This window comes from Gammaproteobacteria bacterium, assembly GCA_040183005.1.
Lineage (GTDB): Bacteria > Pseudomonadota > Gammaproteobacteria.
The window spans coordinates 115343-173013 of sequence record JAMPIW010000007.1 but is presented as its reverse complement, the minus strand read 5'-3'; the positions used below and the strand labels follow the sequence as shown (position 1 = coordinate 173013).

The 57671-nt window shown below is 54.2% G+C and carries 50 protein-coding genes and 3 tRNA genes (2 of these 53 running past the window's edge); 13 read left to right on the top strand and 40 right to left on the bottom strand.

All coding sequences use genetic code 11. The annotated features are described in order from the left end of the window. From M3A44_06765 to lptD, 4 genes are all read right to left on the bottom strand, one after another. Positions 1–464, bottom strand: partial view of a TIGR00645 family protein gene (locus M3A44_06765; GenBank protein ID MEQ6341352.1) — the 5' portion only. The gene continues 55 nt to the left of window position 1, outside the view; the window shows 464 of its 519 coding nt (coding positions 1–464); its start codon is at positions 462–464; its stop codon lies beyond the left edge, outside the window. 67 nt (positions 465–531) lie between these two features. Continuing rightward, positions 532–1530, bottom strand: a complete 999-nt coding sequence (gene pdxA, locus M3A44_06760; GenBank protein MEQ6341351.1) for a 4-hydroxythreonine-4-phosphate dehydrogenase PdxA — start codon at positions 1528–1530, stop codon at positions 532–534. A 33-nt stretch (positions 1531–1563) separates the two neighbouring features. Then, positions 1564–2928, bottom strand: a complete 1365-nt coding sequence (locus M3A44_06755; GenBank protein MEQ6341350.1) for a peptidylprolyl isomerase — start codon at positions 2926–2928, stop codon at positions 1564–1566. Between the two features lie 39 nt (positions 2929–2967). Continuing rightward, complete coding sequence (lptD, locus tag M3A44_06750; protein ID MEQ6341349.1) at positions 2968–5214, bottom strand: LPS assembly protein LptD; 2247 nt, start codon at positions 5212–5214, stop codon at positions 2968–2970. 124 nt (positions 5215–5338) lie between these two features. On the opposite strand from lptD, the gene M3A44_06745 reads away from it, so the two are divergent. After that, positions 5339–6334: a phosphotransferase gene (locus M3A44_06745; GenBank protein ID MEQ6341348.1), complete on the top strand. Its 996-nt coding sequence runs from the start codon at positions 5339–5341 to the stop codon at positions 6332–6334. A gap of 12 nt (positions 6335–6346) precedes the next feature. On the opposite strand, the gene M3A44_06740 is transcribed toward M3A44_06745, so the two are convergent. Beyond that, complete coding sequence (locus M3A44_06740) at positions 6347–6703, bottom strand: pentapeptide repeat-containing protein (GenBank protein ID MEQ6341347.1); 357 nt, start codon at positions 6701–6703, stop codon at positions 6347–6349. A 104-nt stretch (positions 6704–6807) separates the two neighbouring features. On the opposite strand from M3A44_06740, the gene M3A44_06735 reads away from it, so the two are divergent. Beyond that, positions 6808–7482 carry an alpha/beta hydrolase gene (locus M3A44_06735; GenBank protein ID MEQ6341346.1) on the top strand — a complete coding sequence of 225 codons (675 nt, stop codon included), beginning with the start codon at positions 6808–6810 and terminating at the stop codon, positions 7480–7482. Here M3A44_06735 and M3A44_06730 read toward each other — a convergent pair. Beyond that, positions 7440–10259 carry a class I adenylate cyclase gene (locus M3A44_06730; GenBank protein ID MEQ6341345.1) on the bottom strand — a complete coding sequence of 940 codons (2820 nt, stop codon included), beginning with the start codon at positions 10257–10259 and terminating at the stop codon, positions 7440–7442. The two genes, M3A44_06735 and M3A44_06730, sit on opposite strands and share 43 nt — an antisense overlap. On the opposite strand from M3A44_06730, the gene M3A44_06725 reads away from it, so the two are divergent. The 3 genes from M3A44_06725 to M3A44_06715 all read left to right on the top strand — a co-directional run bounded on the left by M3A44_06725 (position 10179) and on the right by M3A44_06715 (position 12631). Beyond that, positions 10179–10364, top strand: coding sequence for a hypothetical protein (locus M3A44_06725; protein ID MEQ6341344.1), 186 nt, complete (start codon positions 10179–10181; stop codon positions 10362–10364). The two genes, M3A44_06730 and M3A44_06725, sit on opposite strands and share 81 nt — an antisense overlap. 146 nt (positions 10365–10510) lie before the next feature. Beyond that, a complete protein-coding gene (locus M3A44_06720; protein MEQ6341343.1) occupies positions 10511–11317 on the top strand; it encodes a diguanylate cyclase in 807 nt (268 codons plus the stop codon). 120 nt (positions 11318–11437) lie between these two features. Next, complete coding sequence (locus M3A44_06715; protein ID MEQ6341342.1) at positions 11438–12631, top strand: acetate/propionate family kinase; 1194 nt, start codon at positions 11438–11440, stop codon at positions 12629–12631. A 3-nt stretch (positions 12632–12634) separates the two neighbouring features. On the opposite strand, the gene M3A44_06710 is transcribed toward M3A44_06715, so the two are convergent. From M3A44_06710 to M3A44_06685, 6 genes are all read right to left on the bottom strand, one after another. Continuing rightward, positions 12635–12844 (bottom strand): copper ion binding protein, encoded by a 210-nt coding sequence (locus M3A44_06710; GenBank protein ID MEQ6341341.1) that lies wholly within the window; start codon positions 12842–12844, stop codon positions 12635–12637. A 16-nt stretch (positions 12845–12860) separates the two neighbouring features. Then, positions 12861–15077 (bottom strand): heavy metal translocating P-type ATPase, encoded by a 2217-nt coding sequence (locus M3A44_06705; GenBank protein ID MEQ6341340.1) that lies wholly within the window; start codon positions 15075–15077, stop codon positions 12861–12863. A 163-nt stretch (positions 15078–15240) separates the two neighbouring features. After that, a complete protein-coding gene (locus M3A44_06700) occupies positions 15241–17271 on the bottom strand; it encodes an ABC transporter ATP-binding protein (GenBank protein MEQ6341339.1) in 2031 nt (676 codons plus the stop codon). Further along, positions 17268–18650, bottom strand: a complete 1383-nt coding sequence (locus M3A44_06695) for an ABC transporter permease subunit (GenBank protein ID MEQ6341338.1) — start codon at positions 18648–18650, stop codon at positions 17268–17270. The genes M3A44_06700 and M3A44_06695 overlap by 4 nt, the downstream gene beginning before the upstream one ends. A 147-nt stretch (positions 18651–18797) precedes the next feature. Further along, positions 18798–19775 (bottom strand): ABC transporter permease, encoded by a 978-nt coding sequence (locus M3A44_06690; protein MEQ6341337.1) that lies wholly within the window; start codon positions 19773–19775, stop codon positions 18798–18800. 24 nt (positions 19776–19799) lie between these two features. Next, positions 19800–21968 carry an ABC transporter substrate-binding protein gene (locus M3A44_06685; GenBank protein MEQ6341336.1) on the bottom strand — a complete coding sequence of 723 codons (2169 nt, stop codon included), beginning with the start codon at positions 21966–21968 and terminating at the stop codon, positions 19800–19802. 251 nt (positions 21969–22219) lie between these two features. Between M3A44_06685 and M3A44_06680 the strand changes: the two genes are divergently transcribed. Then, positions 22220–23005: an enoyl-ACP reductase gene (locus M3A44_06680; protein ID MEQ6341335.1), complete on the top strand. Its 786-nt coding sequence runs from the start codon at positions 22220–22222 to the stop codon at positions 23003–23005. Between the two features lie 203 nt (positions 23006–23208). Here M3A44_06680 and M3A44_06675 read toward each other — a convergent pair whose 3' ends face one another. From M3A44_06675 to M3A44_06635, 9 genes are all read right to left on the bottom strand, one after another. Continuing rightward, entirely contained in the window at positions 23209–25116 is a 1908-nt protein-coding gene (locus tag M3A44_06675) for a SurA N-terminal domain-containing protein (protein MEQ6341334.1), read from the bottom strand. Positions 25117–25270: 154 nt separating this feature from the next. Further along, positions 25271–25347 (bottom strand) — tRNA-Asp (locus M3A44_06670). An 8-nt stretch (positions 25348–25355) separates the two neighbouring features. After that, a tRNA-Val gene (locus tag M3A44_06665) sits at positions 25356–25431 on the bottom strand. 12 nt (positions 25432–25443) lie between these two features. After that, positions 25444–25716, bottom strand: coding sequence for an HU family DNA-binding protein (locus tag M3A44_06660; protein MEQ6341333.1), 273 nt, complete (start codon positions 25714–25716; stop codon positions 25444–25446). A gap of 280 nt (positions 25717–25996) precedes the next feature. Continuing rightward, complete coding sequence (lon, locus tag M3A44_06655) at positions 25997–28432, bottom strand: endopeptidase La (GenBank protein ID MEQ6341332.1); 2436 nt, start codon at positions 28430–28432, stop codon at positions 25997–25999. Positions 28433–28874: 442 nt separating this feature from the next. Beyond that, entirely contained in the window at positions 28875–30161 is a 1287-nt protein-coding gene (clpX, locus tag M3A44_06650; protein MEQ6341331.1) for an ATP-dependent Clp protease ATP-binding subunit ClpX, read from the bottom strand. Positions 30162–30249: 88 nt separating this feature from the next. Further along, entirely contained in the window at positions 30250–30831 is a 582-nt protein-coding gene (gene clpP, locus M3A44_06645; protein ID MEQ6341330.1) for an ATP-dependent Clp endopeptidase proteolytic subunit ClpP, read from the bottom strand. 103 nt (positions 30832–30934) lie between these two features. Further along, positions 30935–32245: a trigger factor gene (gene tig / locus M3A44_06640; protein ID MEQ6341329.1), complete on the bottom strand. Its 1311-nt coding sequence runs from the start codon at positions 32243–32245 to the stop codon at positions 30935–30937. A 92-nt stretch (positions 32246–32337) separates the two neighbouring features. Then, positions 32338–32422 (bottom strand) — tRNA-Leu (locus M3A44_06635). An 80-nt stretch (positions 32423–32502) separates the two neighbouring features. Here M3A44_06635 and M3A44_06630 point away from each other — a divergent pair. After that, positions 32503–32715, top strand: coding sequence for a hypothetical protein (locus M3A44_06630; protein ID MEQ6341328.1), 213 nt, complete (start codon positions 32503–32505; stop codon positions 32713–32715). A gap of 53 nt (positions 32716–32768) precedes the next feature. Here the strand turns inward: M3A44_06630 and M3A44_06625 are convergent, their stop codons facing one another. The 5 genes from M3A44_06625 to gshA all read right to left on the bottom strand — a co-directional run bounded on the left by M3A44_06625 (position 32769) and on the right by gshA (position 36864). Then, positions 32769–32975: a cold-shock protein gene (locus M3A44_06625; GenBank protein MEQ6341327.1), complete on the bottom strand. Its 207-nt coding sequence runs from the start codon at positions 32973–32975 to the stop codon at positions 32769–32771. Between the two features lie 202 nt (positions 32976–33177). After that, positions 33178–33540, bottom strand: coding sequence for a NusG domain II-containing protein (locus M3A44_06620; GenBank protein ID MEQ6341326.1), 363 nt, complete (start codon positions 33538–33540; stop codon positions 33178–33180). Next, the gene (locus tag M3A44_06615) at positions 33537–34577 is read right to left on the bottom strand and encodes an FAD:protein FMN transferase (protein MEQ6341325.1); all 1041 of its coding nucleotides are present in this window, start codon (positions 34575–34577) and stop codon (positions 33537–33539) included. Before M3A44_06615 ends, M3A44_06620 begins: the two co-directional genes overlap by 4 nt. 29 nt (positions 34578–34606) lie before the next feature. Beyond that, positions 34607–35569: a glutathione synthase gene (gene gshB / locus M3A44_06610; GenBank protein MEQ6341324.1), complete on the bottom strand. Its 963-nt coding sequence runs from the start codon at positions 35567–35569 to the stop codon at positions 34607–34609. Beyond that, positions 35566–36864: a glutamate--cysteine ligase gene (gene gshA / locus M3A44_06605; GenBank protein ID MEQ6341323.1), complete on the bottom strand. Its 1299-nt coding sequence runs from the start codon at positions 36862–36864 to the stop codon at positions 35566–35568. The genes gshB and gshA overlap by 4 nt, the downstream gene beginning before the upstream one ends. A 162-nt stretch (positions 36865–37026) precedes the next feature. Here gshA and M3A44_06600 point away from each other — a divergent pair, with 162 nt between their 5' ends. Then, on the top strand, positions 37027–38283 hold the full coding sequence (locus M3A44_06600) for an integrase (protein ID MEQ6341322.1): 1257 nt from the start codon (positions 37027–37029) through the stop codon (positions 38281–38283). Between the two features lie 67 nt (positions 38284–38350). On the opposite strand, the gene radA is transcribed toward M3A44_06600, so the two are convergent. From radA to rluD, 6 genes are all read right to left on the bottom strand, one after another. Then, entirely contained in the window at positions 38351–39724 is a 1374-nt protein-coding gene (radA, locus tag M3A44_06595) for a DNA repair protein RadA (protein MEQ6341321.1), read from the bottom strand. A gap of 18 nt (positions 39725–39742) precedes the next feature. Further along, positions 39743–40249, bottom strand: coding sequence for a peptide deformylase (gene def / locus M3A44_06590; GenBank protein MEQ6341320.1), 507 nt, complete (start codon positions 40247–40249; stop codon positions 39743–39745). A gap of 4 nt (positions 40250–40253) precedes the next feature. After that, positions 40254–40787 (bottom strand): amino acid-binding protein, encoded by a 534-nt coding sequence (locus M3A44_06585; GenBank protein ID MEQ6341319.1) that lies wholly within the window; start codon positions 40785–40787, stop codon positions 40254–40256. A 158-nt stretch (positions 40788–40945) separates the two neighbouring features. Continuing rightward, positions 40946–41734 (bottom strand): ZIP family metal transporter, encoded by a 789-nt coding sequence (locus M3A44_06580; GenBank protein MEQ6341318.1) that lies wholly within the window; start codon positions 41732–41734, stop codon positions 40946–40948. Positions 41735–41951: 217 nt separating this feature from the next. After that, positions 41952–42686, bottom strand: coding sequence for a peptidoglycan editing factor PgeF (gene pgeF, locus M3A44_06575; protein MEQ6341317.1), 735 nt, complete (start codon positions 42684–42686; stop codon positions 41952–41954). After that, positions 42676–43638 (bottom strand): 23S rRNA pseudouridine(1911/1915/1917) synthase RluD, encoded by a 963-nt coding sequence (rluD, locus tag M3A44_06570; GenBank protein ID MEQ6341316.1) that lies wholly within the window; start codon positions 43636–43638, stop codon positions 42676–42678. The genes pgeF and rluD overlap by 11 nt, the downstream gene beginning before the upstream one ends. A gap of 35 nt (positions 43639–43673) precedes the next feature. On the opposite strand from rluD, the gene bamD reads away from it, so the two are divergent. The 5 genes from bamD to M3A44_06545 all read left to right on the top strand — a co-directional run bounded on the left by bamD (position 43674) and on the right by M3A44_06545 (position 49103). Further along, positions 43674–44819: an outer membrane protein assembly factor BamD gene (gene bamD / locus M3A44_06565; protein MEQ6341315.1), complete on the top strand. Its 1146-nt coding sequence runs from the start codon at positions 43674–43676 to the stop codon at positions 44817–44819. Between the two features lie 60 nt (positions 44820–44879). Beyond that, positions 44880–45662, top strand: a complete 783-nt coding sequence (locus M3A44_06560; GenBank protein ID MEQ6341314.1) for an outer membrane protein assembly factor BamD — start codon at positions 44880–44882, stop codon at positions 45660–45662. Positions 45663–45678: 16 nt separating this feature from the next. Continuing rightward, complete coding sequence (locus M3A44_06555; protein ID MEQ6341313.1) at positions 45679–46200, top strand: nitroreductase family protein; 522 nt, start codon at positions 45679–45681, stop codon at positions 46198–46200. Positions 46201–46261: 61 nt separating this feature from the next. Next, positions 46262–47839, top strand: a complete 1578-nt coding sequence (locus M3A44_06550) for an MBOAT family protein (protein MEQ6341312.1) — start codon at positions 46262–46264, stop codon at positions 47837–47839. Positions 47840–47846: 7 nt separating this feature from the next. Further along, complete coding sequence (locus tag M3A44_06545; protein ID MEQ6341311.1) at positions 47847–49103, top strand: hypothetical protein; 1257 nt, start codon at positions 47847–47849, stop codon at positions 49101–49103. Between the two features lie 57 nt (positions 49104–49160). Here the strand turns inward: M3A44_06545 and M3A44_06540 are convergent, their stop codons facing one another. The 8 genes from M3A44_06540 to rfbC all read right to left on the bottom strand — a co-directional run. Then, entirely contained in the window at positions 49161–49499 is a 339-nt protein-coding gene (locus M3A44_06540; GenBank protein MEQ6341310.1) for a P-II family nitrogen regulator, read from the bottom strand. Positions 49500–49681: 182 nt separating this feature from the next. After that, the gene (locus M3A44_06535) at positions 49682–51274 is read right to left on the bottom strand and encodes an NAD+ synthase (protein MEQ6341309.1); all 1593 of its coding nucleotides are present in this window, start codon (positions 51272–51274) and stop codon (positions 49682–49684) included. A 121-nt stretch (positions 51275–51395) separates the two neighbouring features. Continuing rightward, positions 51396–52274, bottom strand: a complete 879-nt coding sequence (sucD, locus tag M3A44_06530; GenBank protein MEQ6341308.1) for a succinate--CoA ligase subunit alpha — start codon at positions 52272–52274, stop codon at positions 51396–51398. 118 nt (positions 52275–52392) lie between these two features. After that, positions 52393–53733 carry an outer membrane beta-barrel protein gene (locus M3A44_06525; GenBank protein MEQ6341307.1) on the bottom strand — a complete coding sequence of 447 codons (1341 nt, stop codon included), beginning with the start codon at positions 53731–53733 and terminating at the stop codon, positions 52393–52395. Beyond that, complete coding sequence (locus M3A44_06520; protein ID MEQ6341306.1) at positions 53699–55114, bottom strand: undecaprenyl-phosphate glucose phosphotransferase; 1416 nt, start codon at positions 55112–55114, stop codon at positions 53699–53701. Before M3A44_06520 ends, M3A44_06525 begins: the two co-directional genes overlap by 35 nt. An 829-nt stretch (positions 55115–55943) precedes the next feature. Next, positions 55944–56294, bottom strand: a complete 351-nt coding sequence (locus tag M3A44_06515; protein MEQ6341305.1) for a VanZ family protein — start codon at positions 56292–56294, stop codon at positions 55944–55946. A gap of 34 nt (positions 56295–56328) precedes the next feature. After that, positions 56329–57198, bottom strand: coding sequence for a dTDP-4-dehydrorhamnose reductase (gene rfbD / locus M3A44_06510; protein ID MEQ6341304.1), 870 nt, complete (start codon positions 57196–57198; stop codon positions 56329–56331). Next, positions 57195–57671 carry the 3' portion of a dTDP-4-dehydrorhamnose 3,5-epimerase gene (gene rfbC / locus M3A44_06505; protein ID MEQ6341303.1) on the bottom strand. 69 nt of this gene lie beyond the right edge of the window, so 477 of the gene's 546 nt are visible here — the last part of the coding sequence; its start codon lies off the right edge, out of view; its stop codon occupies positions 57195–57197. The genes rfbD and rfbC overlap by 4 nt, the downstream gene beginning before the upstream one ends.

The following is a 57671-nucleotide window of genomic DNA, read 5'->3' as shown; positions in this document are numbered from 1 at the left end:
GCGACGAAGGTGAGGTGAATCACGACCTGCCAGAGCATGGTCTTTTCATCCAGGTGCGGGGCGTTGATAAAGGTTTTGAGCAGGTGGATGGAAGAAATGCCGATCAGCGCCATGGACAGCTTGATCTTCATGGTGCTGGCATTAACGTGGCTCAGCCACTCGGGATGATCCGGGTGATCATCTTTATAGAGCCTGGAAACGAAAGTCTCATAACCGCCGATGATCACCATGATCAATAGGTTGGCGATCATCACCACGTCGATCAGACCGAGTACCACCAGCATGATCTCGGCCTCGCCGATGGTCGCGGTCTTGACGACCAGATGCTCAAGTTCAACCATGAAATGAAAGACATAGACACCTTGGGCAACAATCAACCCAAGATACAGAGGCGCCTGCAGCCAGCGGCTCCAAAAAATCAGACTACCTAGCAAATTCAGCGAACGGCTTTTCTGGGCATCCATAAAAATCACGCAACCAATTGATAAAGTTTGCTAATTATAACAGCAACAAGAAAGTCGGGGCGATTAATTAATTCAGGGGTAACCCACTTTTTAAACTAATCATTTCCAACGCAGCATGGATGGCCGCCTCCAGACTGCCGGTATCGGCTCTGCCTGTGCCCGCCAGATCCAGCGCCGTACCGTGATCAACCGAAGTGCGGATGATGGGCAGGCCAAGGGTGATATTGACCGCGCGGCCAAAACCCGCATACTTAAGCACCGGCAGCCCCTGATCGTGGTACATGGCCAGTACCGCGTCAGCGGTTTTCAGGTATTTGGGGATGAACAGGGTGTCGGCAGGCAGGGGGCCGGTCAAGTGCATGCCTTCGGTACGAAGTTGCTCCAGCACGGGCGCAATAACATCGTCATCCTCGCTGCCCAGATGCCCGCCCTCCCCTGCATGGGGATTGAGTCCGCACACCAAAACATGAGGACTGGCGATTCCAAACCGTGCCCGCAAGTCATGATGCAAAACACGCAACACGCTTTCCAGGAGCGGGGAGGTAATGGCATCGCTCACCTCGCGTAGCGGTAGATGCGTGGTCACAAGCGCCACACGCAGCCCCGGCACTGCCAGCATCATCACCACCTGCGGCGCCTGGGTCAGGTCGGCGAGAAACTCGGTATGGCCGGTGAACGGAATCCCCGCTCGATTGATGACGCTTTTCTGCACTGGACCGGTAACCAACGCATTGCAATACCCCGCCTGGCAGGCACGAGTTGCAACACGTAGCGTTTCCAGCACATAGGGAGCATTGGCCGGATCAAGATGACCGCACACGGCAGCACTAACCAGCGGCACAGGGATGATTTTGAGGGCGCCCGTTCGTGCGGATGTGGCTGACTGAGCGGGATCAAACTCCTCCAGCCGCAACGGCAGCCCCAGCAGGCGCGCGCGCGACTCCAGCAGGCCAGGATCAGCCACGACCACAAGCTCGGCATCAAGGGCTTGCTGGGCGATCTGCACGCACAGGTCCGGGCCGATGCCGGCGGGCTCACCGGGAGTCAATACGAGGCGTGGCAACATAATCAGTGTAGTGAGTCACACAAGCGAAAAGGGTTACAAGGCATCGTCCAGCCGGTATTCCACATACGCTTCATCACGCAGGCGGCGCAGCCAGATTTGGGATTCTTCTTCGACCTTACGCTGGCGAATGGCATCAAAGGCTTGGCTCCGGTTGAACTGTTCGGTGTTGTCCTGTTCGCGCCGTTCCTGTACCTGGACGATATGCCAACCGAACTCGCTTTTGAAGGGCTTACTGATCTGCCCTGGCTGGAGTTCGTTCATGGCCTGCTCAAAGGTCAACACCATCTCGCCGGGGCTGACCCAGCCCAGGCTACCGCCGTTGGCAGCACTACCCTTATCCCCGGAATTGGCCCGCGCCAGCTCGGCGAAATCAGCGCCATTCTTGATGCGCTGACTGAGCTGCTCCAGCTTGATGCTGGCATCATCGTCGCTAACCAGCTCATTTGCGCGGATAAGGATATGGCGGGCCAGGGTTTGAGTCACTTTATGTACCCCACCACTACGGTAGTCGAGCAGCTTGATGATGTGGAAGCCGCTCGGACTACGGATGATGTCGCTCAGGTCTCCGGGCTTCATGCGTCCAACCAATGGGGCAAACAGTGACGGCAACTGGCCCGCTCTGCGCCATCCCAGATCGCCTCCTTCCAACGCCTGCTGGCCATTGGAGACGGCGATGGCGGTTTCCTTGAAATCGGCACCGCCACGCAGCTCATCCAACACCCGCTGGACCTTCTGTTTAGCGCTCTGAATCTGCTCCGGCGAGGCCGCCTCAGGCACAGCAATCAGGATATGTGACACTCGGTATTCATCGTCTGATTTACCTTTGTCCGTCTGGGCGGCAAGAAACCGGGCGACCTCCTGATCGGTCACGTTGATGCGGCTGTCAACCTGCCGTTGACGCAATCGGGTCATGATGATTTCGTTACGGATATCCTCGCGGAAGCTGGCGAAGTTGATGCCATCTTTTTCCAGCACGTCGCGAAATTCAGTGATGGACAGCTTGTTTTGCTCCGCGATCCGGCCTATCGCCTTGCTCAGCACATCATCATCAACGCGAATACCCGTGCTGGCGGCAAGCTGCAATTGCAACTGATTGGAAATCAAGCGCTCCAGCACCTGCTTTTGCAGCACGGCATCCGGCGGAAGCTGCGTTTTCTGCTGGCGCAACTGCTGCTTGATGGTGTGGATCTGTTCATCCAACTCACTGCGAGTGATCACGGCGTCATTGACAATGGCGACGATACGGTCGATTTCGACCGTATTTGCACTGGAAACTGCTCCTGCCTTTTCAGTACTTCCGCCATCCCTGGCGGTCGCGGGGGGAATTGACGGTGCGGCATCGGCAAAAGCGGCACTTGCGGCAAACAGCAGGATTAGGGTTGCAAATAATTTTGTCATAAGCGGATTCATCTTACATCGAGAAAGGGACAAGCTGGCCTATCGCGCACCCTGATAGCCTAGGATACCACGCTCCAGCATTGTGCTGATGGATTGTCCGACACTCATCAGGCCCTTGAGTTCCAACTGAAACATCACGGAGCGGTTGGATGTGTTGATGCCGGCCGTGTTGACGCCGGTCGTGTAATCGCGGGTGAGTATGGTAAATGCCCAGCAACAACTGTTGTATTCCAGGCCCGCCAGCGACTCCAGAATGCGTTTGTCCGGGATCGAATAATACCAGCGCCCGATGATGCTCCAGTTGCTATGCAACGGCCAGAACAGCGACAGATCCATCTGGTCCGTTTGGCCTCGCCGGTAACGGTAGGCCAAATTGAGGATATGGTTCCTGAGCGGCTGGTACTGAATGCGCGCAGAGCCGCGCTCGATGCGCTCAACGTTCGGGTTCCAGAACAGATCGCCGCTGGCAGTCCAACTTTGCGCCACGCTGGCCGCCACCTCGCCGACAATATCCGAGGTATGCCGCGCGCCCACCACCCCGCCGGGAACCGTCACTCTGCGGTCATCAAGATAGTATATCTGGCCAATACCGGCACGGATACGCTCCGCGCCGTTGTCGAGAAGGCGAGTGGTCAGCGCCATGCTGACCTGATTGGCATCGCCGACGCGATCCGCATTGCTGAATCGGTTATCGCGGAAGAGTTGTGCAAAATTAAAATCCATCGCGGCGCTGTCGAACACCGGCAGGTTGGACTGGTCACGGTAAGGCGTGTAAAGATAAAAAAGACGCGGCTCCAGTGTTTGCAGCAAGGGCCGCGCACCCCACGCGAAATCACGCTCCAGAAAAAGACCACTGTCGATATTGAAGATGGGCAACGTCCGGCTTGGCGACTCCGGCGTCCCCGGCAAGGCGTTCTCCAGCAGATAGCGTGTATGCCGCAGCATCAGCTTGGGCGTTACAAATCCTGCCTCGCGCTGCCACGGAAAACTGATCTCGGGCTGCAAATCGAGGCGCGCCCCGTTAAGCCGGTCCTCCTGCTCAAAGCGCACCACCTCCCCCTGAAAACGGTAACTCGGCGCCCCCTCCTGTCCAGGCCAACCGGCGGTCAACTGCAAGCGCGGCAATACCCGGTAGGGGCGCACGGCGGATGGCAGCGTCCTATCCAAAGGCTGCATACCCTGCACTCTCCCCAGGAAAGTCAGGTTTTCACTCTGATACGCCACATCGAAACGGCGTTCCGCATAGACAGCCGCCGCAAAACTCAGGCTGTTGCCAAAATTCCTGAAATAGTCCCTGTCAGAGACATAATTAAGATTGAGATCAGTGCTCCAGCCCTCGGCGGGGTTGCTGGTGTGCTTGTAGGCGGCTGCAGCGCGGTCCTTGCCGTAAAGCGCGTCTTTTGACATATACCCCACATCCAGCTCGCCCCGGCTTGTGCGGTTGAGATGACGGAATTCGCCTTCCATCATCAGGCCGCGCAGACTCATATAACGCGCCGTAATGGTCGCATCGTAATCCGGCGCGAGATTCAAATAATACGGTATTCTGATGCTCGTGCCAGAGGAAGAGGATGGCAGAAGGCGCGGGATCAAAAAACCGCTCTTGCGCTGATTATTAATCGGAAAAGACATATACGGCATATAAAAAAACGGCACGCCCATGAACCGGACCGTAGCGTTATAGACCTCGCCGATACCCTTGCCCTCATCCAGCCTGAGGGTGGACGAACGCAGCAGCCAACTCTCTCTGCCGGGGTCGCAGGTGGTATAAGTGGACTGCCTGAGGCGCGTAACCTCGGCATTTTCTTTGATGATCGTGGCGGCGCTGCCACGCGCATGCTGATCTTCGAAACGGTATTGCGCGTTATCGAACTGCCCCTTGTCCGTTTCCAGCTCCATATACCCGGCATCACCGTCGGCTTCCAGATTGTCGCTCCGATAATGAACATTACCTTGCGCCTGCGCGGTGCCCTTGGCCTCGTCATAGATGACCGTGTCGGCCGCCAACCGCTCATCGGCACGGCGCACCAGCGCATCGCCACTGAAGACAGCCAGCTTGTCCTTTACGGCAAACCCATAATCCGCACTCAAATAAGTGGGCGCCTCCTTGCGCTGGGCAGCACTAATGGGCACGCGAGGTTTGGGTGCAGCGTGCATGCCGCACGCCCCCCACGGACCTTCCGGGAGAGGCTCCAGGAGCGAGGCGGCAGACGCCATCTCCACCACAGGAAACGACAACAGCATCGCATAAACATAGCGCAAGACAACCGGCGGAGATTTTTTCACGGAAACAGCATCATGTGTGTTATTGATTGGCAATCCGGCGTCAAAATTGCTTAGAATAGTAAGGACCAAGCATTTTATTAGTATACCTTGATATTAACCAGCCACGCCCCAAAACAAAACACCCATGCCCGAACGTCTGAATGAATTGACCCATTGGCTGCGTCAAGATATTGGCCTGCCTCCCTTTGATATCGCACCCGCCTCGTCGGACGCGAGCTTCCGGCGCTATTTCCGCGTGCGCTACGCAGACCAGAGCCGCATCGTTATGGATGCCCCACCCGACAAGGAGGACTGCGGCCCGTTCATCACCATCGCCCGCGCGTTTCATGCGCTGGGACTGAACGTGCCCGAAGTGCTGGAGACCAATCTGGAACGCGGCTTTTTACTGCTGACCGACTTGGGTCACAGTCAATACCTGAGCGAACTGAATGAGACCAGCGTATCCCGGCTCTATGGCGATGCCATGCAGGCACTGCTGGCATTGCAACGCCCCAAGGCAGGCAGCTCCGTCTTGCTGCCCGCCTATGATCGTCCACTACTGATGCGTGAGATGGCGCTGTTCCGTGATTGGTTCATGGAACAACATCTGGGACTGGCGCTAGACAAGACAATAACGGAGACGCTCGACAAAGTATTTGATGCTCTCGTCCACTCAGCGCTGGAACAACCACAGGTGTGGGTACACCGGGATTATCATTCACGCAACCTGATGGTGACTGAACAGGGCAATCCCGGCATTCTGGATTTTCAGGACGCAGTAACCGGCCCTGTGACCTACGATCTGGCCTCGCTGCTGCGCGATTGCTACATCGCATGGCCGCGCGAGCAAGTTGAAGAATGGGCTGGGAACTATCACACACAGGCGTTAAAAACAGGTGTTATCAACGGGGTCGGCGCCCCACAATTCCTGCGCTGGTTCGATCTGATGGGTGTACAGCGCCACCTCAAGGCCATCGGCATCTTCGCTCGCCTCAACATCCGCGACGCCAAGCCAGGCTATCTCAAGGATATCCCGCGAACATTAGAATATGTAGAGGAAGTGAGTGGACGCCATCCCGAACTTGCCGGACTGCATGCGCTGATCCATGACCGGATACTGCCGCGCATGGGAAGCACTTAAACCTAAAATTGATCACCTCGAATACCGCATCCGCGTCCCATGCAATAATGACAGCGTAATCTCATCCGCGCTCAATTCGGCGGGGAAGTAGGTTCCCGAGATCTTGGTCGCATGAATGCTGGCGCCTTCCAGCCGGCATTTTGAAAAATCAACGCCGCGAAGATCGGCCTGGCGAAAATAGGCGCCGCTCAAATCCAGCCCTTCTGCGTCCAGACCACGCAAATCCAGCCCGCGAAAATCGCAATCCACCAGATCGATGGCCGTGCCTTTAGCCTTGCTATCATTGAACTCCGCAACCCGGCCATCACGCAACATCAGATACATAACGTCATCATTCTTGATACGGGGAACTTTGGTGTTGGGACTCATAACAACCTCCAGCGATCTCGTGAACAGGTTCTCATATCAGTATATCGGTTGCGGATCAGCATAGGCGTAGTATATCTTCCCAATCATCAGATCAGGACACCTTTATGACTCAAGACACCCTCCCAGCCGCCGAAATCACCCCCAAAACACACCCCACTGCCAGCATCATCTGGCTGCATGGCCTGGGCGCTGACGGCTACGACTTCATGGATATCGTACCGCAACTGCAGTTGCCCGAGAAACTCGGCGTGCGCTTTGTGTTTCCTCACGCACCGCAGCGGCCAATAACGATAAACGGCGGCTATCCGATGCGCGCGTGGTATGACATCGCATCCGCCGACATACCCGCTTCCGAAGACAGCCTGGGCATACGCGTCTCGGAACAGGCGATCCACGCGCTGATTCAGCGTGAAATTACACGGGGTATCCCTGCTCACAGGATCGTGCTGGCGGGATTTTCTCAAGGTGGGGCGATTGCCTTGCATACAGGGCTACGTTATCCACAGCAGTTGGCGGGAATCCTCGCGTTGTCCACCTATCTGCCGCTGGCCGCGGAGCTGCGCAATGAAGTACATCCCGCCAACGCAAATATACCCATCATGATGACGCATGGCACGGAAGATACCGTCATCCCGCTCATATATGGTCAGATGTCATGCAAGGCGCTAGAAGACGCGGGTTACCGGGTCGAATGGCGCAGCTACACCATGCCGCACACCCTGTGCGCACAGGAGATTCACGACATGGGCGAGTGGTTACGGCGCATACTGGCGACTTGAGCCTGCCCGTCCTGCCGGTCTAGCTCATGAAGCGCCTCATTGAGTTTGTCTTCGATCTGCCGTTTATAATTCAGAAAATGGATGGTTTGCCGCCGCCCCGCTTCCTCGCCAAGCATCGCTGAGGGAAGATTGATATCCGTAATGTAGATGGGGTAGCGCAAGCCGCTTTGCCGATTCGCCATCACATATCTGGCAACTTCACGGAACAAGCCGTTGCCGTATTCGAGAGAAGTAAATTCCTCGTCACCGCAATAAATGGTAAAGGCCAGCTTACCATCCTTTACTTTATCAACAATGATCTGCATGTTGTAATAGTTTTTCAACCCCTTTTTACGGATAGGATCATTTCTCACCAGCACGGACTTACCCATCCCATCCTTGCTGATATGATAAAACTCAACACCAATCAAACCATCCATCCCCTGTCTCTCACTCGTCCCCAGGAGATGTTGCCGTCTCAATACCGAATCAAAGAACAAGGTGTACTGATTGATTAGCGCCATACTCTCGCAATGGAGCATGCGTTGATAGTAAAGCGAACCACGTTCATCAATCACATAAACATCGGCGCAGCCCCCATCCATCCGGTAAAAAACCTGGATCATATTTGGCTTATTAGTAGCGAAAATCTGCGGGAGAGGTGTGCCGTGGAGGGCGTGCTGATCTATTTCAAGATGACTGAACGACGGCTGCTCCGCGGCCAGATTAACCAGCAAATCGTCATATGACTCAATGCGTTTGTAACGTAGTGCGTCATTTTCTTTCCACAACAGGTAATAAATATTTTCAACCGACAGAATATAGCGCAGAGAGGCAGCATGGGCACTTCGATAAAAACCATCGACAATGTTACGAAACAATTCTTCTATTCTTTTCCCAATAGTGACGCCATGATTCGCGGAAAAACACTGAATCGAAACAGGAGGAGGTAATATGCCCATGGAAGGCGGCATCCAGCGCACATATTCACACAAACAGTTCATCAACCCATTGAGCCCCACATACCTGAATGTCAACGCTTCCCTCCAGCTTGTCAAAGTCACCATATCAAATGTCAGCGCAAGATTTTCCCCCACGCCGCCGTAACTCAGCGCATCGGTCTTGTTGCTGGTGTAGTGCATACCTTGGCGAGTGTGTATTGCCATTGGATCAACACCCAAATTAATAAAGAGGGCAGCCTTCTCCATCCGTGACGCCTTGGAAAGATCTTCCATGCTCGTTTCCGAAGACTGGGTGTTCGGGAATAAATTTTGGAGGGCGCTAATCAGCAACTTGATCTCCCGAAGCGTAAGGCCAGCATCCTGGGCATGCAGGCCAATCACTGTCGCATCATTCACCATATCGTTGAAATAACACCAGGCCACAAGATCAACAACACTGTGCGCCCGTTTGATGGGCTGAAAACCACCGTGCTCGACTTCATTGTGCGGCGCGATGAACAGCGCCCAACCATCCTGTTCATCGCCTTCCTTTTTATGAACAAAGGTGAGATGGCTCTCCCACAATCCCTGGGAAATGCCACGATTGACTATCTCGACCTTGCCTGCCTTGCGTTCAAAAGCCGCATACAATTTACGGCCAAGGATATTCAAATCCTTTTGATTTATCAGCGCCAACTGGGCATGCTCATGAGCGAAATCAGACAAAAACCGGTAACTTTGCGTCAATTCGCTGGTCAGTACTCTGCGTTCCCTGAGCACGCGGTTTATTTTCCATGAGAGACGTGCATCAAGCGTTTCGAGGTAAGCAGGATCCCAATCCCAGGCATGCGCCAGACTCTTGATGAGATCGCGCCGCCAGCTGCTCTGATGAGGTGAATCTGGCGTACTGAGCCGCTCGTTGACTTTGAAATAAAAACACCGTCTGAACAACTCAAGACGTTCCTTCTCGGACGTCTTTTTCAGGTGTTCCTCAATTTTGTAATACAGCATGATATAGGGATCAAGCGCGTCAAGAGAAATTTCCCCTGCATAAATTGCCTTTTTGAAGCGCTGGCAAAGCAAATCGCTCGCAGGATATTCATGGGCATAAACCTCCATCAGCAGGAGCTTGAGCACAGATTTATAGGGCGAATCGATGCCCTTGAAAAGCTGCCATAAGGCGGCACCAAAAAACTCCTCTGCCGGTATTAGAGGAATCCCGCCAAAATCAACATATTCCGCTTCCCGTACCGCGAAACTATTCGTCAATTCCTCAAGATAACTGTCATACTCTTGCTCTTTATCAGGAGGCACCAGCCACCATGCAGGATAACGCCCCGCCAACAACAATCCTGTGCGATAAAATTCTTCCAGCAGCAAATGATGCTGTGCACTGCCGCTGCCTTCCTTGGATAACTCACTCTGCTTGCCGGACCTGAAGGACGAAGGATCCATAAGAAAGAAATGGACTTCAAGATCAAGGCTGGCCGCCCATTTCTCGATGGCCTCCGCCTTCCTGCGAAGCTCATCAAGCAGCTCTTCTTTAATGTTGGCGGGGTGGCAAATCCAGATATCGAAATCGCTTTTCTTCGAGTAGGCAATAGTGCCACTGCTGCCCATCAGAAAAAGCGATAGAATCTCAAAGCGTGGCAACGCCTTGCGCTTGTATGAGAAATTCCTGGAAATCTTCTTCGCGGCCTCAAGGGTGCGCTTGTCCGGAGAATAATCGGAGACCCCCATCGGGGTATTATTGGAAACAAATCCAGGCAGCAGCATATGATTAACATGAAACAACAGGGGCAACAGATCGAGAAAATCGCGCTGCCGTTCACGCAGAGACGACTGCGCACGCTGCAAACGCTCGCGATTGAGCGCCAGAAAGCGCCGCTTGATAGCGTTTATGTCAGCCAGCCTGGCCCCGAGAATCATATTTTTTGCATCATTGGTCACACCCCGAGATAATAGCGGCAGAAGACATGGAAACATAATATTCCGCCGATACCCATCGGGTTACTAAAGCTTTACCATAAACGTCCGATATACACACTTTACAGACACGTCTCGTTGGCCTGGCTGTATGGGAATGAACAACCATGGAGAATTTAACTATGATAAAGCGCCTTGAATCAGCCACTGCGCTGGCTATCCTTGAGAATGCCCCTCTTGGCGTTTTGGTTCTGGATAATAAAGGGCAAGTGTTATCCATCAATAAAACGCTCCAGAGCCTTCTGGGCATCCAGGAAGATCAGCTATCCCGTACCTCATCAAGCCTGTCACAAAATGCCAAAAAATGCCTGTTCGACCCCCAGGAGGTCATGCACCTTCCGGCGACAGGCTCGCAGCCAGAATGCTGGCTGAAATGCTGGCGGCAATCGCTGGGCGACGGATTGGGCGACGTTCTTTTTTACGCGGACATCACCTCGCAACAACAGGCACAAGAACGGTTGACGGAAGAATTGGCGCTCTACACCCTCAATGACCCTCTCACGTCCCTGCCGAATCGCCGTGCCCTTCTGCAGAGCCTTGAACCGCAAATTTCACGCAGCCGGCGCTACGAAAATCCCCTCGCAGTGATCGTGTTGAAAATCGCCAACCTCGCACAGCTTGACGCTATCCACGGGGATTCCAGCGCCGACCGTGCCATGATGGCTGTCAGTCAATTTCTCAAGGATCAGATGCGCTGGGTTGATATGATCGGGCGCATGGACACCGACGAGTTTCTGCTCATTTTGCCGGAAACAGCGGAGGCCGCTGCCGTCGAGCTGACCAAAAAACTCCAGCTACGCCTCGCGGAACTACAAATAACCGGGGCCGATGGGCGATCCATCAGCCTGGAAGCACGCTGCGGGGTGGCGGGCTGGATCAAAGGTGACGACACGAACAAACTGTTGCACCGCGCCTACCAATCGCTATAAGTTATTCCAAATTTTCGTTAAAAACGACAACGGTTTTGTAGGGTGCGTCCCACGCACCCTTTAAAACATCTTGCTAGCCGCCCCAAAAAAAGCAGTCAACTGCCATTTTTAGGATCATCCATGTCCATCCTGGTTTTCAACAGCGGTAGCTCGTCACTCAAATTTCAATTTTTTGAAACAGCAGCATCGGGCGAGTTAAAGGCACTGGCACGCGGGATGATCAGCGCATTTGGTGAGCAGGCGCGCTGCACATGGGTTATCGATGGCAGGCCCGGCGACGCTTGCGCAGCCATCCGCAATCACCACGATGGCACCCGCTGGATATTGAACTGGCTGAAAGATAAAACACTTCTGCATACTCTGACAGCCATAGGTCATCGCGTAGTGCATGGCGGAGATATCTTTAGTGCTCCGGTGTGCGTTAGCGAAAGCGTCGTAACGGAGATCGAATCATTAAATTCTCTGGCACCCCTACACAATCCCCTTGCCGTGCAAGTCATCCGCGCCTGCCAGACATCTTTGTCACCGGATATCCCGATGGTCGCGGTGTTTGATACTGCATTTTTTCATGCCCTACCGGACCATGTGAGCTGTTATGCCCTTCCGTATAAATGGACACATGACTATGGCATCAAGCGCTATGGCTTTCATGGCATCGCGCATCGCTATCTTTACCAACGGTATCACGAGATAAGCACAACAGACGCCAAAACCAGCCGTGTGATTACCGTGCAACTCGGCCAAGGCTGTTCCGTTGCGGCAATCCGTGGCGGAACGGCAGTGGAAACCAGCATGGGTTTCACGCCGCTGGAGGGGCTGATCATGGCTACACGCTGTGGCGATATTGATCCTGGCGCTCTGTTGTATCTCGCTGAACGGCTAAGTATCGAACAACTACGTGTAGGGCTGAATCAACGCGCGGGACTGCTGGGCATGTCCGACACCAGCGCCGACATGCGCGAATTGTTAAGGCTGGAGGCACAAGGCCACAGCGGCGCAAAACTTGCGATTGACGCCTTCTGCCACCGCGCGCGTAAATACCTCGGCGCCTATCTGGCGGTACTGGGCGGCGCCGACGCCATCGTCTTTAGTGGCGGCATCGGCGAACACGCACCGCTCATCCGGGAACGCATCTGTACCGGCATGGAATGGTGCGGACTGGTGATGGACAAGGCCACCAATGCGGCGGTAACGGGCACCTCGGAAGCCTGCATTTCAGCCAACACATCGCAAGTGGCGGTTTATGTCATTCCAGCAGATGAAGAGTTATTGATAGCGCGCGACACCAAGGAATGTCTGGCACAACATTTGTAACTATTAAGATGCAACGTCATAGCCAGCATCTTCGATAGCATTCTTGAACATTTCCACGCTGGCCTTACCGGCATCATACTGGATAGTGGCCTGTGCATTTTCCAGAGAGACATCCACACTGATTACGCCATTAATCGGTTGCAGCATGTTTTTAATGCTATTTACGCAGCCGCCGCACGACATACCCTGCACATTTAGTATTACGGTTTCCATTTTTCACTCCTTAAACCTACGAATGAATGCTCCGCCATCTCTTGAGCAACAAAGAATTACTGACAACAGACACAGAACTTAAAGCCATTGCCGCGCCGGCGATCACCGGATTGAGCATGCCGAAAGCTGCCAACGGGATGCCCAGCACATTATAAATAAATGCAAAAAACAGATTCTGACGGATCTTGGACAGCGTCGCGCGTGACAATCGCATTGCATCGACCACGCCCAGCAGATCGCTGCGCATCAACGTAACGTCGGCGGCTTCAATCGCCACGTCCGAACCCGCTCCGATGGCGAAACTGACATCCGCCGCAGCGAGTGCCGGCGCATCATTGATGCCATCGCCCACCATGCCAACCACCCTGCCACTGGCCTTAATCTTCTGCACTTCAGCCGCCTTGTGTTGCGGCAGCACTTCCGCCACATAATCACGTATGCCCGCCTGGGCGGCGATGATTTGTGCCGTGGCACGGTTGTCACCGGTCAGCATAATCACGGCAATACCCATCTGGTGCAATCGCGCCACCGCCTGCACTGAGCTGTCACGCAGCTTATCGGCAATACCCATATATCCCAAAACCTGCTCCCCACTGGTCACGCCTATCACGGTTTTGCCTTGTGACTGCAAGTGGGTAACAGCCGCCATATCAAGAGTAACACCCTGCTCTAAAAGATAACTTGGCGATCCCAGCCAAATGGCTTGCCCATCGACTTCAGCAAATATTCCTTTGCCAGTAACAGCTGTGAAGTGGCTCACAGCGCCCGGCTGCACACCGGCTTGCTTTGCCTTTTCCACAATCGCCACAGCAAGAGGATGACCAGAACCTTGCTCCACCGTCATTGCGATTCGCAGCAATTCCGATTCAGGCACCTCGCCACATAGAACAATATCGGTCACTACCGGCTTGCCTTCGGTGAGGGTGCCGGTCTTGTCTAAGATCAAGGTTTGAATTTTTTCGGCGCGCTCCAATGCGGCGGCGTTCTTGACCAGCACGCCCGCGCGCGCGCCTAATCCAGTTCCCACCATAATCGCCGTAGGTGTAGCGAGACCCAATGCACAGGGGCAAGCAATCACCAGCACCGCCACCGCATTGATCAACGCCACCGTAAAATCACCGCTGAGCCACCACCACAAGCCCAGTGTGATGATACTGATTGCAACCACCACCGGCACAAAGATGCCGGAAATCACATCCGCCAAGCGCTGAATCGGCGCCTTCGACCCCTGCGCCTCCTCGACAAGATGAATAATCCCCGCCAGCACGGTGTGACTGCCTACGCCGGTGGCACTGCACTTGAGCAGGCCTTGCTGATTCATGGTGGCAGCGAAGACTTTGCTGCCTACTTCCTTCGTCACCGGCAGGCTCTCCCCGGTCAGCATCGACTCAACAACACTGGAATGCCCCTCAATCACCTCACCATCCACAGGCATGCTCTCCCCGGGGCGCACAATGAACACATCACCCACGTTAATGCTTTCCACCGGCACCTCGATGACCTGACCATTCCGCTCCACACGGGCCGTCTTGGGCTGCAACTTGATCAGTTCTTCGATGGCCGAAGACGTCTTGCCCTTAGCCTGCATTTCCAGCAGCTTGCCCATCATGACCAAAGTAATGATGGCCGCGCTCGCCTCGAAATAAACATGCTGGCCATGCAAGCCCGCCACAGTCACGACAGCGCTGAATAAATAGGCCATGCTGGTGCCGAGCACGATCAACACATCCATATTGGCACCGCCACCACGCAACGCATGCCAGGCACCTATATAAAAGCGTTTACCAATCCAGAATTGTACGGGCGTTGCCAACAGCCATTGCAGCCAGCGCGGCAAAACTTCGGCGTGAGTTCCGAAGATCATGAGCACCATCTGCAACACCAGCGGCGTGGTGAACGCCACGGAGATCCAGAACAAGCGCAGCTCTTTGTGATAAACCTCCACGCGACGCGCCTTTTCTTCGGTGTGACTGGCCTCCACAACTTCCTGTGCGTCATAACCGGCCTTGCGCACGGCATTGATGAGCATGTCCACGCTGACCGCACTGGGCGTATAACGAACACGCGCCTTTTCAGTCGCCAAATTAACCGTCGCCTCAACACCCTCCACGCGATTCAACACCTTCTCGATACGAGCCGCGCACGCCACACAGGTCATACCCGAAATGGACAATTCGATGGTTTCAGGAGAAATGCCAGACACGTCGCTCTCCAGCAGTTTTGTCTGATTCATGATGAAATATCATCCTGGAAACAGCAGTTGGAAGAGCAAGGTAGCGTGCGCTATGCGCATGAACACACCACCTTTGATCCATGACGGCATTGGGATCCGGTAAAACATAGTTACGTGAAGCCGGTTGTGAAATAGCCTCATTCTAGCTTCCATCTCTATGCACTCAGCGCGCAGAATCCTGATAAAGATGGCAATGCACGCGATGCTTGTCACTCAATACTGTTTCCCCAGGATAGATATCGTTGCATATCGGCATGGCATGGGGACAGCGCGGGTGGAAATGACAACCGGCAGGGGGATGGATGGGCGATGGCATATCGCCCTTCAGCGGCGAGATTTCACGGCGACTGTCAGGATCAGGCACGGGAACCGCTGCCAGCAAGGCCTGCGTATAAGGATGGCGTGGGTTCTGCAATACCTCCTCAACCGTGCCACGCTCCACGATACGACCAAGATACATCACCGCCACTTCGTGCGCGAGATACGCCACCACCGACAGATTGTGGGTGATAAAAAGATAAGACAGGCCGAGCTCATCTTGCAGGCGTTTGAGCAGATTCAGGATCTGCGCCTGCACTGAAACATCCAGCGCACTGGTAGGTTCGTCGCACACTATCAGCTTGGGATTCACCGCCAACGCCCTGGCAATGCAGATACGCTGCCGCTGCCCACCTGAGAACTCATGGGGATAACGGTATTTTATGGACGGTGATAGCCCAACCTGTGTCAACAATTCGTCGACCCGCGCCTGACGAGACTGCCGCGATGCCTCAACACCAAGGGCCGTCATCCCCTCCTCTATGATGTCCGCCACGCGCATGCGCGGATTCATCGAGGAATAAGGATCTTGGAAAATAATTTGGAAATCCGCACGCCGTTTACGCAGACTTTCACCACGCAGGTCGTTCAGCTTGGTTCCCTGAAAATATACGGTGCCGGCGGTCGGGCGTATAAGCTGCAATATAGCCTTACCCGCCGTGGTCTTGCCGCAGCCCGACTCACCTACCAGGGCCAGCGTGCGTCCTGTTTCAATATTAAACGATATGCCATCCACGGCATGCACTTGCCCCACGCGTCGCTTGAACAAGCCCTTGTGTATGGGGTAGTGAACTTTCAGATCATTGATCTCTAAAAGCGATTTTTGCTGATTTATTTTCTCTGGAACAACTTCTTCCTCAACCGCTACCGGCGCCGCCTGGCTCACCGGGCGCCCGGATAGCAACTGAGCATCATACAGATGGCAACGAATGCCGCGCCCTTCATCGGACATCTGCCACACAGGTTCAATATCCCGGCAGGTCTGCCAGGCAAACTCGCAACGATCAGCAAAGCGGCAACCTTTGAACTCCTGCCCCAAATTGGGTACTGAACCCGCAATAATAGCGAGCCTGCTGTTGCGCTTGTTTATATCCGGCAAGGAGTCGAACAATTTGCGGCTATAAGGATGCTGTGGCGCATTAAAGAACTCTCGCACACTGGCCTGCTCCACGATCTGCCCGGCATACATCACCGCAACACGATCGGCAATCTCCGCCACCACACCCAGATCGTGGGTAATCAGCATGATCGACATGCCTCGCTCCTTCTGCAGGGTGCGCAGCAGTTCCAGGATCTGTGCCTGTATCGTCACATCCAGCGCAGTGGTCGGTTCATCGGCGATCAACAGCTCCGGCTCACCGGCCAGGGCAATGGAAATCATGATGCGTTGTTTCATACCGCCGGAGAGCTGATGAGGATATTCCTGTGCGCGCTGGCGGGGATCGGGAATACCGACGGCATCGAGTAATTCGAGCAATGCCGCCTGCGCCTTTTCACCCTTCAGGCCACGATGACGGCGCAGGCTTTCGCAGATCTGTTCCCCAACCGTGAGCACCGGGTTCAACGATGTCATCGGTTCCTGAAAGATCATGGCGATACGTCCACCGCGCACATCACGCATTTTGATCTCGGGCAGCCGCAGCAAGTCCTGGCCTTCCAATAAGGCTCGCCCCCCGACAACCTGCCCCGCAGGCTGGGATAGCAAACGCATGATCGACAACGAAGTCACCGATTTGCCGCAACCGGATTCTCCCAGCAATGCAAAAGTTTCACCGCGCTTGATCTCAAAGCTGACACCATCCACGGCACGTACTGCTCCCGCGCCGCTGCCAAACCAGGTTTTTAGATTATCTACCTGCAATAAAGTATCGGTCATTTTGAAAGAGTCATTCTTAGCAGCCCACTTCTGCGCAAGCGTGGATCAAAGGCGTCCCGTACTACATCAGCGAAGAGATTGGCCGATAGCACCAGGACAAACATGAATATAAACGCGGCGAGCAATGGCCACCAGACTATCGGTTCGCGCGCCATCTCCATGCGCGCACTGTTAATCATATTCCCCCAACTGTTCATGGTCGGATCGACACCAACACCGACATAGGACAACACCGCCTCCGCCAGCACCAGGGCGCTGAAATCCAGTACTATCGAGATCAGCACGATGTGCATGACATTCGGCAGTATATGGCGGCCTATGATCTTGAAATGACCCACTCCAAACGCCACAGCCGCCTGGATATAATCCATCTCGCGCAGCTTCATGGCCTCACCGCGCAGCAATCGGCATAACCCAGTCCAGCTCGTGACGCCCAGAATGATGCAAAGAAACAGCAGGCGCAGGTCAGCGCGTGCCGCAGCTGTTTCAAATAATTCCGGATGTGTTGCCATATAGACCTGCAACATCAGAATGGCCGCCGCGATCAACAATACGCCGGGTATCGAACTCAGTGTGGTATAGACATATTGAATGACATCGTCCGCCAACCCGCGAAAATAGCCTGCGGCGATTCCAGCAAGAATGGCAAACGGCAGCATGACCAAGGTAGTGAGTGTGCCGATCACCAGTCCGGTGCGGATACTCTTTAGCGTTTGATAGAAAGTATCCTGCCCAACCTTGTCAGTGCCGAAGATATGATATTTCCCTGACAGATTCACCACCAACATCGCCAGCAGAATCAAAATGGCAGTGGTTAATAAAATCACATGCCACGGAATCTCGGTGCGTCCGCGCATAACCAGCCCAAACATTTCCGATACTGAGCTCTGGTGCCGCCGTGCGAGCCACAATAACAATAGCGCGGCAAAAACAGCCCATACCACCATGCCCTCAAAAACTGCTAGCAATGATATGCCCAGAATGTCGCCAGAACGCTCTTGTTCAGGATTCTTCAGATGTGAGCCACCATGCTGAAGACGTGGATAGAGACGCACCTTGCTGCCATCGGGAAGATCCACCGTCTCCTTGACATAAAGGTGGGCGGCGAACGGCGCTGAATAGCTCTTTTCAACACCTTCACGTACAGGCGTAGCCATCCAGTCCAGAGCGCTCAATACATCATTCGAATACTGCTGTTCAGTAGATTGCTTAACATCCGGCAGCGGCATTCTAAAATGAACGGAATCCAGCAGCCCGATGACAAGATAAGCGCTGAGGAAGACGATCGCGATCACACCTACGCTATCACGTGCAACTTCACGCCACGGCGCGCGCAAGTGTTCATGTTGACTGGCATAGGCGGCGAATCCCATACACATCGCACATAAAATAAAGATCAACGCATCCGTCCATAACACGACAAACTTGACGGGCAAAAACGATACTGAAAAAACAAGCAGCAAGGATGCCGCGACAAGCACCAGTGCCACGCTGCCTATGATCTTTTTTGTTGTCATCAACACTTTTTATGCCAGCTTTACGCGCGGATCGACGAGAGTGTATGAGATATCGGTCAGTAATAATCCGAGGATGTATAAAATAGAGCCCAGAAACACCATGCTGCGCACGATAGCAAAATCCTGCATATTGATGGCATCGATGGTATAACTGCCTAGCCCGGGGACACCAAAGAACGACTCCAGCACCAGATTCCCCATAAACAAAAGTGGCAGAATCACCACTACGCCGGTAAGAATGGGAATCATGGCGTTCTTCAGTACATGCCTGAACAACACCAACGACTCGGACAACCCTTTGGCGCGCGCGGTGCGCACATAATCCTTGCCCATCTCTTCGAGAAAAATGGTGCGATACCAGCGTATCCCCGACCCAATGCCGCTGGCCACGCCAACCATAACTGGCAAAACCACAAACTTGAACGCATCAAAACCTTCTTCATATCCGGAGATTGGCACAAGGTGCCACAATTTTCCCACCAGATATTGACCACCGATGATATAGAAAAGACTGGAGATAGACATCAGCGTCACGCACAACACCACCCCCCAGAAATCGATATACGTGGCACGAAAAAAGGCCACCAACAGCGCAAACGTGATATTCGTCAAAAGCCCAATCAACAGGATCGGTAGCGCCACGACAAGACTTGGCCACATGCGTTGCTTGATGTCGTAGGTAATATCACGTCCGCTGTCCGACTGGCCAAATTCAAAAACAAACAATTTGACGGATTTATCATAGAAAATGGTATCAGTGAATTTTTCAGACCCTGCAGCGCTGCCATTGAAAACAAGAGGTTTATCATACCCTCGCTCATGCTTCCACTTCTCAATCGCTTCCGGCGTGACGCGTTTCATGCCAAGGTTCATGCGCGCCATATCATCAGGAGTATTTACCACAAAAAATAGCGCAAAGGTCAGCAGATTAACCCCGATCAAAATCGGTATCGCATAGAAAAACCGGCGAATAATATAGTTAATCATGGCTGATGCAATACCATATCGGATTCATAAATCGAGTTGCGGCAGCTTAGGTGCCGAATATTCGCGGCGCACATATATCACAATGGCCGGCAGAGTACCTAAAATTAAAACCAGAATTAAAACCACAAACGGCCAGACTACCGGATGATTCCATTCTGCACGTTTTTGCTCACGCAATTGCGGATCTATTCTCAGATATTTGAGTGTGTTATTAGCCATAAGGTTAGGCTTGGCGTTGTGATACCAGCCATGATAGAGCGTAAATCGCTTCGGATGAAAGCCCCATAGCCATGGCGCATCGCGTCGCGCAATCTCCACCATTTCTTTAATAATAGCGAGCCGTTCCGGACTGTTTTCCATATTTTTCATGCGTTCGAAGAGGCGGTTGAACTCCGGGCTATCGTAATTAGCCGCGTTCTCGCCGTTTTTTCCCACCTTGCTGTTTGGCCCGTAGAGCAGAAACAGGAAATTTTCAGGGTCAGGGTAATCGGCATTCCAGCCCCAGGTAAACAACTGTGCATCGCCCTTCAGCATCTTTTCCTGAAAGCGGTTGTAATCGGTGTTTCGAATAATCAACTGCATATCAATTTTCTTGAGCTGCTTGCGATACCAGTCCAGCAACGCCTTGTCATCTGGCCCTGAAGCTGTGATATCCAGATACAACAACAAGGGTCTGCCTGTTTTTTCATCCCTCCCGCCCGGATACCCCGCCTCCGTCAGCAACCGGCGAGCCTCATTAAGAGACTTGCGCTGAGGCTTGCCATTCGCCCAGCGATATACATAGGGATTGATACCTTCAGCACCTTCCTGATAGCCGAAGATGCCGGGCGGGACCGGACCTTGAGCGGCGATACCACGACCATTGGTAAAGATGGAAATATATTCTTCATGATCGATGGCGATCGAAACCGCCTGGCGCAGCTTGCGTGCCCGCTCGCTATACCCTCCTATCACCGGATCGAGCATATTGAACCCCATATAGAACGTCGATGTCTCCACCGAGGTGCTTAGCTTGATACCCTTCTCTTGCATATCCTCGGTCAAGCCCACCTCGCCCTGACCACCGACACGAACCGCCTGATCGAAACTGTCCGAGCTGATCCCCGAGGCATCGTAGTAACCTTGCAGGAATTTATTCCAATAAGGGATGCTTTCCTTTTCGAGGCTATATACAACCTTGTCGATAAAAGGCAGCGGCTTGCCTGCGTCCTTCAGGAATCCCTGGTCCTCTGCCTCACCCTCCGACGGATAACGCTCGCCATGAAAATTCGGATTGCGTTCCAGCACCATCTGCCGGTTCGGGTTATTCACGGTCAGCATGTAAGGCCCGGTTCCCACCGGATACCAATCAAGAGTAATGTTCTTTTCTACCAACCCCGCTTGTGCATAGAAACGATCGGCCTCCGCAGGGACAGGCGCAAAAAACGGCATGGCCAACCAGTATAAAAGTTGCGGGTACTGCCCCTGCACCTTGATGCGGTAGGTATAACGGTCAACAACCTGAACACCCTCAAAATCAAACTGCCCAAGGTCGAGATACGCCTCTTTATCACCTTTAGCGGCCACCAGGCTTTCGTAGGTTTTATCTAGCCGCTGCGCATAGCTCTTGAGGCCAACGATGTATTCGCTCATGGCCCCCAAAATCGGCGAATGCAGGCGTGGATGGGCAAGGCGTTTGATCTGATTCACATAATCCTCAGCCACCAGTTCTCGGCTGCCTGTTTTGGCAAAATCGGCCAAGGTATTAATACCCGCCAAACTCTTCGCATCCAGGTCGTGATATAAAAATCGCTTGCTCGCGTCACGAGCAAAGGCAGGATGGGGTTGATAATACACGCCCGGGCGGATATGTATCTCGTAAACGCTATACGCCACCTCCTGCGACGCACTGGACAATACTCGCCCATCACGATCCAAAAAAACCGGGCGTGGGACTTCAGTAGCACCGAGTGGAATCAGCGTGTAGGGGCGCTTGAGGTAATGATATTGGAGTGGAGGCTCATAGATCTGGGCCGTAAACTGAACCTCGTTGGAACTGTAGGAGCGCGCGGGGTCAAGGTGCTTGGGCCTATCCGAAAAAGCGGAATAAAGAATATTCTTGTTGGCCTCATCGGCCGGATAAGGATCATTCCAGGTCTGCCCCCCGCAGCCTGACAGAAACAAAATAATACCCGTAGCCAGATAACGCAGCATCACCCTCATGCCTGCACCTGAAATTCCACGGTTGACAGATATCCGATTGCACTGCTGTCGTTCATATCCATATCTATCTGCGCTGCAATACATGCCCGGATTATAACCACTATCCACAACGCTTTGACAACTTGCGCCTCTTGATAGACAGCGCCTCACTCCAGAGTCATCACGGAATAGTGTAGCTTTTTTTACATTACGGTAAACTATAGCCTGATTATCACTCGGCACTCTATGAAAAGGGCAGAAACATGGGATTTTTAACAGGTAAACGCGCGCTCATTGTTGGATTGGCAAGCACACGCTCTATCGCCTGGGGTATCGCCAAGGCCATGCAGCGCGAAGGAGCAGAGCTGGCATTCACGTACCAGAACGAGAAGCTCCGTGAACGTGTCGAGGATATGGCTGCCCAATGCGGGTCAGAGATCACTATGCCCTGCGATGTGGGCAGCGATGAACAGATCGAAGCGGCATTTCAACACCTGGATAATTTCTGGGACCACCTGGACATCATTGTCCACTCTGTCGCCTACGCCCCGCGCGAACAGTTGGAAGGCTCCTATCTGGATAGCGTAACCCGTGAGGGCTTCCGCATCGCCCACGAAATCAGTTCTTACAGCTTTGCTGCGCTGGCCAAGGCTGGCCGCAACATGATGGAAGGACGCAACGGCGCACTACTCACCCTCAGCTATCTTGGCGCGGAACGCACCATGCCCAACTACAACGTCATGGGCCTGGCCAAAGCCAGCCTGGAGGCCAACGTGCGTTACATGGCCCAGACCCTGGGTCCTGACGGCATCCGGGTGAACGCCATATCCGCCGGACCCATCAAAACGCTGGCCGCCGCCGGAATCGCGGACTTCAGAAAACTACTGGATCACGTGGAAAAGAACGCACCCATGCGGCGTAACGTCACCATTGATGAGGTCGGCAATACCGCCGCCTTCCTCTGCTCCGATCTAGCCTCTGGCATCACTGGAGAGATCACCTATGTCGATGGAGGATTCAACACCATCGCGATGGGCGGGTTGTCTTAGGGCGAAGCCGTGCGGGTATTTGGCACTAAACCGCCCGATGAATTTGACAGAAAGAAAGGCTCCCTGACCTGGATGCTTATTCCATTCTAAATCAATAGTGGAATCGTAGGGTGCGTCTTACGCACCCTGCATAATTTCTGGCGCTTTGAAATAGAAAATGCGGGCATGAGGCTTACCCCCACGCCCGCATCAACAAGCACCCATCAAATATTTTCAGCCTTCAACTCAATCTTTGAGTCTTTTTTCAGCCCATCTATAAATGCTTTGAACTCACCCTCGCCAAAGGAGCGCACCCCCGCCTGTTTCATGGCATCACGCGCTGCATTGTTTATCGCCGCCGGATCGCCATCGCGCACTACGGACACCCCCACCACGGCATAATCGCCCGAGGGAAGCACCACACCGCCATAAGACGAGGTGTTAGCAGCAGGCTTTGCAAGCCTGAATGAGGCATTGATAATCGCCGGATCAATTGAGCGGTCTTCACGCTTCAGATACCCAGCCTGCCTCCACTCCGCATGATATTCCCTAGCCAAGGCCGCAGGGTCTTCACCCTTCTTCAGCCGGGCAAGTGCGGCCTCGCCCGTTGACTTGGTCTTATCCCGTGCCGCCTGGGTACGCAGCTTTGCAACGACCTGATCACGCACTTCTTCAAGAGGACGCACTACAGCAGGCTTATGTTCCTTGATCCGCAACACCACCAACTTATTGTTGCCGATCTCAACCGGCTCGCCGTTGTTGCCGCGCAGCACATCCTCGCTGAACGCCGCAGCCCTGATCTTGGGATCACTGGCGACACCGTCTCCACCGTCACGCGTAAATAAACCGCTGGTCTTTATGGCAAGGCCAACCGCCTTTGCCACTGGAGCCAGCGAATCGGGATTTTCATAAGCTGCATTGGTCAGCAGTTCGGACTGTTCAAAAAACTGCTCTTCCGCCTTGTGCCGCCGGTAATCCTGTTCGATTTTTGCGCGCGCCTCTTCAAAAGTCTGGGTATGTGCTGACTTGATATCGGTAAGTTTGATGATATGAAAGCCGAAATCGCTCCTCACCAGATCGCTGACCTGCCCCATTTTCAGCGCAAACGCCGCTTGCTCGAACGCTTTGTCCATTACGCCCCGGCCAAAATATCCCAAATCCCCACCATTACTGGCCGACCCCGGATCTTCGGAAGACTGCTTTGCAAGCTTTTCAAAGGACTCACCGGCGCGCACCTGAGTCAGAATTTTTTCGGCCTTGGCGCGCGCCGCCGCGACGGTCTTGTCATCCGCCGATTTATCAACCTGAATTAAGATATGACCCGCCTTACGCTGCTCTTCCATGGCCAGCTCGGCGCTTTTTTCATCATAAAACTTGCGCAGGGCCTGCTCATCCACTGGCACCCGCTGCGCGAGATCATCTGCGGAAAGCTCAAGGTATTCGACACTCACCTGCTCGGGCACACTAAAACGCTCACGATTTTTTTCGTAGTATTGACGCACCTCCGCATCACCCACCACCGCTTCCGCCATAAACGTCGCCACCGGCAACGTGAAATATCCGATATCACGCTGCTGCTCGCGCAGACGGGCGATATTTCCCACTTCACGTGTTGTTATCACAGCGGTATTCATAATACCGTTGCGGAATTGGTCGATCAGCACGACGCGGCGCAGACGCGCCTCAAAGTCACCGGCACTCATGCCCTGGCCGCGTATGAATTGATTGTAAAGCTCCTTATCAAACCGCCCATCCCGCTGGAAGCTATCCACTTGCTGAATCTCGGCACTGAGCTGTTCGTTGCTGATGCGGTATCCCGCCTTCGACGCGGCCTGTACCAACACTTCTTCATCGACGAGCATATCAAGCACGTCGCGCTTTATGCGTTTGTCGTCGAGTAATGACGGGTCAAAGCTTGCGCCCAGCATAGACTGCAAACGCGCGCGTTGTTGATCATATGATCGCTGAAACTCATTCACGGAAATGTTTTTGCCATTGACCTTGGCGACATAGGCCTCGGCCTCCCCATCAAAATACTCACTGATACCCCACAGGGCAAATGGAATGATCAACAGCAGTACAATAGCCCATGCAAACCAGCCTTGAGCACGTTCTCTAATCAATTGAAGCATAGTGGCGGTCTTTAGGAATAGGGTTAATTAAGGATGATATGAAACCTAGCGATTCTTGGCTAGCGCAACAATAATATCGTCAAACAATCACCAATAGCCGGAAAGTAAAAAGGGCGCCCTGCTATACACAGGAGGCGCCCTTTCTATTTATTTATGGCGGAGTGGACGGGACTCGAACCCGCGACCCCCTGCGTGACAGGCAGGTATTCTAACCAACTGAACTACCACTCCGCAGCTTCTGGTGGGTGCTGAGGGGATCGAACCCCCGACATTCGCCTTGTAAGGGCGACGCTCTACCAGCTGAGCTAAGCACCCCGAGAAAGTCGACTATTTTACTGCATCCTTGAGCGCTTTACCAGCTTTAAATGCAGGAACTTTTGATGCCTTGATTTTAATCGCGGCGCCGGTCTGCGGATTACGGCCAGCACGGGCAGCACGCTTACGAACGGTAAAGGAACCAAAGCCAAGCACGCTGACATCTTCACCTTTCTTCAAGCTCTTGCCAATGGTTTTGATCATGCCATCGAGGGCGCGACCGGCAGCAGCTTTGGACAATTCGGCAGATTCGGCAATAGCCTCGATCAATTCTGATTTATTCACTTTTTCTTACTCCCTTTTTCATTGAAATATAGGATGATGACAAGAAACAAACAACACCGCTGAACCCATGGTGAACGCACGACATCACACAGCGGCTTTTTATACCAACAGCCATGAAGGCATGTCAAGCAATGTAGCATCTTTCACAAAATAAAACCCAAACTGCGTACCCGTGAAGGGCATATTATCCACTTCACGGGGACAATGCCGCTCATACGCAAAAAAACAGGCTGAAAAACGCATTATCAACGTTTTCCAGCCTGTCGTTATCTACCCAAAGCTAATGAGGAAGCTGGAGATTATCCTTCGCGGATTCCGCCGCACCTTCTGCGGCGACGACCCCCGCCTCCACCTTGGCGGCCAGCGGTTCCGGCATGTGCTGTAACGCCACTTGCAAAACCTCATCAATCCACTTCACTGGACGAATATCGAGGTGCTGCTTGATGTTTTTCGGAATATCAGCAAGATCACGCTGGTTTTCCTCAGGGATGAGCACAGTATGAATGCCGCCACGGTGCGCGGCAAGTAACTTCTCCTTCAGTCCACCGATGGGCAGCACTTCCCCACGCAAAGTGATCTCACCCGTCATCGCCACATCGGCACGCACCGGAATACCCGTCAGCACCGACACCAAAGCAGTACACATGCCAACACCGGCGCTGGGACCATCCTTGGGAATCGCACCCTCCGGCACATGGATATGGATATCATGCTTCTGATAAAACTCCTGGTCGATACCCAGCGCCGCGGCACGACTGCGCACGACGGTCATGGCGGCCTGCACCGACTCCTGCATAACCTCGCCCAATTGGCCCGTAATGGTGAGTTTGCCTTTGCCCGGCACTATAGCGGATTCGATGGTCAACAGCTCACCACCCACCTCAGTCCACGCCAGTCCCGTCACCTGGCCGACCTGATCATTTTCCTCAGCACGCCCGAAGCGGAAGCGCCGCACTCCCAAATACTTCTCCAGATTGCGGGGGGTGATAGTCACTTTTTTGTCCGTCGGCTTGAGCAGTATTTCCTTAACCACCTTGCGGCAAATCTTGGCAATCTCACGTTCCAGGCTGCGCACACCCGCCTCACGCGTGTAATAGCGGACAACCTCACGCATCACCGCCTCGCCCAGCACAATTTCGTCGGGGCCGAGACCATTCGCCTTGATCTGTTTGCTTACCAGATAACGCATGGCGATATTCAACTTCTCATCCTCGGTATAGCCAGGGATACGAATAACCTCCATACGATCCAGCAGCGGTCCGGGGATATTCAGGCTGTTGGCCGTCGCAATGAACATCACCTCGGACAAATCATAATCCACTTCCAGATAGTGATCATTGAAGGTGTGATTCTGCTCCGGGTCGAGCACCTCGAGCAGCGCCGATGCGGGGTCGCCACGGAAGTCCATCGACATCTTGTCGATCTCGTCCAGTAGGAACAGCGGATTGCGTGTTTCAATCTTGGCGAGGTTCTGGATGATCCTGCCTGGCAGCGAGCCAATATAGGTGCGGCGATGACCACGGATCTCCGCTTCATCACGCACGCCGCCCAGCGACATACGCACGAACTTGCGATTGGTGGCGCGCGCGATGGAGCGGCCTAGTGACGTCTTGCCCACACCAGGCGGACCCACCAGGCACAACACCGGTCCTTTTGACTTGGTTACCCGCTGCTGCACGGCCAGGTATTCAAGAATGCGCTCCTTGACCTTATCCAGCCCATAGTGATCCTCCTCAAGCACCTGTTCAGCCAAGGCCAGGTCATACTTGAGTTTGCTGCGTTTCTTCCAGGGCACATTGACCATCCAGTCAATGTAGTTGCGCACCACGGTCGCCTCAGCAGACATCGGCGACATCATTTTCAACTTATTGAGCTCTGCCTTGGCCTTGGTTTTGGCCTCCTTAGACATGCCGGCCTTTTCTATCTTCTGTGCAAGCTCCTCGACCTCATTGGGCTCACCTTCCAGCTCCCCGAGCTCTTTCTGAATGGCTTTCATCTGCTCATTCAGATAATATTCGCGCTGATTCTTTTCCATCTGACGCTTGACGCGGCCACGCACGCGCTTCTCCACCTGGAGCAAATCAATCTCCGACTCCAGGACAGCCATCAGGCTCTCCATGCGGGGGCGCAGCTCGACCTGCTCAAGAAGGTTCTGCTTTTCAGTGATCTTGAGCGCCATATGCGCAGCGATGGTATCCGCAAGACGACCAGGATCATCGATGCTTGCCAGCGAAGAAAGAATCTCGGGCGGCACCTTGTTATTCAGCTTCACATACTGATCGAACTGGCCAAGCAAGGAGCGCGACAGAACTTCCACTTCACGCTCTTCCAGCGGTGTCGCGTTTAACACGGCAACCTGCGCGGCGAAATAATCCTGCGCACCGATGAAATGGAGCACGTTGGCACGCGCCGTGCCTTCAACAAGAACCTTGACGGTGCCGTCCGGCAGCTTGAGCAGCTGCAGAATGCTGGCAAGCGTACCAATACGGTAAATATCCTCTTCCTGTGGATCGTCAAGCGCAGCGCTCTTCTGGGCAACAAGCAGGATCTGCTTACTACCCTCCATCGCCGCATCAAGCGCCTTGATAGACTTCTCGCGCCCCACAAAGAGAGGGATCACCATATGAGGGTAAACCACCACATCCCTGAGCGGCAGAATGGGGGTCACCATCAATTGATTGGTGATTACTTCTGATGTCTTGTCATTTTGTTCCATCTATTGGATACCTCACTGTGGATTCTGACCAAACAAGCACATAAACGACGCTTATGGAACAAGTGGAAGCTCCAAGCAAACTCAGAGACCTCGCAAGAAGCCAAACATACACACAGTTGATTGTGAAGCGTAACCAAACCGTGAGTTGACTGTTTAGAGGCTTCCTCAGCTGGACATGCAAAAGGTATGCAATATGAACCGCGCACCCGCTTGATGACTCAGCACTTCACAATACATGCGGCCTGACGCGGAAAATTTCAAGAAAAAGCAGAAATTTCCGGAAGATCTAATGATTTGAACATTACTGATTACTTCACGCCCATCCGTGGGCCATTTTGATTTGAACAGAAAACGTGTCTTTTTGCTGTTTTTATGACCTTTCAAACATTTCCGCGCCTAAAAAATGACATCGTTCAGAGCGAGCTGTTATTTCGACAGCCTACTAATCCCCGGTTGCGGTGCGCGGAAATTCAGCACCCTCATAAATCATTAACGGTGCGGACGCACCACTGATAACACCCTCATCAACAACCACCTTGGCAACATTCTCCATGGATGGCAGTTCGTACATGGTATCAAGCAGCGCATGCTCCAGAATCGACCGCAGGCCACGGGCGCCGGTCTTGCGCTCCATCGCCTTGCGGGCAATCGCGCTCAGGGCGTCTTCGCGAATCTCGATCTCACAACCTTCCATCTCAAACAATTTGGTGTATTGTTTGGTGATCGCATTTTTTGGCTCGGTGAGAATGCGTACCAATTGCTCCTCATCCAGCTCTTCAAGCGTGGCGACTACCGGCAACCGACCGACGAACTCGGGGATCAGGCCATACCTGATGAGGTCTTCGGGCTCGACGTTGCGTAGTAATTCACCAACGCTTTTCTTGTCGTCCTTGCTCTTCACCTCGGCGGAGAAACCGATGCCACCCTGTTCTGAACGGGCACGCACAACTTTTTCCAGACCAGAGAATGCACCGCCGCAAATAAACAGGATATTGGCGGTATTCACCTGCAAAAATTCCTGCTGCGGATGCTTGCGTCCACCCTGGGGCGGCACGGAGGCGATGGTACCTTCGATCAGCTTGAGCAACGCCTGCTGCACACCCTCTCCGGACACGTCGCGGGTAATGGAAGGGTTATCCGACTTGCGCGAGATTTTGTCTATCTCGTCGATATAGACAATGCCGGTCTGCGCCTTTTCAACGTCGTAGTCGCATTTCTGCAACAGCTTCTGGATGATGTTCTCAACATCCTCACCGACATAGCCCGCCTCGGTGAGCGTGGTGGCATCCGCGATGGTAAAGGGTACGTTGAGAAGCCGTGCCAATGTCTCGGCGAGCAGAGTTTTGCCTGAACCGGTAGGCCCGATCAGTAGAATATTGCTCTTGGAGAGCTCAACGTCGCCGCTCTTTTTGGGGCCGGAGTTAAGACGTTTGTAATGATTATAGACGGCCACCGCCAACACTTTTTTGGCTTGCGTCTGACCGACGACGTAATCGTCCAGAATCTGCTTGATTTCATGCGGCGTCGGAAGCTTTCTGCCCTTTACCGAAGCGGATTTCTCTTGCATCTCTTCGCGTATGATGTCATTGCACAATTCCACGCATTCATCACACACAAAGACCGATGGCCCAGCAATGAGTTTGCGCACTTCGTGCTGACTTTTGCCGCAGAAAGAGCAATAAAGCAGCTTCTTTCCGTCTTCGCCAAAACCGTGTTTGTCATCGCTCATAGCGCCACCTCAGATTATACAACCCGTCCCATTCCTTCCCGCTGCAAGCGGAAAAATTTGCGCGCCACTATAGCGCGGCGTGCTGCCATTATCCCTGACGCTTATCTAACACCGCATCGATGAGGCCATACTCCACCGCCATCTGACCACTCATGAAATTATCGCGGTCCGTATCAACCTGGATCTTATCCATAGGCTGCCCGGTATGCTTGGCGAGGATAGTATTGAGGCGCTCGCGCACCATCAAAATTTCACGGGCATGGATGTCAAAATCCGACGCCTGCCCCTGGAAACCACCCAGTGGCTGATGGATCATCATCCGGGTATGGGGCAGGCAAAAACGCTTGCCCGACGCCCCTCCCGCCAGCAACAAAGCACCCATGCTCGCAGCCTGACCCACGCACATGGTGCTGACATCCGGTTTAATGAACTGCATCGTATCATAAATCGCCAAACCGGCACTCACCGAGCCGCCCGGCGAATTGATGTAGAGGTGAATGTCCTTATCGGGATTCTCCGACTCCAAAAACAGCAACTGGGCCACAACCAGGTTGGCCATGTAGTCTTCAACCGGACCCACCAGGAAAATCACCCGCTCCTTGAGCAAACGGGAATAAATATCGTAGGCACGCTCACCGCGCGCCGACTGTTCAACCACCATCGGCACCAGGTTCAGTGCGGTTGCGCCTAGCGCGCCATTCTTGATCATGCTATCGGTCATCATCCTGCTTCCTTTAACAATATCTGCGCGGATAAAAATCAATCGGGACTATTCAACCCTGCTGAGCAGGCTGCATCAACGCTTCAAAAGAGATTGGCACATCACTGACAGCCACATTCTGAAGCACCCAAGCCACCGCCTGATCCTCAAGCACTAGCGCCTCAACACCTGCCAGCCGCCTGCGATCTGCGTAATACCAGTTGATGATCTCTGCGGGTGACTCATAACTGGATGCCGCAGCCTCAACAGCGGCACGCAGATTTTCCGGCTGCGCTTTGAAAGCATTTTTGCGAATGATTTCCGCAAGAATCAGCCCCAGAGCGACCCGACGACGCGCATGCTCCTCGAACATCCCCGGCTGCAGGCTGATATTCGCCATCTGAGCGCCGCGCGCGGCCAAGTCATCCTTTGCCTGCTGCATCAACTGGCCGATCTCGTCGTCAATCAGCGCGCGCGGCAATGTCAGCGGATTGGCTTGCAGCAATCCATCGAGCACCTGCTGTTTGACCTTGCGTTTAACGGCCTGTTCCATCTCGCGCTGCATATTGCCTCGGATCTCTGCGCGTAACGCATCCGCACCACCTTCGGCTATGCCGTAGGCCTGGGCAAACTCGTCATCGACCTCCGGCAGTTTGGACTCCGAGACGGATATCACCTTAATGGCAAATTGCACTGGCTTGCCGGCGAGTTCAGGTGCGTGATATTCCTCGGGGAATTGCAGGTCAAGCGTCCGCTCTTCACCGGCCTTTGCACCGATCAGCTTGTCCTCGAAACCTGCGATAAAGGTCTTCGATCCCAACACAACAGGAACCTGTTTCCCTTCGTTGCCGGCAAAGGGTTCACCCTCAATCGTACCCGTAAAATCAAGCACCAGCCTATCGCCATCCTGCGCGGGGCGCTCCACGGTCTCCCACTCGGCGGCCTGTTTGCGCAGGCGCCCCAGCACGACAGTCACATCCGCTTCTGTAACTTCGGCAGCCGGCTTCTCGATCTTGATGTTATCGAGATTGACCTGGGTAACTTCGGGATAGATCTCGAACACGGCGGTATATTCCAGACCCTTATCGGGCTCCAGACTGCTGGATTCGATCCTGGGAGTACCTGCCAGACGCAGCTGCTGCTGCGTTATGGCGTCACGGAAGCTCGACTGGACCACCTCATCCTGCACCTCGAACCGCACCTGCTGGCCGTACATGCGCTGCACCAGGCTAAAGGGCACTTTACCGGGGCGAAAGCCATCCACTTTAACCCGGCGAGCCAGTGACTTCAGCCGCTCCTGCACCGCCGTCTCAACGCGCTCTGCGGGCACAACAACGGTTAAACGACGCTCAAGACCTTCACTTGATTGAACTGAAACTTGCATCTGCACCTCGGGAATAATGTATGCCGGTTAGTTTGTGTTAAAGAAATGGGGGCGCGCCGCTACTTATAAAGGGCGGCAACATCCCAAGAAACTGGTGCGAAAGGAGAGACTCGAACTCTCAAGGGTTGCCCCGCTGGTACCTAAAACCAGTGCGTCTACCAATTTCGCCACTTTCGCAATGATGCTTCACCGGAAAACCGGCCATGAATTCTGATTATACATATTAAAGCAGGAAATCGAACTACTCCAGACTGTTTATGACCAAAAAAGCTGCCGCAGGTATAGAGGGTCACCCTGAAACCGGCCAGTTACAAGGCCCGAGCAATGAGAAAAAGACTAAATTTACGAACGCCGGGAAATTTGGCTTGGCGAGCAGGCAAGGTTTTACGCTGAAAAAACACATTTTCTATGCGGGAGAGAGAAACATCGCCCACAGTAAATTTCGCGCAATAAAAATGCCGTTCACCTGAATCAAGTGAACGGCATTACTGATACATCAGAGCTTCTAGCGGTTAACCGCGTGTTAGCCGGGCTGGATGTTCGCAGCTTGCTTGCCCTTGGGGCCGGCTACTACATCAAAGGTTACCCGCTGATTTTCCTGCAGCGTTTTGAAGCCGCCGGAGCCTTGAATCGCCGAAAAATGCGCGAAAAGGTCTTCACCGCCATCATCGGGGGTGATAAAGCCAAAACCTTTAGAGTCGTTAAACCACTTTACAGTACCTGTTGCCATTGAATATTTTCCTAATAAAAGTAATTATGGGCGGATGCCCGATCTATCGAATCAAGAAAAAAGGGCCAACTTAAAGTACCGCAATTTGGTGCTTGAATTCCACAGACAGCCGTTAGACTACCAGGAATCGAAATAAATTCAAAGTATTTTTGTTTGAATTATGCAAATTTATCGCAGCAACGCCCTCCTCTGACCTTCAGACCTAAAAAACGACACTATCAAAGCGCTGCTCGCGCCCCACTACCACCATGCTGACGCGATTGGGCAGACAGGCGGCGGATTCGCCGCCGCGACCGAGCCAGCCGGTATGGACGCACTGTTTTCCACGACAGGGAGAGGCAGTAAAACGTGCCTTGCCGTCATGGATGTCGATGATGCTGGGTCCCAGCTCGCCCTCTATGGCCAAGCGACGGTCCTGGCGCAGTGAAACCACCCTTTGTTCTTTGCCGCCCACCATGATGCGCACCTCCTCGCCTTGCGTGGATGAGCCCCAATAGGTGAGATACAGATAGGGCAGCAGCGCCAACGCCAGCGCCACGACGACCCCGTCTGCGCGCGTCATCATGGCGGAGCCACTGTCACCTTGGGCGACGGATCAACTTCGAAGCGTACGCGCTTCGCCATGGCGGGCGTCACGACTATCCGGCCTTTGTCGTCGATCAACATCACCTGCGTGATCCCCAGTTTTTTCGCTATTTCGCGCCATCTTTGCGGGCCGGCGACGAACAATGCCGTGGATGCGGCATCGGCGGTGGCCGCGTCATCAGCAATGACCGTTACGGATATGACACCCGTTGCGGGGTAACCACTGCGGGGATCGATGATGTGATGATAGCGCTTGCCCTGGTATTCATAAAAGCGCTCGTAGTCTCCGGAGGTGAGAATGCTTTCATCACCGCGCGTCTCAATCGATGCCAGCACACCTTCCCCACGCGGATTACGGATACCGATGCGCCAGGGACGGTCACCATGTTTGCCGATGGCGCGCAGATTACCTCCAGCATTGATGATGGCATTTTGGATGCCGAGTTCACGCAAACGGGCGATAGCCAGATCCACGCCGTGTCCCTTGGCGATGGCGCCGAAATCGAGCTGCACAGCGGGGTTGGTACTGCGCAACTGGCTCCCGTCAAGGAGCAGGTCATCCATGCCGGGGTGCTGTTTTGTCAGGGCCGCAATGGCCGCAGGGTCGGGCGGCGGACCAATGGGTAGGTCATCCTGCTCAAAGCCCCACAGCTTGATCAGTCGGCCTATGGCCGGATTGAACATGCCCTCGCTGGCGCGAGACAAGGTGATGGATTTTTGTACCAGCGGCAATATCGAGACAGGGACAGTGACAGATGCGCCCGTCGAAAGAGCCTGATTCATACGCGTAAGAGGGCTGTCATGCCAGGCGTGCCAGTCGTTGTGCATCTGCTGGAGATCTTCGCCGACCTGGCTGCTGGCCTGTTGCGCCAGACTCTTGTCCACGCCCCAGATACTGATCTCCACAAGGGTGCCGAAAGTGAGAAGCTGCTGCTGGTAGAGCGGCTCTTCCCGTTTGGCGCAGGCGCTGAGCAGGAGCACCAGCATGATTGTGATGTGTCCGCCAAACTTATACATGGCAACTGGAGGCTGTACCCGCACCGCTGTTATAAATGCTTACGCTCCGCCAGCCGGGTCTCAATACAATCCATCAGCCAGCCGCTGATATTGAGGTCGTAAATGGCATCGAGTTCCCGGATGCAGGTGGGACTGGTAACATTGATTTCCGTGAGATAGTCACCGATCACGTCCAGACCGACGAACATCAGGCCTTTTTCGCGCAAGATCGGCCCTACCTGCTCACATATCCACAGATCACGCTCACTCAGCGGGACGCCTTCGCCGCGCCCTCCGGCAGCGAGATTGGCGCGCGTCTCGCCGGGAGCGGCGATGCGCGCCAGGGCGAAGGGCACGGGCCTGCCGTCTATGAGCAGGATGCGTTTGTCGCCCGCACTGATCTGCGGAATGTAGCGTTGCGCCATGATGAAGCGTGTTTCACGACGCGTCAGGGTCTCGATTATGACGTTGATATTTGGATCATCCTCGTGCACACGGAACACCGATGCGCCGCCCATGGCGTCCAGTGGCTTGAGGATGATGTCACCGTGCTCAAACAAAAAGTCCCGGAGCTGATCGGCATTGCGGCTCACCAGGGTAGGCGTGCAGCACTGGGGAAACCAGGTGGTGTAGACTTTTTCATTCACATCGCGCAGGCTTTGCGGCTTGTTGACTACCAGCACCCCCTCCGCTTCGGCGTTTTCCAGCAGGTAGGTGGTATAGATGTACTCCATGTCGAAGGGTGGATCTTTACGCATCAGGATGACGTCGAGCTCGGCAAGCGGCTTGGTCTGGGACTCATCCGCGCAATCGAACCAGTGGTACAGGTCATCCTGTACCGACAATTCGCGCATCCTGGCGTAGGCCGTGCCGTCGCGCAGGAACAGGTCGCCCTGTTCCATGTAGAAAAGTTGCCATTCACGCGACTGGGCTTCGAGCAACATCGCCAGCGTGCTGTCTTTTTTGGCATTGATGGAGGCCATGGGATCCATCACCACACCCAGCTTAATCATGCGCGCGTCCCGGCGATTTCCCGCGCGGCGGCGAGCAATGCGAGGCGGGCAATCACGCCATAGGCATAGAAACGGTTGGGATTGGCATCCGGCGATTTGTTCGGGTCGGGGTTGTTGCAGGGTTCGGCGAAGGCCAGTGGTTCAAACTGCATGCCCGGCGCATTAAGATTTTCATCGACGCCGCGCGCGGTATGTACGCGGTAAAAACCGCCGACCACAAAGCGGTCGATCATGTAGACCACGGGCTCGGCAACCGCCTGCGCATCGCCCCACGTTTCAAAGGTGTAGACACCTTCCTGAATGATGACCTGGGTTACGGACTGCCCACCCTTGGTGGCCGCCATATGGGTACGCTGTTTGCGGTTCAACTCATAGATTTCATCGGTGGAATGTATCGTCATGATGCCCATGCCATAAGTGCCGGCATCGGCCTTTACGATCACAAACGGTTTTTTATCCAGATCGTATTCGTTATATTTGCGTTGGATGGATTTCAGCAACGCGTCGACATTAGTCGCCAGGCACTCCTCGCCTTCGCGCTTCATGAAGTTGATCTCCCCGCACTGGCGAAACAAGGGGTCAATCAGCCACGGGTCGATGTCGATCAACTCGGCGCATTCCTGAGCCACCTGCCGGTAGTGCCTGAAGTGATCGGATTTGAGTCGGTTGGACCAGCCAAGATCGAGCGGCGGAACCACCGGTTGCTCCAGACCTTCCAGAATGGCGGGACGGCCACTCGACAGATCGTTGTTGAGCAACACCATGCAAGGGAAAAAGTTTGCAACACCCACTCTATCGCCTTTGCGCAGCAAGGGTTCCAGATGCACCGTGCGGCCCGAAGGCAATGCCACATCGAGCGGCGAGGTCAGATCCTCGATCAGGGAACCGAGGCGCACCTCAAAACCCGCTTTGCTGAGAATCTCGTGCAGAGTAGCCAGGCTTTCAAGATAAAACAAGTTACGGGTATGGCTTTCGGGGATCAACAGCAGCTTGCTAGCGCGCGGACAGATGCGCTCCACGGCGGATTGCACCGCCTGAATGCACAGCGGCATAAACGCCGGATTCAAGTTATTGAAACCGGCCGAAAACAGATTGGTATCCACTGGTGCCAGCTTGAACCCGGCGTTGCGCAAATCCACCGAGGCATAAAACGGCGCGGGCGTTTCCAGCCACTGGGCACGCAACCACGACTCGATACTGGCCTGGCGTTCCAGCAGGTGGCGCTCAAGCTTGAGGAGAGGGCCGGTCAGCACCGTTGTCAGGTGAGGTACGCCGGAGGAATGATCAATGCCCATATTGACAGGTTATCCTTAAGCTTTGTAAGTGCCTAATACTCTACCAGTCTGCCGGACTCAGGTCGAATCTGAGCCTTGTCCAATGACACATGAGCCTGAACGAAGGGGTGTATTTCCACCGTGAGATGAGCCTGGCGGGGCAAAAGTTGGGATCATGGAGGCATGATCGTGACATTGCATACCCAAGGATTACAAACGCTGACACAGGTACGCGCCTTTGTGTCGGGCAACGAGTCCATTTCGTTTACATTGACGGATCGCAATAAAGCCTACAGCTGGATGGCCGACACGCTCCGGCTGTTTGGTTACACGCGCTGCAAGCGTGCCGACAAAGGCCTGCTGCGGCAGTACCTGCGCAAGGTGACGGGGTTTTCCCGTGCCCAGGTGGCGCGCTGCATTACGCAGTTCACCGACGGCGGGAACATCCAGGACCGGCGCCGTGCGCCGACCGTGCCGTTTGTGCGGCGCTATACGGCAGAAGACATCCGCCTGTTGGCGCAGATGGATGCCCTGCATGGCACCCTCGCCGGCACTACCACCCGCAAGCTGTGTGAGCGGGCGTGCAAGGTGCATGGGGATGCCCGTTACACGCGCCTGGCGGGCATTTCCAACGGCCACCTGTACAATCTGCGCCAGCATAAAACCTATCAATCGGTGCGCGGGTCGTTCGACAAGACCCGCCCGACCAGGATCAACATTGGCGAGCGGCGCAAGCCCGCGCCTGGCGGTGCCCCCGGATACCTACGCGTCGACAGTGTGCATCAGGGCGACCTGGACGGGATCAAAGGGGTGTATCTGATCAATGCGGTGGATGAGGTCACCCAGTGTCAGGCGATCTGTGCCGTGGAGAAAATTAGCGAGGCATTCCTGCTGCCGGTGCTGGCAGCCATGATGGCAGCGTTTCCCTTTATAATTCGCGGGTTTCACAGCGATAACGGATCGGAGTACATCAATCACAAGGTAGCAGAACTGCTGGAGAAGCTGCGCATCGAGCAGACCAAATCACGCTCGCGCCAGACCAACGACAATGCGCTGGCAGAAAGCAAGAATGCGTCGACGGTACGCAAGCACCTGGGTTACAGCCATATCCCGCAGCACTTCGCCAGCCGGGTGAATGAGTTCACCATCGAGGTGCTGTCGCCTTACCTGAACTTCCACCGTCCCTGTCACTTTCCAACAGAGTACACGGACAAGAAGGGACGGATACGCAAGCGCTACCGTTATCAGGATATGATGACACCCTATGAGAAACTGCGCTCCCTACCGAAGGTGGAAGAGCATCTCGTCCCGGGAATCACTCTGGAAAAACCGGATGCAATGGCCACGGAATGCAGCGATAATGAGGCCGCCCAACGCCTCAACGAGGCACGGACAACGCTCTTTCAATTGATTAACAAAACCCAACATCGCGCCGCCTGAGCAATATCTCACCCATGCCCTCGCTCAGGCTCATGTCTGGATTGGAAAATACTATCTGGTGCAATCCCTACAGGTTATCAATCGCCTCGGCCAGCCGCTGCACCCCAATCACATCGAAATCCTTGATAGCCTGTTTGGGGACGTTGGCCTTGGGCACGATAGCGCGCTTGAAGCCGTGCTTGGCGGCCTCGCGCAGACGGTCCGGGCCGCTTTGCACCGGGCGGATCTCGCCCGCCAGCCCGACCTCGCCGAACACTACCAGATCGGACGGCAGCGGGCGGTTGCGCAGGCTGGAGAGTGCCGCGAGCAGTAGCGGCAAATCGGCGGCGGTTTCGGTGACGCGCACACCGCCCACCACGTTGACGAACACATCCTGATCGTACATGGCGATGCCGCCGTGGCGGTGCAGCACGGCGAGCAACATGGCCAGACGGTTTTGATCCAGCCCGACGGTGACGCGCCGTGGATTGGGCGAATGGCTCTCCGCCACCAGCGCCTGCACCTCCACCAGCAGTGGCCGCGTGCCTTCGCGCGTTACCATAATGACACTGCCCGGCACCTCTTCCTCATGGCGTGACAGGAAGATCGCGGAAGGATTGGTCACCTCACGCAACCCCTTTTCCGTCATGGCAAATACGCCCAGCTCATTGACCGCGCCGAAACGGTTTTTGATGGCACGGATCACACGGAACTGGCTGCCGGTGTCGCCCTCGAAATACAGTACGGTGTCGACCATATGTTCCAGCACGCGCGGGCCGGCCAGGCTGCCCTCCTTGGTCACATGCCCCACCAAAAACAACGCGGTGCCGGTCTGCTTGGCGAAGCGCACCAGTTGCGCCGCACTCTCGCGCACCTGCGCCACCCCGCCGGGGGCCGATTGCAGCATCTCGGTATAGATGGTCTGGATGGAGTCGACCACGATCACCTGCGGGCGCTCCTGCTGCGCCACAGCGATGATGCGCTCCACCTGTGTCTCGGTCAGCAGGCGCAACCGGTCGGCCAGTTTATCGCTCACCAGACCTAACCGCCGCGCGCGCAGACTCACCTGCTGCAACGATTCTTCGCCGGTCACATACAAGGTGGTGAGCGAACCCGCCAGCGATACCATGGCCTGCAACAGCAGGGTGGATTTGCCGATGCCGGGATCGCCGCCGATCAATATCACCGAGCCCTGCACCACCCCACCGCCCAGCACCCTGTCAAGCTCGGTAAAACCGCTGGGGAAACGCTGTTCCACACTGCTCTCGACCATCGCAATGGACTGCGCTGCGGATTCGCCCGCATAGCCATTGAAACGCGGGTTGCGACGCGCACCATCCGCGGCAGGGGCGATAGTCTCCACCAGGGTATTCCAACCGCCACAATCCGCACAGCGCCCCGCCCACTTGGGGGCTTGGGCGCCGCATTCGGAGCAGGTGTAGAGGGTTTTATCTTTGGCCATCGCTTGGTGAAACGTACCCTACGCTTTCTGATATACCTTTCTGCGAAACAAATCATTTCTGCGGCTGACCAGACGATCCAGAAACAACAAGCCGTCGAGGTGATCTATCTCGTGCTGCACCGCGCGCGCCTCGTACCCTTCAAATTCATAATGCAGCGCTGAGCCGAGCTCATCAAAAGCCTCCAGAGTGATGCGTTCGGCGCGAATCACGTTGCCGGTGTAATCCGGCACGGACATGCAGCCCTCGCGCCCCACCACGAAGCCCTCCCAGTGAGTGATTTCGGGGTTGACCAATACCAGCCGCCCGTGATGTTTGATCTTGGGTTTGCTGGAGACATCAACGATGACGATGCGCTCGGCACGCCCGACCTGCGGGGCAGCGATACCCACGCCGCCAGGACCGGCGCGCATGGTCTCCTCCAGATCGACGATAAACGCCCGCAGCGCGTCATCGAAGCGTTCAACCGGCTGTGCGATCCGTTCCAGACGCACGTCGGGATAGGTGAGAATTTCCAGTACCGCCATAGCACTAGCCGATCATGATATCGATAGGTTCGAGGTGCACCTGTATGCCTTTGCCATCCAGCACCGCCACCGCTGACTCCAGCGCCGGGATACCCTCCAGGGCGCGGCCTTCGATCTGCATGATATAGATAGGCTTGTCCACGCTGCCCGCCACATTGGATTGCAGATCAAGGATATCCAGGCCCGCCTCGGCCAGCACCCCGGTCACTTGCGCCACAATACCGGCGCGATCAGCACCGAAGACTGCGATGCGCACATCGGGTTCCTGGTGATGGTACAAGTCCCCCGCGATTTTATCGACATGAAGTTTCAGGCCCAGCGACTCGGTCACCGTGGCCACGAGCCGTGTCAGCGATGCGGTATCGCCGTCATGCTGCACCATGAGCATGACCGTAAAATTGCCGCCCAGGCGCGTCATGGAGGCCTCGCCGAGGTTGCAGCCGCCTTCGTAGAGCGCAGCCGTCACGCGCGCCACAATGCCGGGGCGATCCTTGCCCACCACCGTCAGCATGAACCAATGGTTAGTTAATCTGTTCATCGAAGCGAACTCCTATCCTACTGTGTCACAAAGCGCTGAAGGGCGCATTGCGGCGTTAAAATCGAACTCAAAATGCTCACATACTTCATGTATGCTCCGCTTTTTCGCCCGATTTTGCCTTGCACTGCATCCCTTGATCGCTTTGTGACGCAGCAGGACTATTGTGAATGTAGCGTTGAATGCACAACATAGATCACCATCACCCCTGCAGCTATCAGCACTGCCTGCTGAAACGTGGCTATCGGCTGCAAGCGTTTGTGCAGGCCGGGTATCAAATCCGCCACTGCGATATAGATAAAACTCGACGCTGCCACCGCCAGCACATAAGGCAAGATGGGTTCTACCCCCGCCAGACTGAAATAACCGAGCAGCGCGCCTAGCACGGTTGTCAGGCTCGCCAACATATTATACAAAAAGGCCTTGCGGCGGCTGAAACCGCTATGCAGCAACACGGCAAAATCACCCACTTCCTGCGGGATCTCGTGCGCCGCTACTGCCAAGCTGGTGACGACGCCCAGGTGAATATCCGTCATAAACGCCGCGGCAATCAACACACCGTCCACGAAATTGTGGATGCCGTCACCGATCAGAATCAACGTGCCTGCCGCATGACCATGATCGTGTTTAGGCTCCGGGACATGGGCCTCGCAGTGGTCTGAATGGCAATGCCGCCACAACACCAGCTTCTCCAGCACAAAAAAGCCCAGCAGCCCCAGCAGCACTGCCAGGGTAATGTTGTGAAAGTCGGTCACTCCGGGACCCGCCAGGGCATGGGGCAGCAATCCCAGAAATGCCGCGCCGAGCAGCGCCCCCACGGCGAAACTGACAAGATGCGGCATGGCGCGGCTGCGTAGCGCCTCGGGCACCAGCAAAAAAGCCGATGCCGCCAGCACGCTGAGCACACCGCCCAGCAGGCTGAAGAGGATGATCCAGGTAAGCAAATTCATTATGGGGTCTTTTGGCCGGAAACTTAGCCGCTCATCATACCTTATCTTGGCCTCAGAAGGCGTGGCTCGGCGCTTAGAGCCTATTCAATATCTCGCTGAAGGGCGCATCGCGGCGTTAAAAGCTAACTCAAAATGCTCATTTACTCGATGTAAACTCCGCTTTTTCGTTCGCTTTTGCCTTGCGCTGCATCCCTTGATCGAGATATTGAACAGGCTCTTATTCAATCCAAATCAGGCTCGCCATGCGCCCGGTAACGTCATCGCGGCGGTAGGAATAAAAATGCTGAGCCTCAGTGTATGTGCATCGTTCGCCGCCATAAACGGCTGTGACGCCCTGCCGTGCCAAGCGCTGCCGCGCAAGTTGATAGATATCCGCCAGCCAACAGCCTGCGGATGAAGGGTGAAATGCCTCAGCAGCGGCAGAATCATGGCTCGTAAATGCCTCGCGCACTTCCGAACCCACCTCGAAGGCGTGCGGGCCAATCGCCGGACCCAGCCACACCATAAGATCCTCGGGTGGAACCTGCATGGCGGCCAGCGTGACCTCAATAACCCCCGCCGCCAAGCCGCGCCAACCGGCATGAACGGCGGCCACCGTACTCCCCGCCTTGTCGCACAGCAACAGCGGCAAGCAGTCAGCCGTCAACACCGCGCATACCACGCCGGGCTCACGAGTGAAGCTGGCGTCCGCCGCGCAGCCTGGAGCGGCATGAGCTGCGTCCACTACTGTTATGCCATGCACTTGATTAAGCCACAGCGGCATCCCCGGCAAACCGAGCTGGCGCACGACTTGCGTGCGATTGGCGGCGACAGCCTGGGGAGCGTCGCCCACATGCCCCCCCAGATTGAGACTTGCATAAGGCGCGGGACTCACGCCACCCTGGCGCGTGGTAGTGAATGCGCGCACGCGGGGCGGGGCAGGCCAATCCGGCACTAGACCATCATTGCTCATGGGCAGCATTGTCTTCTCGTAATACTCGCAGCAGATAATCCATGTCGGCGGGTAGCGGCGCCTGCCACTGCATCACTTCGCCACTCTCGGGATGGGTCAGCCCGAGGCGCACGGCGTGCAGGGCCTGACGCCTGAAATTGCGCAGAGCCTCGGTGAATTGTTCGCTGCTCTGCGGCGGGATGCGCAAGCGCCCGCCATACACGGGATCGCCAAACAGCGGATAACGGATATGCGCCATATGAACACGGATCTGGTGAGTGCGCCCGGTCTCCAGATGCACCCGGACATGGGTGTGGGCGCGGAAACGCTCCGCGACACGGTAGTGAGTCACCGCTGGTCTGCCACGTTGGGATACCGCCATACGCTTGCGGTCCACGGGATGGCGCCCGATTGGAGCATCCACGCTGCCGCCGGAGAGCATCACCCCCACTGCTACCGCCTCGTATTCACGCTCAAAAGCACGTTCCTGAAGCTGTTGCACGAGATGGGTTTGCGCCTTGAGCGTTCGCGCCACCACCAGCAGGCCACTGGTTTCCTTATCCAGGCGATGCACAATCCCCGCGCGCGGCACACTGACCAGCTCCGGGGCATGATGCAGCAGCGCATTGAGCATCGTGCCATCCGGATTACCCGCCGCTGGGTGGACCACCAGTCCGGCAGGTTTGTTGATCACCAACAGTGTCTCGTCCTCATAGAGTATTTCCAGAGGAATCCGTTGTGGCTGCGACGACACCTCGTCCTCCAGCGTCGCCATCACATCAACGCGCTCCCCACCCAGCACCTTATCCTTGGCGCGTAACTGCCGGTCGTCGACCGTCACCAGCCCGTTGCGTATCCATTGTTGCAGGCGCGCACGCGAATAGCTGGAAAACAGCTCGGCCAACGCCTGATCCAGACGCATACCGGCCATTTCATGGGGAATTTTGGAAGATAAATGCTCGGTGCTTGACATGATTTCGAAAGACTCGCTAGTGGATAAGCAGTATAATGCGTCTGATGAACCTGCACTACTTCGCATTACTGTTATTTATCCTCGCCGGCTGCGCCGCCGCCCCTGCGACAGTCACAAGCCAAGCCCCACAGCGCGACAGCGCCAAAGACTGGAGCGACGTGCAACTTTACAACGATGGCAAGGCAGCGCTCCTGGAGGGCGATTATGAGCGCGCATCAGGCCGCCTCGAAACCCTCACGTTACGCTATCCATTGGCCGGCCATACCCAGCAAGCACTGCTGGACGCCGCCACTGGAATCCGCCAGCACGGCCAGAGCAATGCCGCAGTGGACATGGCAGAGCAATTTATCGCCAAAAACCCCAATCATCCCAACGTGGACTATGCCTACTACGAACGGGGGCTGATCGCCTTTCAGGACGGGATCGCCACGCTTGAGGCCGTAAAACCCGCGAACGCCACGCCACAGGACTCCGCGCAGGCACGGCGCGCGTTTCAATACTTCGCTGAACTCTTGCAAGGCTTCCCGACCAGCCGATTTGCCAAAGATGCGGCTCAACGTATGCTGCTGTTGCGCAACACGATGGCCCAGCACGAGTTAAATATGGCCAAATACTTTCTGGAACAAGGGGACCGCAGCAATGCTGCGGCTCGCGCCAAATATATACTCGACAACTACCAGCAATCGCCGGTTATTGCGGATGCACTGTCAATCATGACTCGCGCCAATGCGCCCCAGATCGACAAGACGCCGCAGCCTCCAATATTGGCGCAACCCACTGCACCGGCGCCTGCTGCCCTCCCCTCTCAACCTGCTACGGCAGCAGCCACGCAGGAAATCGTGGCGCGAAATACCACCCCACCTGATCGTGGCGATACAATACAACGCGAATCCTGGCTGCTGGCGCAAAATCCGGCACACTACACCATTCAGCTATCGAGCATGACAGATGAGGCCGCGCTGATAAATTTTATCAAAAAAACCGATGGCCTCCAGCGCAAGGCGTCATATTTCAGAGGCAGTCACGGCATGTATTCCCTACTGTATGGGATCTACCCCACGGAGGATGCCGCCAAAGAGGCCACAAGGGATCTGCCAAAAAACATGTATATTGCAAAACCATGGGTACGCGGCATCAGGGGCATCCATGAGTCCATCAAAAAAGCCGGTAGTGCGCGGTAGCATGGGACAACAACGCCACCTCAAGCCACTTCCCATTCAAACACAGACACATTTGACATTATGCGCTCCCATAACCTTATACTGATTCTGCTCATCGCCTTTTCCATCGGCGCCTGTAGCTCTCTGTCAAAAAAAGACGAAGAGACCAAGGACTGGCCTGCCAGTCGCTTATATGACAAAGCCAAGGAAAAACTCAAGGCCGGTGACTATGAAAAATCCGTCAAGGATTTCGAGACGCTGATCTCCCGCTATCCCTTCGGCCCCTACGCCCAGCAGGCGCAACTGGAAATCGCCTACGCGTATTATAAATACGATGAGCCCGATTCCGCCGTCGCCGCTGCCGATCACTTCATCAAACTCTATCCGCGCCATCCAAACGTGGACTACGCCTATTACGTCAAGGGCTTGTCCGGCTTCAATCGCGGCATAGGGACGATAGAACGCACGTTCGGCCAGGATCCTTCCGAACGCGACCCGCGCGCCGCACGTGAATCGCTCCAGTACTTCTCGCAACTGATAAAACTTTACCCCAACAGTAAGTATGCGCAGGATGCCTCCCAGCGCATGCTCTATCTATACAACAACCTTGCCCAGTACGAAATGCACGTTGCGGGCTATTACATGCGACGTGGTGCATATCTCGCCGCTGCCAACCGCGCCAGATACGTGATCGAAAATTATCCCACCACCCCAGCCACACCCACCGCGCTGGGCGTGATGGCCAAGGCGTATAAGCTGCTCGGCATGAACGATTTATCAAACGATGCACTGCGTGTGCTGGCACTCAATTATCCGCAAAATCCGTATCTGGCCGAGGTCAGAAATCTAGTCGTCAAAAACTAATAGGGAGGATCTGCCAATGTGGGATTTCTTTGCGACAGTGCGCCACCGCCATTCGGTGCGCAAATACCGGAAGGATATGCCGGTGGAACACGAAAAACTCCACGCGGTACTGGAAATGGCCTGCGCCGCACCCTCCGCCGGCGATCTTCAGGCTTACCAAATTATTGTTGTAAGCAGCCAGGAGGAGCGCGACGCATTAAGCCATGCCGCCGGGAACCAGGAGTTTCTCTCCGAAGCACCCATCTGCCTGGTTTTCTGCGCCGACCCTGAGCGCTCCGCGCAGCGTTACGGTGAACGCGGTACAACACTCTACACCCTCCAAGATGCCACCATTGCCGCAGCCTACACCCAACTCGCCGTCGTGGCGGCGGGCATGGGCTCAACCTGGGTGGGCGCCTTTGATGAAGATGAAGTGAAAAGGATATTGAATATCGAACCGGGCAAGAAACCGCTAGCCATGCTCAGCGTGGGCTACCCGGCAGAGGCGCCAGAACCGACTCCGCGCCGGCACCTGAACGAGGTCGTGAAGTATCGATAAAATCCCAATGTTAGCCATGGGCGCCTGCATTCCAACAAAATAACAGCCTTGACGCCACGTTATGTTGTTTAACTCCTACAGCTTTATCTTGCTGTTTCTCCCAATAACATTATTGCTGTTCTTTTGGTTGGGAAACAGCAGTAACCGATTGGCAGCCGCATGGTTGACCGCAGCGTCACTATTTTTCTATGGCTGGTGGAATCCGGCTTATCTGGGATTGCTGCTCGGATCCATCGTTGTCAACTATATTGCCGGAACCAGCATCTCCCAAGACCACGCCCGCCAACGCGAACAAAGAAAAAAATGGACATTGATACTAAGCATCAGCCTCAATCTGCTTTTGCTCTGCTATTTCAAATATGTCAATTTTTTCCTAGAGAACCTGAATGGAGCGCTAGACACGGGCTATCGGATAGGCGAGATTATTCTTCCGCTTGGAATTTCGTTTTTTACCTTTACCCAAATTGCGTTTCTGGTGGATGCCTATCAGGGGAAAGTGAAGGAATATGACTTCATCCACTACTGCTTGTTTGTTACCTACTTTCCGCACTTGATCGCCGGCCCTGTGCTGCATCACAAGGAAATGATGCCGCAGTTTGCCGAGTCGAAAACGTACCGGCTAAACTATGACAACATAGCCATCGGCCTGACGATTTTTTCAATCGGTCTTTTCAAAAAGGTGATCCTTGCCGACGGCATTTCCCCTTATGCCACGCCCGTGTTCGATGCTGCGGAACAGGGGCACACTTTGACACTTCTTCAAGCTTGGGGCGGAGCGCTGGCATACACTTTCCAGTTGTATTTCGATTTCTCTGGCTACTCAGACATGGCAATTGGGCTATCACGCCTGTTTGGGGTGTCCCTGCCGCTGAACTTTAACTCCCCTTACAAGGCAATTAACATCATCGAATTCTGGCGCCGCTGGCACATGACGCTGTCGAGGTTCTTGCGCGATTATCTCTACATTCCCCTGGGCGGCAACCGCAAAGGCCCGGCTCACCGTTATATTAATTTAATGGCGACAATGCTGCTAGGAGGTCTGTGGCATGGCGCAGGCTGGACCTTTGTAATCTGGGGCGGATTGCATGGTTGCTATCTCGCCGTCAATCACGCGTGGCGTACAATACGCCAAACATTGGGACACGATTTATCCAAAAGCTCCTTCTTCGGTCGATGTGCGGCTGGTTCACTTACCTTTATTGCAGTTGTCGTGGCTTGGGTTTTTTTCCGTGCGCAGAGCTTGGATGCGGCATTTGAAATTCTGCAAGGAATGGTAGGGGCTAATGGCATGACACTGCCAGCAGGGATCACCGGTTACATGGGGCCGTTCAGCTGGCTGATCGAACAATCGGCATTGCGATTCACCACCGAGGCAGACATTCAGCTCCTGCCAACTTATTCCTGGGTGGTGGCATTGGCAGCAATCGCGTTTTTAGCTCCCAATACGCAGCAACTGATGACAGAGCATGCCCCCGCGCTGGGATATCACGAGGAGCCAACGGGTATTGAGAACTCCCCGATGACGCGCAAATCAACATGGCAACCCAGCAACCGTTGGGCACTGTTGATGGCGGTCATAACCCTTTGCGGCATCTTGTCCTTGGGTCGGGTTACAGAATTCCTCTATTTCCAGTTCTAACAGCAATATGGGGAAAGCTTACCTAAAGACATACGCCACACTGCTCCTAACTGGAATTGCGTTTATCAGTGGCTTCAATTGGCTAATCGACCCATACAGCCTCTATCAAAGTCCGAGAATTTCGGGGCTTAATGTTGATAAAGTTGAATTTCTTAGTCATTTGAGGCTTACCAAAGCCTATCAAATTTCAAGGATAAAACCGACCGCTGTCATCCTCGGCACTTCTCGATCAGGGCGAGGGTTGTCCCCCGAACACCCGGGGTGGGGCAAAGAGCAGTGCTACAATTTAGCACTGCCTGATTTGGGAATGTACGAATTACTGCGCCACTTTCAGCATGCCAACGCCACTCGACCACTGAAATTAGCGGTAGTAGCACTGGATTTCCGGTCTTTCAACATTGAAAAACCAGGCGGCGCTTTCTCTGAATCGCGTCTAGCAGTCACGGCGAGCGGCGACGCAAATACTGCATACTTAGGCGCGCGGCTGACACAGCAACTTTCCACATTACTTTCCTGGGATGTCCTGGGTTCGAGCGTTGGCACCATTCGGCGGCAAGGCTGGACTAAAGACGCACTGTTCGACGATGGGCGCTGGGATCGAACAACCGAGCAATTTTTACACCATAAGGCGTTTGTCGCATACACCAAAAGCACGCTTGCAAGGCTAGATGAATATGCAACCAAGAATAATGAGCATGCTCCGTCTGGCGCAGCAGCCATACATCCCTCTTTTAATCATTACCGCACGTTATTGAGGATGGCATACCGGGACAATATCGACTTGAGATTACTGATTTCTCCGTCTCATGCCTGGCACTGGGAAGCTTTACGGATAAAAGGGGCATGGTCCAGGTTCGAGCACATCAAACGCATGCTTGTGCGTATCAATGCCGAGGAAGCGGAAAAGGCTGGCAAGCCCGCTTTCGCTCTCTGGGATTTCAGTGGTTACAATGATCTGTCTGTGGAAGAAGTGCCCGCACCCAACGACGAAAAGGGGCGCATGCGATGGTTCTGGGAGTCAGTACACTACAAGAAACCTTTGGGTGATTTAGTCCTGGATCGGGTGTTGGATTATCATGCAACGGGTCGTGTTGCCCCCCAAGACTTCGGGGTAAAAATCACACCTGCGAATATCGAAGAACATCTGAATAATCTTCAGAAGGGCCAAAAAGAGTGGGAAGAAGCCCACCCCAGGGACGTAGCCGAAATTTTACATATCAGCGAAGAATACGAACGTTCTCGACCATGTTGCGGGGCGCCATAAACCGAGGGCTTCTGTCAGAACTCGCCTCTCTCGGGCCACCGGGGCAAAAATCCAAAATCAAATCGCATCCAGATTTTCTTCACCGGTTCTTATTCTGACCACCCGCTCCACTGAGGTGACGAAGATCTTGCCATCACCAATCTTGCCGGTGCGCGCTGCCTGGGTAATCACATCAACGCAACGCTCAGCCTGATCTGCGGCAACCACGATCTCGATCTTCACCTTGGGCAGAAAATCGACTACATATTCCGCACCGCGATACAACTCAGTATGACCCTTCTGCCGGCCAAAGCCCTTGACCTCGGTTACCGTCATGCCGGTAATGCCTATTTCCGACAATGCCTCACGGACATCATCGAGCTTGAAAGGCTTGATCACAGCTTCAATTTTTTTCATGGTCAGCCTCTGCAACTAAAAAATGGTTAAGGAACCTCTGATTCATTCAGAGGTTCCCCGGCACACGGACGTGCCGACTTTTTTCAATCACGGCAAGTGATTGAAAAATGAAGAAAAGCAAAAATCACATTTTTTGCTTTTCGTGCTCTGAGAATTCCTGGATGGAATTATTCAGAGCTTCCTTAATAAAAAACGGTAATCGGATAACGCCTGTCGCGCCCAAATGCCCGCCGTGTAACCCTCACGCCCGGCGGGGCCTGGCGGCGCTTGTATTCATTGCGGTTCACCATCGCCAGCACGCGTTGCGCGGTAGCCTCATCAAACCCTGCTGCAACGATATCTTCCAGGGATTTATCCTGTTCGATATACATTGCCAGAATCGTATCCAATATTGGGTACGGCGGCAAGGAATCCTCGTCTTTCTGGCCGGGCGCGAGCTCAGCCGAAGGCGGCCGCTCGAAAATACGCCGCGGAATCACCGGAGACATTGAATTGCGGTACTCCGCCAAACGGTAAACCAAGGTCTTGGGCACATCCTTGATCGGCGCAAACCCTCCCGCCATGTCACCATAAAGCGTCGCATAACCCACTGCCATCTCACTCTTGTTGCCAGTGGTCAGGACGATTTTGCGCTTTTTGTTGGAAATCGCCATCAATATCACGCCCCGGCAACGCGCCTGGATATTTTCTTCGGTGGTATCGACCGGGACCCCCGCGAACTCCTCTTTGAGGCTATCGAGAAAGCTTTGAAACACCGGCTCGATGGAAATCACATGATGCTCAATACCCAGCGCCTGACTCAGCGCCTGCGCATCATCCAGGCTCATTTGCGCGGTATAGCGCGACGGCATCATCACCGCCTCCACCCGCGCCGCCCCGATTGCGTCAACGGCAATCGCCAGGGTTAATGCCGAGTCTATACCGCCCGATGAGCCTATCACTACACCGCGGAAACCGTTTTTCTCGATATAGTCACGCACCCCCAGCACCAGCGCATTGTAAACGCTCTCCTCCACTGGAAGCGGTGAGCAATTAACTCCTGGCAAGGGCGTGATCTTTTCATCCACGCGAAAATCCACTGGATACAAAGCTTCGGCAAAGGGCGCCCCACGCATTACCACACTGCCATCGGCATCCATAACCAGGGATTCACCATCGAAGACCAACTCATCCTGGCCGCCCACCAGATTCACATAGATCACCGGCATGGGTCCTTCACCGATGCGCTGCCGCAGCACCTCCTCGCGCTCATGGCCCTTGCTGATATGAAACGGTGAGGCGTTGAGATTTAGCATCAGCCGCGCACCCGCATCAAACGACTGCCTCATCGGTCCGGGATGCCACATGTCCTCACAGATAGTGATGCCGACCGGCACGCCCTTGATAGTCACAACACAGGGCTCGCTGCCGGGCTGAAAATAGCGTTTCTCATCAAACACACTGTAATTGGGCAGATGTTGTTTGTGATAGGTAGCCACAATTTTGCCGTCACAGATCAAGGACGCGGAATTATGTAACCCGCTTAACTCCTGGCTGGGATAACCGACGATCACATCGATGCCGGAAACTTTGCGCTTGATCTCTTCCAGACTGCGCAACACCCGCTTATGCAGCTCAGATCGCAGCAACAGATCCTCGGGCGGATAGCCGGTCAGCGTCAATTCGGGGAACACGATGGCGTCGGCATGCAGCTCATCGCGAGCCCGGCATGCGGCGGCAATAACTTGTGCGGCATTGCCGGCAATATCACCAACCCGCATATTGAGCTGGGCCATAACGATGCGAAGCTGGGGATGCTCGGTATTAGAGGGTGGGTTCAATGCGATCACTGCCTGTCAATACAAACCACATTACAGTCCATCAATCTGACCTGTAACTTCACCGTTGGAAATGGAGTCACTGCTGGCGGCCAACACATTCCAGCATCCGCACCCCCATCTCCGCAGGCGAATGCACGACAGCAACACCCGCCGCCTCCAGTGCTGCAAATTTTTCCGCCGCCGTACCCTTGCCGCCGGAAATGATAGCGCCCGCATGCCCCATACGCTTGCCGGGAGGGGCTGTGACGCCGGCGATATAGGCCACCACCGGCTTGGTAACGTGATACTTGATAAACTCCGCTGCTTCTTCCTCGGCGCTGCCGCCGATTTCACCCACCATGATAATGCCCTTGGTTTGAGGGTCCTGTTCAAACAATGCGAGGCAATCGACGAAATTCATGCCCTGGATGGGGTCGCCGCCTATGCCCACGCATGTGCTCTGCCCCAAGCCATTGAGCGTGGTCTGATGCACCGCCTCATACGTGAGCGTACCGGAGCGCGATACGATACCGATAGAGCCAGGTTTGTGTATGGCGCCAGGCATGATACCGATTTTGCACTCACCGGGAGTGATCAATCCCGGACAATTCGGGCCAATCAGGCGCGCATCATAGGCGCGTAGCGCCGCCTTGACCTTGAGCATATCCTGCACCGGAATCCCCTCGGTGATACAGGCGATAACTTTGATGCCGGCATCCGCCGCCTCCAGTATCGCATCTGCCGCATGGGCTGCGGGCACATAGATCATGCTGGCGTCAGCGCCCGTCTCCCGCACCGCATCGCGCACGGTGTTGAATACCGGCCGATCCAAGTGCATCTGACCACCCTTGCCGGGGGTTACCCCCCCCACCAGGTTGGTGCCATAGGCGAGCGCCTGTTCGGAATGAAAAGTGCCTTGCTTCCCGGTAAAGCCTTGGCAAATGACTTTAGTGTATTTATTGACCAGTATGCTCATTGGATTCAACTAAAATGCGGAAAAAACCAAAACTACCCCAAATGAGCGGGGGATACAAGAGAGAATCAACGGGGCAGCTGGCGCCTAACCCGTTGCGGGCCAGATCCAAGTAGCCCGATTAAAAAGTAACTTTCATACTTGCCGCGATATTGACGTCGCTATAATCGAAGAAGGCAATGGTTGAACCGCGTTTTTCTGCGATACCATCGAGGGAAAGCAGTACATTACTCACTGGGGAATAACCAAGCGACGCGCTGATGCTACGGACAGTATCTTTGCGCTGCGATCCCGAACCCACTCCACTCAGGAAATCATACCACCTATAAGCTGTTTCGCCTTTCACGAATATTTTGCTGGCTGGAAACCACGAGACGCCAAGACTCGCGCCCTTGGTCACAACATAGGTGCTGACGACATTGTCTATCGCACCAACTTCTCTCCACAACGCCGTGTTGACCAAGGTTTTCCCGCTAACAGACCAGTCATATGCCAGACGCCCAGTGACGCCATTAAAATCGCGCATGGAAAGATGTTTATTCCGGTTCTGGGCATACCCTAAACGTCCCTGAAAGCGAGATTGTCCGCTATACCGCCAATCCGCAACCGCGTTCAATTCTGTTTGCGTATAACCATTATCAAAGATACTTAGAGGCGTCACTTCACGATCGGGAAAACGAGCCTCGGTATATTTTGCTTCCACACCAAGAGAATTATTGGCTTCATTGACATGCTCGACACCCACTGAAGCGGTAGTTTCCTCACGGTTAAAAAACCGTCTTTGGGGCGATCCCGATTCGAGGCTGTACCATCTAACCCCAGTACGAACACGCCAATCCGGGTCAAGTTTGTAGATAGCGCTGCCAAAAGCCGACTGCTGGGTCTGAATAGCCCGCAGCCGATCCTGTATCTGGCTAAAGGATGCAAGAGTGCGGCTATGAGTATAACCAAGATCACCTTGCCACAAGTTACCTAACTGCCAATTCCATGTGGCACGTGCATCACTGCCATCATAGTTCAGAAAATTAAAACGTTCAAACCAATTCTGAACGACACTCCCCTTCAATACAATCTGCTGGCGGCCAACCGCATAATCCACAGCCACCCCCGCCTCAACACGCTTAATCGTGTCGGACTTGCTGTCACTTCCAAGAACAAGTCGTGGATCCCTGCCACTGGAAAGACGAAACAGATTAGTGTCATGGACAACGCTGGCCGATACATAAGGCTGAACGGTATCACCAGGCGCAGCATTTGCCTTGCCCAACATCAAGAACATGCCGCACAACAGGGTCAGCACACGCATTTTGTGTATATCAAAGATACTTTTTATCATTAATTTTACTGGCGGGTTTATTCTTCTGGGATTAAAAACATCAGGAAACAGGTGCGGGATTGCGTGGTTTTTATACGCACCCTTCTCGATATTAATATGCGCGGCGATCCAGGAATACCAGAACAATCGTCTTGAATATGATTTTCACATCCAGCGCCATGGACCAATACCTGAGATAGTCCAGGTCATGATCTATGCGGGCCTGCATTTTCTCCAGTGTATCGGTTTCCCCACGCAGTCCATTCACCTGCGCCCAGCCCGTGATGCCCGGCCGCACCTTATGGCGCACCATGTATCCCTTAATCAGTTTACGGTAGGTTTCATTGTGGGCAACGGCATGGGGCCGGGGGCCAACGACACTCATGCGCCCCTGCAACACGTTGATGAACTGCGGCAACTCATCCAGCGACGTACGACGCAAAAATGCGCCAAAACCCGTAATGCGCGCATCTCCGCGGCTCGCCTGGACGACACTATCGCCATCCTCGCAGACAGACATGGAGCGAAACTTATACACAACAATTTCGTCTCCATCCAGACCGTAGCGGCGCTGCTTAAATAAAACCGGGCCAGGGGAGCTCATCTTTACACCCAATGCGATAAATAACATCAATGGTGTGATCAACACAAGAATCAGACTCGCAACCACCAGATCACTCATGCGCTTGATAAGACCCCGTGAACCGCTGAAAGGTGTTTCGCAGACGGAAACCACAGGAACTCCACTCACATCGCTAACGCGCGCCTGTATCAGATCGAAGAAAAAAATATCCGGTATAAAGTAAATGGAGACCGTCGTATCGCGCAAGTCATCCAACAACTTAATAATGCGCGCCTCCTGCATCATGGGAAGCGCGATATAAATCTGATCGACTTTATTCCCATGGACATATGCTGACAAATCTTCCAGCCGCCCTAATACCGAATTATCGTGCGCACCATCACCATTACCCAAGCGCCTAACCGCTCTATCATCAAAAAAACCCTTTACAGACATACCCAAATGGACATCTTCAGCGATCCGCCGCGCCAAACGCAGCCCTATATCGCTCATCCCGGCAATCACCACCGAACGGGTATTTTTTTCAGCCGCATAAAATTTACGAAGCCACGACCTTGCCCAGGAATGGCCGAACAAAATCAGTATGGGGACAACTGCAAACCACGTCAGAAGCACACGCCGGGAAAAATCCTCGGAAGACTTGGTGGCATAACCAAGAAACAGTAAAACACCTAGCATCACCAGCCATGAAATCAGTAGCGAGCTGCTTTGAGCACGCAACCCTCCATCGCGCCAAGACCGGCAAAGATCCGTCTCCTTGAATATGACTAGAGATAACAAAAACGCAATAACCGCTAGAATTACATACGGCTTTTCAAAAGGCACACCATATAAGAAGGCGATAACAAAGAGAGAAGCAGCCGTGATTACTGGGTCAATGACACGCTGCAAGATTGCAGTTAAGGCAGATGCGCTATCATTAACACGTGATTGCACAATAGGCATGGGGTTTTTCTTGTTGTCGTATGTTCGCCAAGAATACCGTTGGCTTGCTTGCAGAAAAAGAGCTTTCATCAAAGGCATTGAATATATCCTATAAGTAACATTAGATCAAATCCAATCCTGGCCCCACCCGCCACTCATAAAATAACCATACATACAATGCATCATCAAAAAGAGACAGCGCCCTCACATTATTCATACTCAACAAAACAGATAATAATCGACTGAATATAATAAAAAATGTCACAAAAAAATACGAAAAAAAATCAAAGAACAACTATTTCCGGTAATGCACCGTCTCCGAATAGAGACGCTTTTCCTTGTGAACGACAATTTTCTACTTATCTCCCTCTGGGCACAGATATCGTTCCTGCCGCAAATAACGCCACCTTCGCCCGAAGAGCTTGCGCCGGCACCGGCACGGCATAAGTTTGGTGATATACCAATACACAAAACATGCCAGAAGTCAGATACGTTTATTTATCGGACTGAAGCAGGAAAGTATTGCTCTCTAGAAAGGCGAAAAAAAGCGATGCGTGGAAACCACGATAATACGGGGGCATGACAACAACATTACAGCCAGAGCGATAATAAAGCTTGTAACTAAAAACGCTACGGTCCGGAGATTTCCGGTGCAGCCCTAATTAACCTACTGATAAAAGACAAATAAATGATCTTCATGGGTGCCACCGATTTCAAGGTGTTGGAATCTACCGAATTTTCCCTGGGGTGGTTCAATGCATACAGGGAAAGCTGGTGTTTGCCCAATCCTGACACCGGGGGATCCGCACCACAACTGAACAAGCTGTCACCTCATGCACAAAAACTTCCTTTACTCCCTTCGTCCTCTTAGCAGTTTTGCTCGCGCACTCATGACTCCTACAACTACCACCACAGCGGTCATATCCATCGCAAAATCGCCAAAACTCACCGCCCTGCCAGGAAGAAAAGCCTGACGCCACTCATCCAGGGCACCTACGCACCCCACCAGGATAATTATCAACAACGGCCATCTTCCCTGGAATCCCAGCCACAGCAAGAAACCAAGCACACCAAACGCAGTAAAATGAGCAACCTTATCGAACGGTGGCTCAAACAAACCAACGGCCACCGGTTGGCTCCCTCCCCAGAAAAGCAGGGCCACAAAAATAATTGCGCCCAGCAAAGAAATTTTACTCAACATGGATACCCTATGCTTGCGCGTTACAAGTGCGGCATCAAGCCAGTGCTATCTCCAAGGCAGCAGCCCAATCCGGCAGTTTGATACCGAATGTATCGGCCAATCGTGCATTATCCAACACTGAATAATGCGGACGTGCCGCAGGCGTAGGATAGTCCATACTGGGAATGGGTCGCAGATCTGCCACCGGGCCGGTCTCCCGTTCCAGAATGGAACGGGCAAAACCATGCCAGGATGTCTGCCCGGCGCACGTCATGTGGTAGACACCCGTGCGCTGCTGAATATGCCCCGCCACATCGCCTTGGCCCTGCGCCACAATCTGGGCAGTAGCCTCGGCGAGCAAGCGGCACCATGTAGGCGCACCAAACTGGTCATCGACCACGTTCAAAGATGGACGCTCGCGCGCCAGACGCTGCATGGTCAACAGGAAATTCTTGCCGCGCACACCATAAACCCAGCTGGTGCGCAGAATGAGATGGGGTACACCGACAGCCTGAATCGCCAACTCACCCGCCAGCTTGGAGCTACCATAAACACTCTTCGGATTAGGGGCATCCTGTTCGGTATAAGCCGTCGTAGTGGCACCATCAAAAACATAGTCCGTGGAAAAGTGTATCAGCGCCGCATCCAAGCGCTTGGCCTCTTCCGCCATGATGCCCGGCGCCGTACCATTGATGGACAGGGTCAACTCCGGTTCAGATTCAGCCTTGTCCACCGCCGTATAGGCCGCCGGGTTGACGATCAAGCCCGGCTTGATGGCACGAATAACCTTTCTGATAGAATCCGGATCAGCAAGATCCATATCTGCCTGATCCAGCGCAATAACCTGGCCCAGCGTCGAAAGCGTCCGCTCAAGCTCCCATCCTACCTGGCCATTTTTTCCAGTAAGCAGGATTTTCCTGTTCATGGGAACACCTCGGCATCCTTGAGCCGCACACCCGCCATATCCTTGGCCGACAAAACCGGTTGACCGTCAAGCGGCCACGCTATACCAAGATCGGGATCATTCCAGAGTATCGAGCGTTCATATTCCGGAGCGTAGAAATCCGTGGTTTTATAGAGAAATTCCGCGTAATCGGACAATACCAGAAAACCATGCGCAAAGCCTTTAGGCACCCAAAACATGCGCTTGTTTTCTGCGGACAAATGCACACCCACCCACTGACCAAATGTCGCCGATGAGCGACGAATATCAACGGCCACATCAAAGACCTCGCCAACAACCACGCGCACCAGCTTACCCTGAGGCTGCTCAATCTGGTAATGCAAGCCACGCAATACATTCTTTGCGGAGCGGGAATGATTGTCCTGTACAAAACCATCCGTAATACCTGCCACTTCAGCCAGCGTTCTCTGATTGAAGCTCTCATAGAAAAACCC

Excerpts from the sequence above, each read along its gene's own strand:
- pdxA (MEQ6341351.1), bottom strand. The coding sequence starts at position 1,530 with ATGTTGCCACGCCTCGTATTGACTCCCGGTGAGCCCGCCGGCATCGGC.
- M3A44_06755 (MEQ6341350.1), bottom strand. The coding sequence starts at position 2,928 with ATGACAAAATTATTTGCAACCCTAATCCTGCTGTTTGCCGCAAGTGCC.
- M3A44_06745 (MEQ6341348.1), top strand. The coding sequence starts at position 5,339 with ATGCCCGAACGTCTGAATGAATTGACCCATTGGCTGCGTCAAGATATT.
- M3A44_06740 (MEQ6341347.1), bottom strand. The coding sequence starts at position 6,703 with ATGAGTCCCAACACCAAAGTTCCCCGTATCAAGAATGATGACGTTATG.
- M3A44_06735 (MEQ6341346.1), top strand. The coding sequence starts at position 6,808 with ATGACTCAAGACACCCTCCCAGCCGCCGAAATCACCCCCAAAACACAC.
- M3A44_06725 (MEQ6341344.1), top strand. The coding sequence starts at position 10,179 with ATGATTAACATGAAACAACAGGGGCAACAGATCGAGAAAATCGCGCTG.
- M3A44_06720 (MEQ6341343.1), top strand. The coding sequence starts at position 10,511 with ATGATAAAGCGCCTTGAATCAGCCACTGCGCTGGCTATCCTTGAGAAT.
- M3A44_06715 (MEQ6341342.1), top strand. The coding sequence starts at position 11,438 with ATGTCCATCCTGGTTTTCAACAGCGGTAGCTCGTCACTCAAATTTCAA.
- M3A44_06710 (MEQ6341341.1), bottom strand. The coding sequence starts at position 12,844 with ATGGAAACCGTAATACTAAATGTGCAGGGTATGTCGTGCGGCGGCTGC.
- M3A44_06705 (MEQ6341340.1), bottom strand. The coding sequence starts at position 15,077 with ATGAATCAGACAAAACTGCTGGAGAGCGACGTGTCTGGCATTTCTCCT.
- M3A44_06700 (MEQ6341339.1), bottom strand. The coding sequence starts at position 17,271 with ATGACCGATACTTTATTGCAGGTAGATAATCTAAAAACCTGGTTTGGC.
- M3A44_06695 (MEQ6341338.1), bottom strand. The coding sequence starts at position 18,650 with ATGTGTATGGGATTCGCCGCCTATGCCAGTCAACATGAACACTTGCGC.
- M3A44_06690 (MEQ6341337.1), bottom strand. The coding sequence starts at position 19,775 with ATGATTAACTATATTATTCGCCGGTTTTTCTATGCGATACCGATTTTG.
- M3A44_06685 (MEQ6341336.1), bottom strand. The coding sequence starts at position 21,968 with ATGCTGCGTTATCTGGCTACGGGTATTATTTTGTTTCTGTCAGGCTGC.
- M3A44_06680 (MEQ6341335.1), top strand. The coding sequence starts at position 22,220 with ATGGGATTTTTAACAGGTAAACGCGCGCTCATTGTTGGATTGGCAAGC.
- M3A44_06675 (MEQ6341334.1), bottom strand. The coding sequence starts at position 25,116 with ATGCTTCAATTGATTAGAGAACGTGCTCAAGGCTGGTTTGCATGGGCT.
- lon (MEQ6341332.1), bottom strand. The coding sequence starts at position 28,432 with ATGGAACAAAATGACAAGACATCAGAAGTAATCACCAATCAATTGATG.
- clpX (MEQ6341331.1), bottom strand. The coding sequence starts at position 30,161 with ATGAGCGATGACAAACACGGTTTTGGCGAAGACGGAAAGAAGCTGCTT.
- tig (MEQ6341329.1), bottom strand. The coding sequence starts at position 32,245 with ATGCAAGTTTCAGTTCAATCAAGTGAAGGTCTTGAGCGTCGTTTAACC.
- M3A44_06630 (MEQ6341328.1), top strand. The coding sequence starts at position 32,503 with ATGACCAAAAAAGCTGCCGCAGGTATAGAGGGTCACCCTGAAACCGGC.
- M3A44_06625 (MEQ6341327.1), bottom strand. The coding sequence starts at position 32,975 with ATGGCAACAGGTACTGTAAAGTGGTTTAACGACTCTAAAGGTTTTGGC.
- M3A44_06620 (MEQ6341326.1), bottom strand. The coding sequence starts at position 33,540 with ATGATGACGCGCGCAGACGGGGTCGTCGTGGCGCTGGCGTTGGCGCTG.
- M3A44_06615 (MEQ6341325.1), bottom strand. The coding sequence starts at position 34,577 with ATGTATAAGTTTGGCGGACACATCACAATCATGCTGGTGCTCCTGCTC.
- gshB (MEQ6341324.1), bottom strand. The coding sequence starts at position 35,569 with ATGATTAAGCTGGGTGTGGTGATGGATCCCATGGCCTCCATCAATGCC.
- gshA (MEQ6341323.1), bottom strand. The coding sequence starts at position 36,864 with ATGGGCATTGATCATTCCTCCGGCGTACCTCACCTGACAACGGTGCTG.
- M3A44_06600 (MEQ6341322.1), top strand. The coding sequence starts at position 37,027 with ATGATCGTGACATTGCATACCCAAGGATTACAAACGCTGACACAGGTA.
- radA (MEQ6341321.1), bottom strand. The coding sequence starts at position 39,724 with ATGGCCAAAGATAAAACCCTCTACACCTGCTCCGAATGCGGCGCCCAA.
- def (MEQ6341320.1), bottom strand. The coding sequence starts at position 40,249 with ATGGCGGTACTGGAAATTCTCACCTATCCCGACGTGCGTCTGGAACGG.
- M3A44_06585 (MEQ6341319.1), bottom strand. The coding sequence starts at position 40,787 with ATGAACAGATTAACTAACCATTGGTTCATGCTGACGGTGGTGGGCAAG.
- M3A44_06580 (MEQ6341318.1), bottom strand. The coding sequence starts at position 41,734 with ATGAATTTGCTTACCTGGATCATCCTCTTCAGCCTGCTGGGCGGTGTG.
- pgeF (MEQ6341317.1), bottom strand. The coding sequence starts at position 42,686 with ATGAGCAATGATGGTCTAGTGCCGGATTGGCCTGCCCCGCCCCGCGTG.
- rluD (MEQ6341316.1), bottom strand. The coding sequence starts at position 43,638 with ATGTCAAGCACCGAGCATTTATCTTCCAAAATTCCCCATGAAATGGCC.
- bamD (MEQ6341315.1), top strand. The coding sequence starts at position 43,674 with ATGCGTCTGATGAACCTGCACTACTTCGCATTACTGTTATTTATCCTC.
- M3A44_06560 (MEQ6341314.1), top strand. The coding sequence starts at position 44,880 with ATGCGCTCCCATAACCTTATACTGATTCTGCTCATCGCCTTTTCCATC.
- M3A44_06555 (MEQ6341313.1), top strand. The coding sequence starts at position 45,679 with ATGTGGGATTTCTTTGCGACAGTGCGCCACCGCCATTCGGTGCGCAAA.
- M3A44_06550 (MEQ6341312.1), top strand. The coding sequence starts at position 46,262 with ATGTTGTTTAACTCCTACAGCTTTATCTTGCTGTTTCTCCCAATAACA.
- M3A44_06545 (MEQ6341311.1), top strand. The coding sequence starts at position 47,847 with ATGGGGAAAGCTTACCTAAAGACATACGCCACACTGCTCCTAACTGGA.
- M3A44_06540 (MEQ6341310.1), bottom strand. The coding sequence starts at position 49,499 with ATGAAAAAAATTGAAGCTGTGATCAAGCCTTTCAAGCTCGATGATGTC.
- M3A44_06535 (MEQ6341309.1), bottom strand. The coding sequence starts at position 51,274 with ATGGCCCAGCTCAATATGCGGGTTGGTGATATTGCCGGCAATGCCGCA.
- sucD (MEQ6341308.1), bottom strand. The coding sequence starts at position 52,274 with ATGAGCATACTGGTCAATAAATACACTAAAGTCATTTGCCAAGGCTTT.
- M3A44_06520 (MEQ6341306.1), bottom strand. The coding sequence starts at position 55,114 with ATGCCTATTGTGCAATCACGTGTTAATGATAGCGCATCTGCCTTAACT.
- M3A44_06515 (MEQ6341305.1), bottom strand. The coding sequence starts at position 56,294 with ATGTTGAGTAAAATTTCTTTGCTGGGCGCAATTATTTTTGTGGCCCTG.
- rfbD (MEQ6341304.1), bottom strand. The coding sequence starts at position 57,198 with ATGAACAGGAAAATCCTGCTTACTGGAAAAAATGGCCAGGTAGGATGG.